57 protein-coding genes and 2 pseudogenes (2 of these 59 cut by a window edge) are annotated in these 54,693 nt (G+C 60.6%); 40 read left to right on the plus strand and 19 right to left on the minus strand.

Annotated features, from left to right (window positions below; all coding sequences use genetic code 11):
* The 8 genes from AB4P94_RS12920 to AB4P94_RS12955 form a co-directional block, all read left to right on the plus strand.
* On the plus strand, positions 1–317 hold the final stretch of the coding sequence (locus AB4P94_RS12920) for an ATPase (RefSeq protein ID WP_395610834.1). 508 nt of this gene lie to the left of the window's left edge; 317 of the gene's 825 nt are visible here — the last part of the coding sequence; its start codon lies beyond the left edge, outside the window; its stop codon occupies positions 315–317.
* 269 nt (positions 318–586) lie between these two features.
* Positions 587–1,846, plus strand: coding sequence for an AGE family epimerase/isomerase (locus tag AB4P94_RS12925; RefSeq protein ID WP_395610835.1), 1,260 nt, complete (start codon positions 587–589; stop codon positions 1,844–1,846).
* Between the two features lie 104 nt (positions 1,847–1,950).
* Positions 1,951–3,237: an ABC transporter substrate-binding protein gene (locus AB4P94_RS12930; protein ID WP_395610836.1), complete on the plus strand. Its 1,287-nt coding sequence runs from the start codon at positions 1,951–1,953 to the stop codon at positions 3,235–3,237.
* 92 nt (positions 3,238–3,329) lie between these two features.
* Positions 3,330–4,238 (plus strand): carbohydrate ABC transporter permease, encoded by a 909-nt coding sequence (locus AB4P94_RS12935; protein WP_110625189.1) that lies wholly within the window; start codon positions 3,330–3,332, stop codon positions 4,236–4,238.
* On the plus strand, positions 4,231–5,076 hold the full coding sequence (locus AB4P94_RS12940; RefSeq protein ID WP_395610837.1) for a carbohydrate ABC transporter permease: 846 nt from the start codon (positions 4,231–4,233) through the stop codon (positions 5,074–5,076). The genes AB4P94_RS12935 and AB4P94_RS12940 overlap by 8 nt, the downstream gene beginning before the upstream one ends.
* Positions 5,077–5,078: 2 nt before the next feature.
* On the plus strand, positions 5,079–6,239 hold the full coding sequence (locus AB4P94_RS12945) for an ABC transporter ATP-binding protein (RefSeq protein WP_395610838.1): 1,161 nt from the start codon (positions 5,079–5,081) through the stop codon (positions 6,237–6,239).
* A gap of 84 nt (positions 6,240–6,323) precedes the next feature.
* Entirely contained in the window at positions 6,324–7,670 is a 1,347-nt protein-coding gene (locus AB4P94_RS12950) for a carbohydrate porin (RefSeq protein ID WP_395610839.1), read from the plus strand.
* Between the two features lie 220 nt (positions 7,671–7,890).
* Complete coding sequence (locus AB4P94_RS12955) at positions 7,891–8,736, plus strand: D-hexose-6-phosphate mutarotase (protein ID WP_395610840.1); 846 nt, start codon at positions 7,891–7,893, stop codon at positions 8,734–8,736.
* Between the two features lie 113 nt (positions 8,737–8,849).
* Here the strand turns inward: AB4P94_RS12955 and AB4P94_RS12960 are convergent, their stop codons facing one another.
* Positions 8,850–9,710 (minus strand): MurR/RpiR family transcriptional regulator, encoded by an 861-nt coding sequence (locus tag AB4P94_RS12960; protein WP_170039859.1) that lies wholly within the window; start codon positions 9,708–9,710, stop codon positions 8,850–8,852.
* Positions 9,711–9,929: 219 nt separating this feature from the next.
* Between AB4P94_RS12960 and zwf the strand changes: the two genes are divergently transcribed.
* The 3 genes from zwf to AB4P94_RS12975 are packed head-to-tail and all read left to right on the plus strand — an operon-like array spanning position 9,930 to position 12,779.
* The gene (gene zwf, locus AB4P94_RS12965) at positions 9,930–11,396 is read left to right on the plus strand and encodes a glucose-6-phosphate dehydrogenase (protein WP_395610841.1); all 1,467 of its coding nucleotides are present in this window, start codon (positions 9,930–9,932) and stop codon (positions 11,394–11,396) included.
* Positions 11,383–12,096: a 6-phosphogluconolactonase gene (gene pgl, locus AB4P94_RS12970; RefSeq protein WP_395610842.1), complete on the plus strand. Its 714-nt coding sequence runs from the start codon at positions 11,383–11,385 to the stop codon at positions 12,094–12,096. Before zwf ends, pgl begins: the two co-directional genes overlap by 14 nt.
* Positions 12,097–12,113: 17 nt before the next feature.
* On the plus strand, positions 12,114–12,779 hold the full coding sequence (locus tag AB4P94_RS12975) for a bifunctional 4-hydroxy-2-oxoglutarate aldolase/2-dehydro-3-deoxy-phosphogluconate aldolase (protein ID WP_026013852.1): 666 nt from the start codon (positions 12,114–12,116) through the stop codon (positions 12,777–12,779).
* Between the two features lie 204 nt (positions 12,780–12,983).
* Here the strand turns inward: AB4P94_RS12975 and AB4P94_RS12980 are convergent, their stop codons facing one another.
* Entirely contained in the window at positions 12,984–14,159 is a 1,176-nt protein-coding gene (locus AB4P94_RS12980) for an aminotransferase class V-fold PLP-dependent enzyme (RefSeq protein WP_395610843.1), read from the minus strand.
* Between the two features lie 10 nt (positions 14,160–14,169).
* A complete protein-coding gene (locus tag AB4P94_RS12985; RefSeq protein WP_017735664.1) occupies positions 14,170–14,406 on the minus strand; it encodes a DUF3820 family protein in 237 nt (78 codons plus the stop codon).
* A 206-nt stretch (positions 14,407–14,612) separates the two neighbouring features.
* Here AB4P94_RS12985 and AB4P94_RS12990 point away from each other — a divergent pair, with 206 nt between their 5' ends.
* Complete coding sequence (locus tag AB4P94_RS12990; RefSeq protein ID WP_395610844.1) at positions 14,613–15,080, plus strand: PA2169 family four-helix-bundle protein; 468 nt, start codon at positions 14,613–14,615, stop codon at positions 15,078–15,080.
* 112 nt (positions 15,081–15,192) lie between these two features.
* Here the strand turns inward: AB4P94_RS12990 and AB4P94_RS12995 are convergent, their stop codons facing one another.
* Both AB4P94_RS12995 and AB4P94_RS13000 read right to left on the minus strand, forming a co-directional pair.
* Complete coding sequence (locus AB4P94_RS12995; RefSeq protein ID WP_034115694.1) at positions 15,193–15,663, minus strand: MaoC family dehydratase; 471 nt, start codon at positions 15,661–15,663, stop codon at positions 15,193–15,195.
* A gap of 57 nt (positions 15,664–15,720) precedes the next feature.
* Positions 15,721–16,665 carry a lysophospholipase gene (locus tag AB4P94_RS13000; RefSeq protein ID WP_395610845.1) on the minus strand — a complete coding sequence of 315 codons (945 nt, stop codon included), beginning with the start codon at positions 16,663–16,665 and terminating at the stop codon, positions 15,721–15,723.
* A gap of 210 nt (positions 16,666–16,875) precedes the next feature.
* On the opposite strand from AB4P94_RS13000, the gene fadD2 reads away from it, so the two are divergent.
* Complete coding sequence (gene fadD2 / locus AB4P94_RS13005) at positions 16,876–18,564, plus strand: long-chain-fatty-acid--CoA ligase FadD2 (RefSeq protein WP_395610846.1); 1,689 nt, start codon at positions 16,876–16,878, stop codon at positions 18,562–18,564.
* 384 nt (positions 18,565–18,948) lie between these two features.
* A complete protein-coding gene (fadD1, locus tag AB4P94_RS13010) occupies positions 18,949–20,640 on the plus strand; it encodes a long-chain-fatty-acid--CoA ligase FadD1 (protein WP_395610847.1) in 1,692 nt (563 codons plus the stop codon).
* Positions 20,641–20,815: 175 nt separating this feature from the next.
* Here the strand turns inward: fadD1 and AB4P94_RS13015 are convergent, their stop codons facing one another.
* Positions 20,816–21,193 carry a hypothetical protein gene (locus tag AB4P94_RS13015; protein WP_395610848.1) on the minus strand — a complete coding sequence of 126 codons (378 nt, stop codon included), beginning with the start codon at positions 21,191–21,193 and terminating at the stop codon, positions 20,816–20,818.
* 198 nt (positions 21,194–21,391) lie between these two features.
* Here AB4P94_RS13015 and AB4P94_RS13020 point away from each other — a divergent pair, with 198 nt between their 5' ends.
* The 3 genes from AB4P94_RS13020 to def all read left to right on the plus strand — a co-directional run bounded on the left by AB4P94_RS13020 (position 21,392) and on the right by def (position 23,240).
* Complete coding sequence (locus AB4P94_RS13020) at positions 21,392–21,577, plus strand: CsbD family protein (RefSeq protein ID WP_060754107.1); 186 nt, start codon at positions 21,392–21,394, stop codon at positions 21,575–21,577.
* A gap of 169 nt (positions 21,578–21,746) precedes the next feature.
* Positions 21,747–22,697: a YihY/virulence factor BrkB family protein gene (locus AB4P94_RS13025; protein ID WP_395610849.1), complete on the plus strand. Its 951-nt coding sequence runs from the start codon at positions 21,747–21,749 to the stop codon at positions 22,695–22,697.
* Between the two features lie 3 nt (positions 22,698–22,700).
* Entirely contained in the window at positions 22,701–23,240 is a 540-nt protein-coding gene (gene def / locus AB4P94_RS13030; protein WP_395610850.1) for a peptide deformylase, read from the plus strand.
* Positions 23,241–23,377: 137 nt separating this feature from the next.
* Here def and AB4P94_RS13035 read toward each other — a convergent pair whose 3' ends face one another.
* Positions 23,378–24,196, minus strand: a complete 819-nt coding sequence (locus AB4P94_RS13035; protein ID WP_395610851.1) for a class I SAM-dependent methyltransferase — start codon at positions 24,194–24,196, stop codon at positions 23,378–23,380.
* Between the two features lie 94 nt (positions 24,197–24,290).
* Complete coding sequence (locus AB4P94_RS13040) at positions 24,291–24,707, minus strand: GNAT family N-acetyltransferase (RefSeq protein ID WP_395610852.1); 417 nt, start codon at positions 24,705–24,707, stop codon at positions 24,291–24,293.
* Positions 24,708–25,008: 301 nt separating this feature from the next.
* On the opposite strand from AB4P94_RS13040, the gene AB4P94_RS13045 reads away from it, so the two are divergent.
* The 10 genes from AB4P94_RS13045 (at position 25,009) to AB4P94_RS13090 (ending at position 35,779) form a co-directional block, all read left to right on the plus strand.
* On the plus strand, positions 25,009–25,938 hold the full coding sequence (locus tag AB4P94_RS13045) for a fatty acid desaturase (RefSeq protein WP_395610853.1): 930 nt from the start codon (positions 25,009–25,011) through the stop codon (positions 25,936–25,938).
* Positions 25,939–25,947: 9 nt separating this feature from the next.
* Complete coding sequence (locus AB4P94_RS13050; RefSeq protein ID WP_395610854.1) at positions 25,948–26,739, plus strand: phosphate/phosphite/phosphonate ABC transporter substrate-binding protein; 792 nt, start codon at positions 25,948–25,950, stop codon at positions 26,737–26,739.
* Positions 26,740–26,847: 108 nt separating this feature from the next.
* Positions 26,848–27,357, plus strand: a complete 510-nt coding sequence (locus AB4P94_RS13055) for a sigma-70 family RNA polymerase sigma factor (protein WP_395610855.1) — start codon at positions 26,848–26,850, stop codon at positions 27,355–27,357.
* The gene (locus tag AB4P94_RS13060; protein WP_395610856.1) at positions 27,354–28,292 is read left to right on the plus strand and encodes a FecR domain-containing protein; all 939 of its coding nucleotides are present in this window, start codon (positions 27,354–27,356) and stop codon (positions 28,290–28,292) included. The genes AB4P94_RS13055 and AB4P94_RS13060 overlap by 4 nt, the downstream gene beginning before the upstream one ends.
* Before the next feature lie 241 nt (positions 28,293–28,533).
* On the plus strand, positions 28,534–31,170 hold the full coding sequence (locus tag AB4P94_RS13065) for a TonB-dependent receptor plug domain-containing protein (protein WP_395610857.1): 2,637 nt from the start codon (positions 28,534–28,536) through the stop codon (positions 31,168–31,170).
* Positions 31,171–31,358: 188 nt separating this feature from the next.
* Entirely contained in the window at positions 31,359–32,372 is a 1,014-nt protein-coding gene (locus AB4P94_RS13070; protein ID WP_395610858.1) for an ABC transporter substrate-binding protein, read from the plus strand.
* Entirely contained in the window at positions 32,372–33,298 is a 927-nt protein-coding gene (locus AB4P94_RS13075) for an aliphatic sulfonate ABC transporter substrate-binding protein (RefSeq protein ID WP_395610859.1), read from the plus strand. The genes AB4P94_RS13070 and AB4P94_RS13075 overlap by 1 nt, the downstream gene beginning before the upstream one ends.
* Before the next feature lie 85 nt (positions 33,299–33,383).
* Positions 33,384–34,388, plus strand: coding sequence for an ornithine cyclodeaminase family protein (locus AB4P94_RS13080; protein ID WP_395610860.1), 1,005 nt, complete (start codon positions 33,384–33,386; stop codon positions 34,386–34,388).
* Entirely contained in the window at positions 34,385–34,963 is a 579-nt protein-coding gene (locus AB4P94_RS13085; RefSeq protein ID WP_395610861.1) for an aromatic amino acid lyase, read from the plus strand. The genes AB4P94_RS13080 and AB4P94_RS13085 overlap by 4 nt, the downstream gene beginning before the upstream one ends.
* A gap of 51 nt (positions 34,964–35,014) precedes the next feature.
* Positions 35,015–35,779, plus strand: a complete 765-nt coding sequence (locus AB4P94_RS13090; RefSeq protein ID WP_395610862.1) for an aromatic amino acid lyase — start codon at positions 35,015–35,017, stop codon at positions 35,777–35,779.
* 123 nt (positions 35,780–35,902) lie between these two features.
* Here AB4P94_RS13090 and gstA read toward each other — a convergent pair whose 3' ends face one another.
* Positions 35,903–36,505 carry a glutathione transferase GstA gene (gene gstA / locus AB4P94_RS13095; RefSeq protein WP_395610863.1) on the minus strand — a complete coding sequence of 201 codons (603 nt, stop codon included), beginning with the start codon at positions 36,503–36,505 and terminating at the stop codon, positions 35,903–35,905.
* Between the two features lie 96 nt (positions 36,506–36,601).
* Between gstA and AB4P94_RS13100 the strand changes: the two genes are divergently transcribed.
* From AB4P94_RS13100 to AB4P94_RS13110, 3 genes and pseudogenes are all read left to right on the plus strand, one after another.
* Positions 36,602–37,471, plus strand: coding sequence for a LysR family transcriptional regulator (locus tag AB4P94_RS13100; protein WP_395610864.1), 870 nt, complete (start codon positions 36,602–36,604; stop codon positions 37,469–37,471).
* Positions 37,472–37,638: 167 nt separating this feature from the next.
* Positions 37,639–38,415, plus strand: a pseudogene (locus tag AB4P94_RS13105) (PAS domain-containing protein); the annotation flags it as partial.
* A gap of 129 nt (positions 38,416–38,544) precedes the next feature.
* Positions 38,545–38,958 (plus strand): annotated as a pseudogene (locus AB4P94_RS13110) (methyl-accepting chemotaxis protein); the annotation flags it as partial.
* Between the two features lie 137 nt (positions 38,959–39,095).
* On the opposite strand, the gene AB4P94_RS13115 reads toward AB4P94_RS13110, so the two are convergent.
* The 5 genes from AB4P94_RS13115 to AB4P94_RS13135 all read right to left on the minus strand — a co-directional run bounded on the left by AB4P94_RS13115 (position 39,096) and on the right by AB4P94_RS13135 (position 43,058).
* On the minus strand, positions 39,096–39,620 hold the full coding sequence (locus tag AB4P94_RS13115) for a hypothetical protein (RefSeq protein WP_395610865.1): 525 nt from the start codon (positions 39,618–39,620) through the stop codon (positions 39,096–39,098).
* 132 nt (positions 39,621–39,752) lie between these two features.
* Positions 39,753–41,162, minus strand: coding sequence for an MFS transporter (locus AB4P94_RS13120; protein WP_395610866.1), 1,410 nt, complete (start codon positions 41,160–41,162; stop codon positions 39,753–39,755).
* Positions 41,163–41,172: 10 nt separating this feature from the next.
* Positions 41,173–41,910, minus strand: a complete 738-nt coding sequence (locus AB4P94_RS13125) for an NAD-dependent epimerase/dehydratase family protein (RefSeq protein WP_395610867.1) — start codon at positions 41,908–41,910, stop codon at positions 41,173–41,175.
* Positions 41,911–41,931: 21 nt separating this feature from the next.
* Positions 41,932–42,564 (minus strand): glutathione S-transferase family protein, encoded by a 633-nt coding sequence (locus tag AB4P94_RS13130; RefSeq protein WP_395610868.1) that lies wholly within the window; start codon positions 42,562–42,564, stop codon positions 41,932–41,934.
* Positions 42,565–42,623: 59 nt separating this feature from the next.
* A complete protein-coding gene (locus AB4P94_RS13135; protein ID WP_395610869.1) occupies positions 42,624–43,058 on the minus strand; it encodes a PACE efflux transporter in 435 nt (144 codons plus the stop codon).
* 110 nt (positions 43,059–43,168) lie between these two features.
* Between AB4P94_RS13135 and AB4P94_RS13140 the strand changes: the two genes are divergently transcribed.
* The gene (locus AB4P94_RS13140; RefSeq protein ID WP_395610870.1) at positions 43,169–44,044 is read left to right on the plus strand and encodes a LysR family transcriptional regulator; all 876 of its coding nucleotides are present in this window, start codon (positions 43,169–43,171) and stop codon (positions 44,042–44,044) included.
* A 122-nt stretch (positions 44,045–44,166) separates the two neighbouring features.
* Here the strand turns inward: AB4P94_RS13140 and AB4P94_RS13145 are convergent, their stop codons facing one another.
* The gene (locus AB4P94_RS13145; protein ID WP_395610871.1) at positions 44,167–44,406 is read right to left on the minus strand and encodes a DUF6124 family protein; all 240 of its coding nucleotides are present in this window, start codon (positions 44,404–44,406) and stop codon (positions 44,167–44,169) included.
* A gap of 328 nt (positions 44,407–44,734) precedes the next feature.
* On the opposite strand from AB4P94_RS13145, the gene AB4P94_RS13150 reads away from it, so the two are divergent.
* Together AB4P94_RS13150 and AB4P94_RS13155 are read left to right on the plus strand one after the other, a co-directional pair.
* Positions 44,735–45,013, plus strand: coding sequence for a class IIb bacteriocin, lactobin A/cerein 7B family (locus AB4P94_RS13150; RefSeq protein ID WP_395610872.1), 279 nt, complete (start codon positions 44,735–44,737; stop codon positions 45,011–45,013).
* 116 nt (positions 45,014–45,129) lie between these two features.
* A complete protein-coding gene (locus AB4P94_RS13155; protein ID WP_395610873.1) occupies positions 45,130–45,426 on the plus strand; it encodes a hypothetical protein in 297 nt (98 codons plus the stop codon).
* A 13-nt stretch (positions 45,427–45,439) separates the two neighbouring features.
* Here AB4P94_RS13155 and AB4P94_RS13160 read toward each other — a convergent pair whose 3' ends face one another.
* Positions 45,440–46,471, minus strand: a complete 1,032-nt coding sequence (locus tag AB4P94_RS13160; protein ID WP_395611330.1) for a LacI family DNA-binding transcriptional regulator — start codon at positions 46,469–46,471, stop codon at positions 45,440–45,442.
* A gap of 212 nt (positions 46,472–46,683) precedes the next feature.
* On the opposite strand from AB4P94_RS13160, the gene AB4P94_RS13165 reads away from it, so the two are divergent.
* Entirely contained in the window at positions 46,684–47,217 is a 534-nt protein-coding gene (locus AB4P94_RS13165; RefSeq protein ID WP_395610874.1) for a gluconokinase, read from the plus strand.
* 84 nt (positions 47,218–47,301) lie between these two features.
* Complete coding sequence (locus tag AB4P94_RS13170) at positions 47,302–48,654, plus strand: GntP family permease (RefSeq protein ID WP_395610875.1); 1,353 nt, start codon at positions 47,302–47,304, stop codon at positions 48,652–48,654.
* 160 nt (positions 48,655–48,814) lie between these two features.
* Here AB4P94_RS13170 and alaC read toward each other — a convergent pair whose 3' ends face one another.
* Positions 48,815–50,026, minus strand: coding sequence for an alanine transaminase (gene alaC / locus AB4P94_RS13175; protein ID WP_395610876.1), 1,212 nt, complete (start codon positions 50,024–50,026; stop codon positions 48,815–48,817).
* A 195-nt stretch (positions 50,027–50,221) separates the two neighbouring features.
* Between alaC and AB4P94_RS13180 the strand changes: the two genes are divergently transcribed.
* The gene (locus AB4P94_RS13180) at positions 50,222–50,704 is read left to right on the plus strand and encodes a GyrI-like domain-containing protein (protein WP_395610877.1); all 483 of its coding nucleotides are present in this window, start codon (positions 50,222–50,224) and stop codon (positions 50,702–50,704) included.
* A gap of 62 nt (positions 50,705–50,766) precedes the next feature.
* Here AB4P94_RS13180 and AB4P94_RS13185 read toward each other — a convergent pair whose 3' ends face one another.
* Positions 50,767–51,270 (minus strand): GNAT family N-acetyltransferase, encoded by a 504-nt coding sequence (locus AB4P94_RS13185; protein ID WP_395610878.1) that lies wholly within the window; start codon positions 51,268–51,270, stop codon positions 50,767–50,769.
* Positions 51,271–51,417: 147 nt separating this feature from the next.
* On the opposite strand from AB4P94_RS13185, the gene AB4P94_RS13190 reads away from it, so the two are divergent.
* From AB4P94_RS13190 to AB4P94_RS13205, 4 genes are read left to right on the plus strand one after another with little or no spacing between them, the layout of a single operon-like run.
* Complete coding sequence (locus AB4P94_RS13190) at positions 51,418–51,837, plus strand: YybH family protein (protein ID WP_395610879.1); 420 nt, start codon at positions 51,418–51,420, stop codon at positions 51,835–51,837.
* A gap of 42 nt (positions 51,838–51,879) precedes the next feature.
* Positions 51,880–52,224 (plus strand): YciI family protein, encoded by a 345-nt coding sequence (locus AB4P94_RS13195; RefSeq protein WP_016973135.1) that lies wholly within the window; start codon positions 51,880–51,882, stop codon positions 52,222–52,224.
* Between the two features lie 34 nt (positions 52,225–52,258).
* On the plus strand, positions 52,259–52,735 hold the full coding sequence (locus tag AB4P94_RS13200) for an SRPBCC family protein (RefSeq protein ID WP_395610880.1): 477 nt from the start codon (positions 52,259–52,261) through the stop codon (positions 52,733–52,735).
* Positions 52,732–53,955, plus strand: a complete 1,224-nt coding sequence (locus tag AB4P94_RS13205) for an RNA polymerase sigma factor (RefSeq protein WP_395610881.1) — start codon at positions 52,732–52,734, stop codon at positions 53,953–53,955. The genes AB4P94_RS13200 and AB4P94_RS13205 overlap by 4 nt, the downstream gene beginning before the upstream one ends.
* A 64-nt stretch (positions 53,956–54,019) precedes the next feature.
* Here AB4P94_RS13205 and AB4P94_RS13210 read toward each other — a convergent pair whose 3' ends face one another.
* Positions 54,020–54,693, minus strand: partial view of an SDR family oxidoreductase gene (locus AB4P94_RS13210; RefSeq protein ID WP_395610882.1) — the 3' portion only. It continues 52 nt past the right edge of the window; 674 of the gene's 726 nt are visible here — the last part of the coding sequence; its start codon lies beyond the right edge, outside the window; its stop codon occupies positions 54,020–54,022.

Below are 54,693 nucleotides of genomic sequence, written 5' to 3' on the forward strand. Positions count from 1 at the left end.
GTCAGGTGCAGGCATTGACCGATGCCGTCGCCACCCTCAAGGCCTCGCAAGGCGATATCAAGGAGTTGTCCGCCGACGTCGCTGCCCTGAAAAAACAGGGCAACCCGAGCGCGGCGATCGCCCGTCTTGAGCAGGACCTTGTCGTCCTCAAAAGCGCCCAGGACAACCAGCCCGCCAACAGCGATGCGCCGACCAACAAAGAGTTCGACGTGTTCCGCATCCAGACCACGCGCAACATCACCACGTTGCAGAGCCAGGTGCAGAACCTGAATCAGCAGCTCAACGCGCCGGCGAAGATCACACCGCTGACCCAGTGACCGCGCCTGAGCCAAATGGGGTGTGAACCGGTTCAAGTGTGGGAGCGGGCTTGCTCGCGAAAGCGGTGTATCAGTCACTTTATTCATTGACGGGTAAACCGCATTCGCGAGCAAGCCCGCTCCCACAATTAGATCCGGGCCAGCTCAAAAAAGAGTCGCTATTAGAGATTGTCACAACGTGGTGACATTTCCCCTCCGCTTCGTTACTTGCCCTCATCCCACCCTTGTTTAGACTCCGGTCATCCCACAAAAAATAATAAGGGCCACCCATGACCACGCAACCGCTGCCAGCCAGCAGCTGGCTGAACGCACCTGCCCATCACGCTTGGCTCGCCGCCGAAGGCCAGCGCCTGCTGTCATTTGCCAAAGCGTCTCGACTGCCCGAGGGTTTTGGCAACCTGGACGACAAAGGCCAACTGCCGGCCGATGCCCACGCCGAAACCATGAACACCGCCCGCATGACCCACAGTTTCGCCATGGCCCACGCCATGGGGCTGCCCGGTTATGCCGAGTTGGTCGAGCACGGTGTTGCCGCCCTCAGTGGCCCTTTGCGCGACAGCGAACACGGTGGCTGGTTCGCCGCCCCCCACGCCGTTGATGGCAACAGCGGCAAGGCGGCCTACCTGCATGCTTTCGTGGCCCTGGCGGCCAGTTCGGCAGTGGTGGCGGGTGCACCCGGTGCGCAGAACCTGCTGAACGACGCCATCCATATCATCGACCAGTTTTTCTGGAGCGAAGAAGAGGGCGTAATGCTTGAATCCTTCGCCCGGGACTGGACTGGCGTCGAAGCCTACCGTGGCGCCAACAGCAATATGCACGCCACTGAAGCCTTCCTCGCCCTGGCCGATGTGACCGGTGACACGCGCTGGCTCGACCGCGCGCTGCGTATCGTCGAGCGTGTTATTCACACCCATGCCGCCGGCAACCAGTTCATGGTCATCGAACATTTCGACGCCCAGTGGAAACCTCTGCTCGGTTACAACGAAGACAACCCCGCCGACGGCTTTCGCCCCTACGGCATCACCCCCGGCCATGGTTTCGAATGGGCGCGGTTGGTGCTGCACCTTGAAGCTGCGCGCCTGCAAGCCAAACTGCCCACGCCGGACTGGCTGGTGACCGACGCGAAGGGCCTGTTCGCCAGTGCCTGCGAATACGCCTGGGCCGTGGACGGTGCACCCGGCATCGTTTACACCCTGGACTGGAACCACCAACCGGTGGTGCGCGAGCGCCTGCACTGGACGCACGCCGAAGCCAGCGCTGCCGCCCAAGCCTTGCTCAAGCGCACGGGCGAATTGCATTACGAGACCTGGTACCGGCGGTTCTGGGAGTTTTGCGAAACCCGCTTTATCGACCGGATTCACGGCAGCTGGCACCACGAGCTGAGCCCGCAAAACCGTCCCAGCAGCAAGATCTGGGGGGGCAAACCGGACCTGTACCATGCCTGGCAAGCGGTGGTGCTGCCTGCGCTACCCTTGTCTCCCAGCATGACCAGCGCGCTGGGGCGGGGCTGCTATGTCACCGAGTGGTGACATTTGTACGTCCCTTTGTTACCTGCAGCCCAAATATCCCTGTTTAAACTCCGTGCAGCGCAAGCTCTAGACTTGCATGCATAACAACAAGAAAAGGTACTCAGATGAACGCGATTAATCGCCTCGCCGTTGCTATTTCCATTGCCTCGTTGTTTCCCCTCAGTGCATTTGCCGCCGACTCGAAAGGGACGGTTGAAGTTGTGCATTGGTGGACCTCCGGTGGTGAAAAAGCAGCTGTAGACGTACTGAAGGCTCAAGTTGAAAAAGACGGCTTCGTCTGGAAAGACGGCGCTGTAGCCGGTGGCGGTGGCGCCACGGCCATGACCGTGCTGAAAAGCCGCGCAGTGGCTGGCAACCCGCCAGGCGTTGCCCAGATCAAAGGCCCGGACATTCAGGAATGGGCGTCGACCGGCCTGCTCGACACTGACGTCCTGAAAGACGTCGCCAAAGAAGAGAAGTGGGACTCCCTGCTCGACAAGAAAGTCTCCGACACCGTGAAGTACGAAGGCAATTACGTTGCCGTACCGGTCAACATCCACCGCGTGAACTGGCTGTGGATCAACCCGGAAGTCTTCAAGAAAGCCGGCATCACCAAGAACCCGACCACCCTCGAAGAATTCTACGCAGCCGGCGACAAGCTGAAAGCCGCGGGCTTCATTCCGCTCGCCCATGGTGGCCAGCCTTGGCAGGACAGCACTGTATTCGAAGCCGTCGTCCTGTCGGTAATGGGTGCAGATGGCTACAAGAAAGCCCTGGTTGACCTCGACAACGCTGCGCTGACTGGCCCGGAAATGGTCAAGTCGCTCACTGAACTGAAGAAAGTCGCGACCTACATGGACGTTGACGGCAAAGGCCAGGACTGGAACCTCGAAGCCGGCAAAGTCATCAACGGCAAGGCCGGCATGCAGATCATGGGTGACTGGGCCAAGTCCGAATGGACCGCCGCCAAGAAAGTCGCCGGCAAAGACTACGAGTGCGTAGCCTTCCCGGGCACCGACAAGGCCTTCACCTACAACATCGACTCCCTGGCGGTGTTCAAGCAGAAAGACAAAGGCACTGCTGCCGGTCAGCAGGACATCGCCAAAGTCGTGCTGGGTGAAAACTTCCAGAAAGTCTTCAGCATCAACAAAGGTTCGATCCCGGTTCGGACCGACATGCTGCAAAAAATGGACTCGTACGGTTTCGACTCTTGCGCCCAGACCGCTGCCAAAGACTTCCTGGCTGATGCCAAGACCGGCGGCCTGCAACCAAGCATGGCGCACAACATGGCCACTACCCTGGCCGTGCAAGGTGCGTTCTTTGATGTCGTGACCAACTTCATCAACGACCCGAAAGCCGACCCGGCCGACACCGCCAAGAAACTCGGCGCTGCGATCAAGTCTGCCAAGTAACGGTTAGCACTGCTGGTCCTTGTGAGGGGAAACCCCCTGACCCCTCACAAGGCATGCTCCTGTAGTCCTTTTTCCCTGTACTGGATTTTCCCATGAGTTCTGTTGCTGTGTTCAGCAAGGCCTCGCCGTTCGACGCACTGCAGCGCTGGCTCCCTAAACTGGTGCTGGCGCCCAGCATGTTCATCGTGCTGGTGGGCTTCTACGGCTACATCCTGTGGACGTTCGTTCTGTCGTTCACCACCTCCACGTTCCTGCCCAGCTACAAATGGGCGGGCCTTGCGCAGTACGCGCGGCTGTTCGACAACGACCGCTGGTGGGTCGCGAGCAAGAACCTGGCCGTGTTCGGCGGGATGTTTATCGGCATCACCTTGGTGATTGGCGTGATGCTGGCGATTTTTCTCGACCAGAAAATCCGTCGCGAAGGCTTTATCCGCACCATTTACCTGTACCCGATGGCGCTCTCGATGATCGTGACCGGTACCGCGTGGAAATGGCTGCTCAACCCGGGCATGGGCCTGGACAAACTTCTGCGGGACTGGGGCTGGGAAGGCTTCCGTCTCGACTGGCTGATCGACCCCGACCGCGTGGTCTACTGCCTGGTGATCGCCGCTGTGTGGCAAGCCTCCGGCTTCATCATGGCGATGTTCCTCGCCGGCCTGCGCGGTGTGGACCAATCGATCATCCGTGCCGCCCAGATCGACGGCGCCAGCCTGCCGCGCATCTACTGGAGCGTGGTGCTGCCCAGCCTGCGTCCGGTGTTCTTCAGTGCGGTGATGATCCTGGCGCACATTGCGATCAAGAGCTTCGACCTGGTGGCCGCCATGACCGCCGGCGGCCCGGGCTACTCGTCCGACCTGCCTGCGATGTTCATGTACTCGTTCACCTTCAGCCGTGGCCAGATGGGCATGGGCTCGGCCAGTGCAATCCTGATGCTCGGTGCGATCCTCGCGATCATCGTGCCTTACCTGTACTCCGAGCTGAGGACCAAGCGTAATGACTAGTCTCGCTTCCAAACCGACCATCAGCCTGAGTCGCATCGCGATCTACGCGGTGTTGATCCTCGCCGTGCTGCTGTACCTGGTGCCGCTGGTGGTGATGCTGCTCACCAGCTTCAAGACCCCGGAAGACATCAGCACCGGCAACCTGCTGAGCTGGCCGAGCGTGGTCACCGGCATTGGCTGGGTCAAGGCCTGGGCCACCGTGGATGGCTACTTCTGGAACTCGATCAAGATCACCGTTCCGGCCGTGCTGATCTCCACCGCCATCGGTGCGCTGAACGGCTATGTGCTGTCGTTCTGGCGCTTCAAAGGCTCGCAGCTGTTCTTCGGCCTGCTGTTGTTCGGCTGCTTCCTGCCGTTCCAGACCGTGCTGCTGCCGGCCTCGTTCACCCTTGGCAAGATGGGCCTGGCCAGTACCACCACCGGCCTGGTGTTTGTGCATGTGGTCTACGGCCTGGCGTTCACCACGCTGTTCTTCCGTAACTACTACGTGAGCATTCCGGATGCGCTGATCAAGGCGGCACGCCTGGACGGTGCCGGTTTCTTCACCATCTTCCGCCAGATCATTCTGCCGATGTCGACGCCGATCATCATGGTCTGCCTGATCTGGCAGTTCACCCAGATCTGGAACGACTTCCTGTTCGGTGTGGTGTTCTCCAGCGGTGACTCGCAGCCCATCACGGTGGCGCTGAACAACCTGGTCAACACCAGCACCGGGGCCAAGGAATATAACGTTGATATGGCAGCGGCGATGATCGCCGGGCTGCCGACCCTGCTGGTCTATGTGATCGCAGGCAAGTATTTCGTGCGCGGCCTCACAGCCGGCGCGGTCAAGGGGTAATCATGGCTACGCTTGAACTTCGCAATGTAAACAAGACCTATGGCGCCGGCCTGCCCGACACCTTGAAGAACATCGAACTGTCGATCAAGGAAGGCGAATTCCTGATCCTGGTCGGCCCTTCGGGTTGCGGCAAGTCCACGCTGATGAACTGCATCGCTGGCCTGGAAACCATCACGGGCGGCGCGATCATGATCGGCGACCAGGATGTGAGCGGCATGAGCCCCAAGGATCGCGACATCGCCATGGTGTTCCAGTCCTACGCGCTGTACCCGACCATGAGCGTGCGCGAAAACATCGAATTCGGCCTCAAGATCCGCAAAATGCCCCAAGCCGATATCGACGCCGAAGTGGCGCGCGTGGCCAAGCTGCTGCAGATCGAGCATCTGCTTAACCGCAAGCCGGGCCAATTGTCCGGCGGCCAGCAACAGCGTGTGGCCATGGGCCGTGCCCTGGCGCGTCGTCCGAAGATCTACCTGTTCGACGAACCGCTGTCCAACCTCGACGCCAAGCTGCGCGTCGAAATGCGCACCGAAATGAAGCTGATGCATCAGCGCCTGAAAACCACCACCGTCTACGTGACGCACGACCAGATCGAAGCGATGACGTTGGGCGACAAAGTGGCGGTGATGAAGGACGGCATCATCCAGCAATTCGGTACGCCGAAAGAAATTTACAACGACCCGGCCAACCTGTTTGTGGCAAGCTTTATCGGTTCACCTCCCATGAACTTCGTGCCTTTGCGCCTGCAACGCAAAGATGGCCAATTGATAGCTCTTCTCGACAGCGGCCAGGCGCGGTGCGAATTGCCGCTGAGCATGAACGACGCCGGCCTTGAAGACCGCGACGTGATTCTGGGCCTGCGCCCTGAGCAAATCGTACTGGCGACGGGGGAGGGTAATGGCGCTTCGAGCATTCGTGCCGAAGTCCAGGTCACCGAGCCGACCGGCCCGGACACGCTGGTGTTCGTGCAACTGAATGACACCAAGGTCTGCTGCCGTTTGGCACCGGACGTGGCACCGCAGGTAGGCGAGACCCTGACCCTGCAATTTGATCCGGCCAAGGTGCTGCTGTTTGACGCCAAGACGGGCGAGCGCCTGGGCACTGCAGCTTCTTTGCCTGCTCAGGGGCATGCCGACAATGTGGCCCAGTTCAAAGGCCGCTGAGAAGATAAGTTGTTGTTTTAGTTAAAAAAAGTAAACCGCGTTAGATAAAAACAGTTTAATAACAATAAAGACGAGGATGTAGGGATGAAAAAGCAACACAACAACACCCGGCTGATCTGCCAACTGTCAGCAGCAGCAGCCCTGGTATTGTCCGCCAATGCGATGGCGGCCGATGCCTTCAGTTCCGATTCCAAATGGATGACCGGTGATTGGGGCGGCGAGCGTACCAAGCTGATCGAGCAAGGTATCGACATCAAGGCTGACTACGTCGGGGAAGTCGGTGGCAACCTGAGCGGTGGCTACAACAACGACAAAACTGCCCGTTACGCTGACCAGTTCGGTCTGGGCGTAGCACTGGATCTGCAAAAGCTGTGGGGCTGGGATAACACCCAGGCCAAGATCCAACTGACTAACCGTAATGGCGCCAACATCTCCAATGACCGTATTGGCGACCCGCGTGCCGGCACCTTGAGTTCCTCTCAAGAAGTTGATGGCCGAGGCCACATGGTGCGTCTGACCCAGTTCTGGATTCAGCACCAGATGTTCGACAACAAGTTGGACGTGAAACTCGGCTACTTCGGTGAAGGCGAAGACTTCAACACCTTCCCGTGCGACTTCCAGAACCTGTCGTTCTGCGGCTCGCAAGTGGGTAACTACGTCAACACCTGGTACAACTGGCCTGTCAGCCAGGCGGCTATCCGCGTGAAGTACAACATCACGCCAGAGCTGTATGCGCAAATCGGTGCGTACAACCAGAACCCGTCGCAACTGGAGCACGGCAACGGCTTCAAACTCAGCGGCAGTGGCACCAAGGGCACCGTATTGCCGGTGGAATTGGTCTGGTCGCCGAAGGTCAATGGCCTGCCGGGCGAATACCGTGTGGGTTACTACAAGAGCACGGCTGACGCGACCGACGTACGTGAAGACGTCAACGGTAACGACGCTGGCACCACCGGCGCTGCCTTCCGTGTCCGCAGCAGCAAAAGCGGTTACTGGGGTGTTCTGCAACAACAACTCACCACGCACAATGGCGATGCTTCCCGCGGCCTGAACATCGCGGCGAACGTGACCTTCCACGACAAGGACACCAACCTCGTCGACAACTACCAGTCGGTCATGCTGGTGTACAAAGGGCCATTTGACGCGCGTACCAAAGATGACGTCGGTATCGGTGTTTCCCGTATCCACGCCAACAGCGACGTGAAGAAAAATGCTGAGTTGTTGAACGCTGCCAAAGGCTTTACCGATTACGACCAATCGGGTTTCGCACCACTGCGTAACACTGAATACAACGTCGAAATCAACTACGGCTTCCACGTGACCAACTGGCTGACCGTGCGTCCCAACCTGCAATACATCGCCAACCCAGGCGGTGTGAAAGAAGTCGACAACGCGCTGGTAGCGGGCCTGAAAATTCAGTCTACGTTCTAACGCTGTTGCGATAAGCTCCTTCTCTCTGTGCGCATTTTGCGGGTAGCCATGGCTACCCGCTTTTTTTGGGCTGCACACTGCACAATCCATGTGGGAGCTGGCTTGCCTGCGATTGCATCGCCTCGGTTATTCAGGCAAACCGAGTCGCCCGCATCGCAGGCAAGCCAGCTCCCACAGGGAACCCAAGTTTGAGCGATATTGAATTTCAGGACCGTGGCACATGCATGAGCATCCGCTGCAACGCTTTTTCAAATCCCTTCGCGAACAACCGGTGTTCGCCTGGGAGCGCTTTCAGATGCGCGACGTGTTGGTGATCGACCACCCGCTGTGCCAAGCGGTGTTCAGCCGCCAGGGTGCGCAATTGCTGCACTTTCAGCCCACGGGCCAGAAGCCCTGGTTGTGGTGCGCGGCGAAGTGGCCGCAGGTGGGCGCCATTCGTGGCGGCGTGCCGGTGTGCTGGCCGTGGTATGGCCGCCACCCGAGCGAAAACGCCTGGCCCTCCCATGGCTGGGCGCGGCTGATTGACTGGAAACTGCTCGACAGCAGCGCCGATGACGATGGTGTGCGCCTGCACTGGCAACTGCAACTGTGCGACTGGCAGGTGGATTTGCACGCACACCTGGGTGAAACCCTGGAACTGCGCCTGAGCACCGAGCATCAGGACGAGTTGCCGTGCCAGTTGAGCCATGCATTGCACGCTTATTGGCGTATTGGTCACGTCGATGAGATAGCGCTGTCTGGGTTGGATGGCGCGCAAGGTTATGATCAGCTCAGCCGTCAGGTTTGCCAGCAGGAAGGCGAGTTGCGCGTCGATGGCGGCTGCCAGCGGGTGTTCCAGCATGACGGAGAGTTACAGCTCAAGGACCACGCCTGGCAGCGTGAGTTGTGCATCGACACCGGAGACAGCGCCGCCACGGTGGTGTGGCACCCTGGCAGCCGGCCGCTGTTGGGGGTGAGCTTTAACGAGGCTTCGGGGTTTGTGTGTGTGGAGTCGGCGATGGCCGGCGCGAGTTTGGCGCCGGGGGAGAGGGCGCATTTGAGCTTGCAGGCCAGGGCCGGGGTTTAGCGGTGTGGCTTCTGGCGCTATCGCAGGCAAGCCAGCTCCCACATTTGGAATGCATTCCCCTGTGGGAGCTGGCTTGCCTGCGATAGGGTAGGGACTGCTGGTGGAGATTGCTGCTAGTTGAATTCGTCGCCCACCGGGTACCGGCTGTCATTCAAACTCTCTTTGATCTTGCGCAAATGCGGCTGGAAGTCCACACCCCGGCGCAACGTCATGCCCGTCGCCAGCACGTCCAGCACCGTCAGCTGAATGATCCGCGAGGTCATCGGCATGTAGATGTCGGTGTCTTCAGGCAGAGGAATGTTCAGGCTCACCGTACTGGCCTTGGCCAGCGGCGAGTTTTCAGCGGTCACGCCCAACACCGACGCACCGTTTTCCCGCGCGATACGCGCCACTTCCACCAACTCACGGGTCCGCCCGGTGTAGGAAATAATCACGAACAACTCGCCGGTGTGCGCCACTGAGGCGATCATGCGCTGCATCAGCACGTCGGCGTGGGCGGTCACGGCCAGGTTGAAGCGGAAGAACTTGTGCAGCGCATCCATCGCCACCGGAGCCGAAGCGCCGAGGCCGAAGAAGTGGATCTGCCGTGCCTGGATCAACAGGTCCACAGCCTTGCTGATCAACGCAGGGTCCAGGGCCTGGCAGGCGCTGTCCAGCGAGGCAATCGCGCTGCCAAAGATCTTCTGCGTATAGGCCTCAGGGTTATCATCAGCCTCCACGGCGCGGCTCACGTACGCCGCGCCACTGGCCAGGCTTTGCGCGAGTTGCAATTTAAGTTCAGGGTAACCGCTGACGCCGAATGAACGGCAGAAACGGTTGACCGTCGGTTCACTGACCGAGGCGGCTTGCGCGAGGGCGGCGATAGAGAAGCGGGTTGCCTGCTGCGGGTTGAGCAGGATGACCTCGGCGACTTTTTTCTCGGCCTTGTTCAATTCTTCGAGGCGGTTCCGGATCTGTTCCAGAAGATTTCGCACGCGGTCCATTCAGTCTTTCCTTCGGGCGACGATGCAAATTAAGGGCGGCAGCCAATCGACGAGTGGCATTTCGCGGTGGCCTATCCTACTGAGGGTAGCTGAACACCACCACTCGGAATGCGTATTTCGGGAAAATGTTGTGGTTATTACTACATTTTTCCTTGAGTGATGCCTTGAAAAAAGGTATTTGTAGCTTAACTTGATAAAAGAACAAACATCATGCCTTCGATAACCGTAGAACCCTGCACCTTTGCCCTGTTTGGCGCCTTGGGTGATCTGGCGCTGCGCAAGTTATTTCCTGCCCTCTATCAACTCGATGGCGCCGGGCTCTTGCACGACGACACCCGCATCCTGGCCCTGGCCCGTGAAGCCGGCTCCGAGCAACAGCACCTGGCCCATATCGAAAAAGAATTGCGTAAATACGTTGGCAAGGAGCTCGACGAAGCCGTGGCCGCGCGCTTCCTCGCTCGTCTGTCCTACGTGCATGTCGATTTCATGAAAGCCGACGACTATGTGGGCCTGGCCGAAAAGGCCGGCACCGAACAACGCCTGATCGCCTACTTCGCCACCCCGGCGGCGGTGTATGGCGCGATCTGCGAAAACCTGGCCAAGGTCGGCTTGGCGGAAAATACCCGTGTGGTGCTGGAAAAGCCCATCGGCTCGGACCTGGAGTCTTCACGCAAGGTCAACGACGCCGTGGCGCAGTTCTTCCCGGAGAACCGCACCTACCGCATCGACCACTACCTGGGCAAAGAAACCGTCCAGAACCTGATCGCGCTGCGTTTCGCCAACAGCCTGTTCGAAACCCAGTGGAACCAGCATTACATTTCCCACGTGGAAATCACCGTGGCCGAGCAGGTCGGGATCGAAGGCCGTTGGGGCTATTTCGACAAGGCCGGCCAGCTGCGCGACATGATCCAGAACCACCTGCTGCAACTGCTCTGCCTGATCGCCATGGACCCGCCGGCCGACTTGTCCGCCGACAGCATCCGTGACGAGAAGGTCAAGGTGCTCAAGGCCCTGGCGCCGATCAGCCCGGAAGGCCTGACCACTCAGGTGGTGCGCGGCCAGTACATCGCCGGCTACAGCGCCGGCAAGCCGGTGCCGGGTTACCTGGAAGAAGAGAATTCCAACACCCAGAGCGACACCGAAACCTTCGTCGCCCTGCGTGCCGACATCCGCAACTGGCGTTGGGCCGGCGTGCCGTTCTACCTGCGTACCGGCAAGCGCATGCCGCAAAAGCTGTCGCAGATCGTCATCCACTTCAAGGAACCGTCCCACTACATCTTCGCCCCCGAGCAGCGTTTGCAGATCAGCAACAAACTGATCATCCGCCTGCAGCCGGACGAAGGTATTTCCTTGCGCGTGATGACCAAGGAGCAAGGCCTGGACAAGGGCATGCAACTGCGCAGCGGCCCGCTGCAACTGAATTTTTCCGACACCTACCGCAGCGCACGCATCCCCGATGCCTACGAGCGGTTGTTGCTGGAAGTGATGCGTGGCAATCAGAACCTGTTTGTGCGCAAAGATGAAATCGAAGCCGCGTGGAAGTGGTGTGACCAGTTGATCGCCGGGTGGAAAAAATCCGGTGATGCGCCCAAGCCGTACGCGGCCGGGTCCTGGGGGCCGATGAGCTCGATTGCACTGATCACGCGGGATGGGAGGTCGTGGTATGGCGATATCTGAATTGAAACTGCCTCAGGGTGTAAGCGCCCATGAGTACCGCACGCCCGTGCTGCTGGCGGACGGTTTGGCCAATGATGTGGCCGCGCAATTGCGTGCGGCGATCGGTGCCCGTGGCGAAGCGACCTTGGTTGTGTCGGGTGGGCGCAGCCCGGTGGCGTTTTTCCAGAACCTGGCCAAGCAGGCGCTGGACTGGTCCAAAGTCACCATCACCCTGGCTGATGAGCGCTGGGTGCCGGTGGAGCACGCCGACAGCAATGCCGGCTTGTTGAAGAAGTATCTGCTGCAAGGCCCGGCGGCGAAGGCGAAATTCCTGAGCCTCTACAACGTTGCCGCTAACCTTGAAGATGCCGCCGAACTGGCCGATCGCCAGTTGGCAGAATTGCCCGCCATTGATGTGCTGGTGCTGGGCATGGGCGATGACGGCCACACCGCGTCGCTGTTTCCCGACAGCCCCAACCTGAAAGAAGCCCTGCAGCCCGACGGTACCCGCCGTTGCTGGCCGATGCTGGCGCCGACCGTGCCGCACCAGCGCCTGACCATGAGTCGCGCACTGTTGGCCACGGCTCACTACACCGTGCTGTCGATTTCCGGCAGTTCGAAATTGACCACCTTGAGCGCTGCGCTGGCGAGTGACGACGTCGCCGCCATGCCGATTCGCGCGTTTTTGCAACCTACTTTAGAGATTTACTGGTGCCCATGAGCCAAGGATCAGCCGCTATGAAAAGCCCTCAACCGACCGTGTCCATGGCGGACAAAGTTGCCCTGATCGACAGCCTCTGCGCCAAGGCGCGGATCCTGCCGGTGATCACCATCGCCCGCGAACAGGACATCCTGCCGCTGGCCGATGCCCTGGCAGCGGGCGGTTTGACCGCATTGGAAGTGACCCTGCGTTCCGAGTTCGGCCTCAAAGCCATTCAGGTCCTGCGCGAGCAGCGCCCTGAATTGTGCACCGGTGCCGGCACCGTGCTCGACCGTCACATGCTCGAAGCGGCAGAAGTGGCCGGCTCGCAATTTATCGTGACGCCAGGCATTACCCGCGACCTGCTGGAAGCCTCGGTGCATAGCCCGATCCCGCTGCTGCCGGGCATCAGCAATGCCTCCGGCATCATGGAAGGCTACGGCCTGGGTTATCGCCGCTTCAAGCTGTTTCCCGCTGAAGTCAGCGGTGGCGTGGCGGCAATCAAAGCCTTGGGCGGCCCATTTGGCGAAGTCAAATTCTGCCCAACCGGCGGCGTTGGCCCGGCCAACATCAAAAACTACATGGCGTTGAAAAACGTGATGTGCGTGGGCGGTAGCTGGATGCTTGATCCTGAGTGGGTCAAGAACGGCGACTGGGCCCGCATCCAGGAAGTCACCGCACAGGCGCTGGCGCTGCTGGATTGAGCTGATTTAACGAATCGTTGTTGCTGTGCTTGACGGCATTTTTGCGGCGCACTTGGTCGGTGTGCCGCTTTTTTTTGCCTGTAAGAAATATAGGGCAAACACAAATTCAAATGTGGGAGCGGGCTTGCTCGCGAATGCGGTGGTTCAGTTGGCATATTCGTCAACTGAACCACCGTATTCGCGAGCAAGCCCGCTCCCACAGTTTTAATCTGTGTTCAGTTCGGTAATGGCATGGACCAGTACATTCATGTCTGCCGCCGACGTCACCAACCCCGGCGTCACCCGAATACAACTGCCAAACGCCGCGCCGCTTCGGGTGGTGGTAAACAAGCCGTAATCCTTGAGCAAGCAGTCGGCCATCAGTTGCTGATCCCGCCCTACAAACTTGAACGCCGTGATCCCGCAATACAGCCGCGGATCGTCCGGCGTCAGCACCTCAACCCCCGGCAACCGCCGCACCTGGCTCACCCACAGATCCCGCAGGTAATTCACCCGCGCGCCTTTAGCCGCTGAGCCCCCCAACGCACGATGCTCTTCAAACACCAGTGGCAAGGTCATCAGCGCCGGAAAGTTCGGCGTGCTGTAGGACGTGCGTGCGCGCACGTCTGTAGCAGGGTAGTGAAACTCGCCCATGTCCGGGTCGATGTCGGCCAGGCGCTCCGGGGCTATATAAAGAAAACCCAGGGTCAGCGGCGCGCCGATCCACTTGTGCAAGTTGAAACCGGCGAACTGGATGCCCAGTTCCCCCAGGTTGAACTCGATCTGGCCCAAGGCGTGCGCACCGTCGAGGATGACGTCGATGCCATGCTCACGCGCGGCTTTGGCAATCGCCTCGACCGGCATCACCAGCCCGGTGCGATGGGTGACATGGGTCAGCGCCATCAGCTTCAGGCGCGGGTAGCGCGTGAAGGCTTCGCGATACGTCTGCACCAGGCTGTCGAAACTGGCCGGGTGCGTGTGGGGCAGTTCGACCACCTCTACACCGCGAACGCCCGCCAGCCAGCGCATGGCGCCTTTGACCGTGTCGTACTCCAGGTCGCTGATCAGCACCTGGTCGCCCGGGCGCAGGCCGTTATAGTTGCGGATCAGCGACTGCAAGGCCTCAGTGGCATTGCGCGTGAAGGCTACCGACTCGGGGGCGACGCCGATCAGCTCGGCCAACTGGCGGCGTATCTCAACGTTCTCCCCCTGTTCAAAACGCTGGCGCACATAGAGCGAGTTGCTGCGGTTGATAAACGCAACATGTTCCAGGTAGTGCGCCCGCACCACGCGGCTCATGCGCCCGAAGTAACCGTTTTCCAGGTTGATCGGGCCAGGCTCCAGCTCATAGCGCTGGGCGATGGTTTGCCAGTGGCGTTCGTTATCAGCATTCCTTGGCATGGCGAGGCTCTTAATGGCGAGGGGCGGGTTTACCGTGTTTGGCGCGCAGCGGCTCCAGCAGTTCGGCCAAGCCGTTGCTGTCGATTTCCTGCATCAATGCCAGCAGCCCACCCAGTTCGCCGTGGGGAAAACCTTCACGGGCAAACCAGTTCAAGTAAGGGCCGGGCAGGTCGGCGATGATCCGCCCTTTGTACTTGCCGAAGGGCATTTGGCGGGTGATCAGCAGTTCGAGCTTTTCGGGGTTCATGGGGCTTCAAGCAGTCAAGTCGAGGCCTTGGAAAATACAGGCATTCTGCATGAAGGCCAAATGACAGATCATGCAAATAACGTACATACAGATGGTTCAATAAATTATAAGTAGCTGAAAAATGTAGAAAAAGTTGTTTTTCAAGAACTGGCACGGGCGCTGCAACTACCTTTACACGTTTCTAAACCCGCACAAGGAATTGAAAAATGACCGACATCAACAAAGAATCGATCTCCGTACTCAACGACCTGATCGAGACCAGCAAAGACGGCCAGGAAGGCTTCAAGACCTGTGCTGAAGACATCAAGCACCCAGAGCTCAAGGCGCTCTTCACCAAGCGCTCTACCGACTGCGCAACCGCTGCTGCCGAACTGCAAACGGCCGTGCGTGCACTGGGTGGCGATCCGGAGAAATCCGGTTCTGTTGCTGGCGCCTTGCACCGTGGCTGGGTTGACGTGAAGTCGCTGGTCACCGGTAAAGATGAAGAGGCGGTACTGAACGAAGCCGAGCGCGGTGAAGACCACGCATTGAAGGCTTACAAGGAAGCGATCGAGAAGATCAACAAGCACAACCTGCTGGGTATTCGTGACCTGGTTGAGCGTCAGTACCACGGCGCGCAACGTAACCACGACCAGGTGAAAGCCCTGCGTAACCAGGCTCGCGCCAACTCTTGATTACTGGCGTGTAACCCCTGTGGGAGCGGGCTTGCCCGCGATGACGGTCTGTCAATCGACCTCTGTGTCGACTGAACTGCCGCTATCGCGGGCAAGCCCGCTCCCACATGTATCAGCCAATGCTGATCGGCGGCAGCTCGGTCAGCGTCACGACTTGCTGCTTGCGCGGCGCCAGAATTTCCGCCTCGCCATCCACCACCAATTCATCGCGCTGGTTGAACACGCGAGTGGCAATGCGCACACGAAACTTCGGCAGTTTCTCGAGGATTTCCAGGCGTACGGTCAGGGTGTCGCCGATTTTTACCGGCTTCTGAAAGCTCATCTGCTGGCCGATATAGATAGTGCCCGGCCCAGGCAGCTCGCAGGCGACGGCTGCGCTGATCAGGGCGCCGCTGAACATGCCGTGGGCGATACGCTCCTTGAACATGGTCGCCTTGGCGTACTCGGCATCCAGATGCACCGGGTTGTGATCACCGGACATGGCGGCGAACAGCTGGATATCACGCTCTTCGACGGTTTTGCTGAAACTGGCCGTCTGGCCGACTTCAAGGGCTTCGTACGGGGTGTTGGTAACCTGGGTCATCTAAAGGTGCATCCTGTGGCTAATCGGTAATGTAATAATCTGATTTTAAACGAAAAATTATTCGCAGCGGGCCGGCCTGCGCAGCGTCAGGGCCTGGTCGAGCCACGTCAGCACATCCGCTGTGACAACGTCGCGGTTGGTTTCGTTGAATACTTCGTGCCGTGCCTGCGGGTAAATAGTCAGTTGCAGGTTCTGGCAACCGGCCTCACGCAGCGCGTGGGCCAGGCTTTTGAGACGCTTGCCCTCACTCACCGGATCACATTCGCCGCCGATCACCAGAATCGGCAAGCCCGGGTCGATCTGGGCGAGATTGGACGCTTTGCTGATTTGCTGCAAGCCGCCGAGCAGGTCGATCCACAGCTGGTTGGTGCAGCGGAAACCGCAGAGTGGATCGCTGATGTACTTGTCGACTTCAGCCGGGTCGCGGCTGAGCCAGTCAAAGGCTGTGCGGTTGGGCTTGAACGCTTTGTTGAATGAGCCGAACGACAAAAAGTCGATCAATGCACTGCGCCCGCGCAAACCCTGGCGTAAACGCTCAATGTGCGCGATCACCCGAGCGGCGCGGTACAGCGCCACCGGTTGGAAGTTCGAACCGCTGAGAATCGCCCCGTTCAAACTGGCGCTGTGGTGCAGCAAATAGGCCTGGGCGATGTAGCTGCCCATGCTGTGGCCCAGCAGGATGATCGGCAGCCCAGGCGATTGATGCGCGATGTGCTGGTTGAGGCTCGCCAGGTCGCCCACCACTTTGTTCCAGCCATCCTTTTCGGCGAACAACCCCAGGGTGCCTGCGTCGGCGGTGCGGCCGTGGCCACGCTGGTCGAGCGCATACAAACCGTAACCGGCGGCGCACAGCGCTTCGGCCAGGCGCCCGTAGCGGCCGCTGTGTTCGGCCATGCCGTGGGACAGCATGATCATCGCCTTGGCAGGGCCTTGCGGCAGCCATTGATTGACGTACAGGCGGCTGCGGTCATTCGCGGTCAGCCAGAAGGTGCTGTGGTTCATGGCGCTTCCTTTGCTCGGGGTCGATGCAGTGTATAGCTCATCCGTCAGGGGCTGGGGTATCTGCCTACACGTTAGGAGCAAGATTCATACAATAAATGACACAGTTCGATGTATTTGCCTGTTTGGTGATAGCTGCTAACGTCCCCAAAGCTCCGCTTTCCATAGCTTCAGCAAAGCGGCCGGGCACACTCAGGTAAGAGGACAAGAATAATGCAACCTGATTTCTGGAATGACAAACGCGCGGCGGGCGTTCCCAATGACATCGACCTGAGCACCTACAAGTCAGTGATCGAAGTGTTCGAGCGTTCCTGCAAGGCCTTCGCCGACCGTCCGGCATTCAGTAACATGGGCATCACCCTGACGTACGCCGAGCTTGAGCGTCAGAGCGCGGCATTCGCCGGTTACCTGCAGAACCACACCGACCTCAAGCCGGGCGAGCGCATCGCAGTGCAGTTGCCCAACGTGCTGCATTACCCGATTGCCGTGTTCGGCGCATTGCGCGCCGGGTTGATCGTGGTCAACACCAACCCGCTGTACACACCGCGCGAGATGCGCCACCAGTTCAAGGATGCCGGCGTGCGCGCGCTGGTGTACCTCAACCTGTTCGGCTCGCGGGTGCAGGAAGTGTGCTCCGACACTGAGATCGACTACCTGATCGAAGCCAAGATGGGCGACTTCATGCCCGCCGCCAAAGGCTGGCTGATCAACACCGTGGTCGACAAGGTCAAGAAGATGGTTCCGGCCTACAGCCTGCCACGGGCGTTGTCGTTCAAGCGCGCCTTGCGCATGGGCGCGGGCCTTGCGGTGACCCGCCATCCGGTCACCCTGGATGACATCGCCGTGCTGCAATACACCGGCGGTACCACCGGCCTGGCCAAGGGCGCGATGCTCACCCACGGCAACCTCGTCGCCAATATGCAGCAGGCGCGGGCGTGCATGTCCCAGGTCGCCGACGACGGCCAGCCGCTTGTGAGGGAAGGGCAGGAGGTGATGATCGCGCCCCTGCCGCTGTACCACATCTATGCCTTCACGGCGAACTGCATGTGCATGATGGTGACCGGCAACCACAACGTGCTGATCACCAACCCGCGGGACATTGGCGGCTTTATCAAAGAGCTGAAAAAATGGCGGTTCTCATGCCTGCTCGGGTTGAACACGCTGTTTGTGGCGCTGATGGATCACCCGGATTTCAAGACCCTGGATTTCTCCCATCTGAAAATCACCAACTCCGGCGGCACGGCGCTGGTCAAGGCCACGGCTGAACGCTGGAAGGCACTGACCGGTTGCTCCATCGGCGAAGGCTACGGCCTGACCGAAACCTCACCGGTGGCGAGTACCAACCCGTACGGCAGCCAGTCGCGCCTGGGCACCGTGGGTATTCCGGTGCCGGGCACGGCCATGAAAGTCATCGACGACGAAGGCCGTGAGTTGCCACTCGGCGAGCGCGGCGAGTTGTGCATCAAAGGCCCGCAAGTCATGAAAGGTTACTGGCAGCAGCCGGTTGCCACCGCCGAAACATTGGACGCTGAAGGCTGGCTCAAGACCGGTGACATCGCGGTGATCGATGCCGATGGTTTCGTGAGCATTGTCGATCGCAAGAAAGACCTGATCATCGTCTCGGGTTTCAACGTGTACCCCAACGAGATCGAAGACGTGGTCATGGCGCACCCGGCCGTGGCCAACTGCGCCGTGATCGGCGTGCCGGATGAACGCACGGGGGAGGCGGTGAAGCTGTTCGTGGTGGCGCGGGCGCAGGGCGTGAGCCTTGAGGAGCTGAAGACTTACTGCAAGACCAACTTCACCGGGTACAAAGTGCCCAAGCACATTGTGTTGCGTGACTCGTTGCCGATGACGCCGGTGGGCAAGATTTTGCGGCGTGAGCTTCGCGACATCGCTTGATCTGAAATAAGGTAAAAATGTGGGAGCGGGCTTGCTCGCGAATGCAGAGTGTCAGTCACCCAATATGTCGACTGACGCACCGCTTTCGCGAGCAAGCCCGCTCCCACATTTGTGATGTATTGTCCTGAAAGCCTTATTCCAGAGCCTTTTGCTGGGAGAAAACAGCACCATTTAAAGTGTGACCAAATATTGTAGGACAGTCGTGATTATGACTGCAGGGCCCCCTTTTGGCTCTAGGCGGCCCTTGGCAAAGCTGCTACTCTCGGCGCGCTTTGTGACTTCTCGGCCTGCTTTCAAGCGCCAGATTCACCTTAAAAAAACATACACCAATAATAATCGCATCAAATGCGATGATGAATTCGCGTCGCTGAGGAGTGGGCTTCCATGAACGAAGACTTTTGGAAGGATAAGTACCCCGCCGGGATTGCTGCCGACATCAATCCAGACGAGTATCCGAATATTCAGGCGGTACTGAAACAGTCCTGCCAGCGCTTCGCCAACAAACCGGCTTTCAGCAACCTGGGCAAGACCATCACCTACGGTGAGTTGTACGAATTGTCCGGTGCATTCGCCGCGTACCTGCAACAGCACACTGATTTGAAGCCCGGCGACCGCATCGCCGTGCAACTGCCCAACGTTCTGCAATACCCGGTCGCTGTGTTCGGTGCCATCCGGGCCGGCTTGATCGTGGTCAACACCAACCCGCTGTACACCGCGCGGGAAATGGAACACCAATTCAACGACTCCGGTGCCAAAGCCCTGGTCTGCCTGGCCAACATGGCCCATCTGGCAGAGAAGGTCGTGCCCAAAACCGGCGTCAAGCACGTGATCGTCACTGAAGTGGCCGACCTGTTGCCGCCGCTCAAGCGCCTGCTGATCAACAGCGTCATCAAGTACGTGAAGAAAATGGTCCCGGCTTACCACTTGCCGAAGGCGATCAAGTTCAACGACGTGCTGGCCAAGGGGCACGGCCAACCGGTCAACGATGCCAGCCCCGCGAGCAGCGACGTGGCCGTGTTGCAATACACCGGCGGCACCACCGGCGTGGCGAAAGGCGCGATGCTCACCCACCGCAACCTCGTCGCCAACATGCTGCAGTGCAAGGCGCTGATGGGTTCCAACCTCAACGAAGGCTGCGAGATCCTGATCACGCCGCTGCCGCTGTACCACATCTATGCGTTTACCTTTCATTGCATGGCGATGATGCTGATCGGCAACCACAACATCCTGATCAGCAACCCGCGCGACCTGCCGGCGATGGTCAAGGAATTGTCGAAGTGGAAGTTCAGCGGGTTCGTCGGCCTGAACACCTTGTTCGTGGCGCTGTGCAACAACGAAGGTTTCCGCAAGCTGGACTTCTCGGCGCTGAAAGTCACCCTGTCGGGCGGCATGGCCCTGCAACTGGCGGCCGCCGAGCGCTGGAAGGACGTGACCGGCTGCGGCATCTGCGAAGGCTACGGCATGACCGAAACCAGCCCGGTAGCCACAGTCAACCCGATCCAGTACACCCAGATCGGCACCATCGGCATTCCGGTGCCCTCGACCCTGTGCAAAGTCATCGCGGACGACGGCACCGAGTTGCCATTGGGCGAAATCGGCGAGCTGTGCATCAAGGGCCCGCAGGTCATGAAAGGCTATTGGCAGCGTGAAGACGCCACCGCCGAAATCCTCGACAGCGAAGGCTGGCTGAAGACCGGCGACATCGCGATCATCCAGCAAGACGGCTACATGCGCATCGTTGACCGCAAGAAAGACATGATTCTGGTCTCCGGTTTCAACGTCTACCCCAACGAGCTTGAAGACGTGCTGGCGACCCTGCCGGGCGTGCTGCAATGCGCCGCCATCGGCGTGCCGGACGACAAGTCAGGCGAGCACATCAAGATCTTCATCGTGGTCAAGCCAGGGGCCACCCTGACCAAGGAGCAGGTGATGGAACACATGCGTGCCAACGTCACCGGCTACAAGGTGCCCAAGGCCGTGGAGTTCCGCGATGCCTTGCCGACCACCAACGTGGGCAAGATCCTGCGGCGTGAGTTGCGCGATGAAGAGTTGAAGAAGTTGGGCCTTAAAAAGTAACCCATAAAAAACCCCGCAAATGCGGGGTTTTTTATAGCTGCTGATCTTTCAGCATTGAAATAAATTCCAAATGTGGGAGCGGGCTTGCTCGCGAATGCGGTGTGTCAGCTAGCAAATTCCTCACTGACCCACCGTATTCGCGAGCAAGCCCGCTCCCACATTTTGCTCTGTTTTCCTACAGGGCGAACTGCGCGAAGCTCACGCCCGCACCCGCCGGGCGCACGTCCTTCAGGAACGAATCCTTGTCCGCACTCAGCTCCAGGGTGATCTCCGGCTTGCGCTTGCCCGCATTGCGCACCACCAGGCCTTCAAGTTTTTCGCGCAGGAACACGGTCGGCACCTTCAGGTGCAGCATCTGGTCGGTCTCGGCGTTGTGCATCAACAGGTGGATCCACTCGTACTGGCCCACGGCAATGCGGCCCAGCGGCAGGTCGAACCACCAGATGTTGCGCTTGTGGTCCAGGTCGGTGAAGTGGCAGTTGTTGACGCCGAGTACGGCACCGCCCAGTTCCAGGTTTCTGCGGGCGATGGCCTGTGCTTTATTGAGTTTCATAACCTTCCTACGGGATCTGTTATTCAGCGTTATAGCCTGAATGTGCCGCGCATTCTCGTGGGTTGGCTGCAAAACATAAAGCCAAACCTGCGACCGGCGATGAAATGCAGCCTGAAAATAATTGAAACTCTGCCGAACCGGCCCGGGTCAATCCTTACGTAATGACCCAAAACCATCGATTGTTCCAGGAGAAATACCATGAGCAGCACATCGGATAAGGCAAAAGGTTTGAAAGACGAGCTGGTCGGCAATATCAAGCAAGGCGTTGGCAAGGTCACCGGCAACGACAAACTGCGCGCTGAAGGCGTGGTGCAGGAAAAGAAAGGCCAAGTCGAAAAAGCCGTGGGTGACACCAAAGACGCGGTAAAGAAAGCCACCAAGTAAGCGTTCAACCTGCAGCGAGACGGCCATCCACGGATGGCCGTTTTTATGTCACAGGCTGCAACTAAAACCCTGTAATTGTTTCAAAGTCGCCAAGTAGGCTACTTTTGATGTAGAAAACGGCCCCTGAGTCGCCCACGACCTCATCCTCTTTGCGGCGAAAGGAGACGCTATGATTTTTCCGGTTCTAGACGGCCTCAAGCTACACAAAGTGCTGATACGCACCGTCAAGGAATTCGTCGATGACGAAATGCCCACCTACGCCTCGGCACTGGCCTACCAGATGCTGTTCTCGCTGTTCCCCTTCCTGCTGTTCCTGATTGCCCTGATCGGTTTCCTGCACCTGCCGGACTTCTTCACCTGGCTGCGCATGCAATCCGAGCTGGTGTTGCCGCCCCAGGCGCTGGAGCAGGTCAACCCGGTGATCGACCAGTTGCAGCAGTCCAAGGGTGGCTTGCTTTCGGTGGGTATCGTCATCGCCCTGTGGACCGCTTCGGCAGGTGTGCGGCTGATGATGAGCGCAATGAACGCCGCCTATGACGTCGTGGAAGGCCGGCCGATCTGGAAGCGTTTTCCGCTGTCGATTTTCTACACCGTCGGCATTGCCGGCATGTTGCTCGCCGCTGCCGCACTGATGGTGCTTGGCCCGCAGGTCATGGAATGGCTGGCCGGGCAGATCGGCATGCAGGAATTCGTGGTCACCCTGTGGACGATCCTGCGCTGGCCGCTGATCGTGATTCTGCTGATGTTCGCCGTGGCCCTCATGTACTACGTGATGCCCGACGTAGAGCAGAAATTCCGCTTCATCACCCCGGGCTCGGTGCTGGCCGTGGTGGTGTGGATCGTCGCCTCCCTGGGCTTCGGTTATTACGTAAAAACCTTCGCCGATTACAACGCCATGTATGGCAGTATCGGTGCGATCATCGTCCTGCTCCTGTACTTCTATATTTCTGCTGCCGTGTTGTTGCTGGGCGCAGAAATGAATGCCGTGATCGAACACATGTCGGCCGAAGGCAAGGACCCGGGGGAAAAGGAATTCGATGAGCACACCGACACGGATGAGAAACAGCACGTCTCAGGCCTTGGCCGGGACCACTCCAAGCCCACTACCGACGAAGTCTGATCGATGATCCGTGAAATCCTGAAAATGGGCGACGAGCGCCTGCTGCGTATCGCACCACCGGTTCCGCCGGAAATGTTCGACAGCCCCGAGCTGTGGCAATTGATCGATGACATGTTCCAGACCATGGAACACGTGGGCGGCGTGGGCCTTGCCGCCCCGCAGATTGGCGTCGATCTGCAGCTGGTGATCTTTGGCTTCGAAGCCAGCGAACGCTACCCGGACGCACCGCCGGTGCCGCAGACCATTTTGATCAACCCGCTGATCACCCCGCTGAGCCCGGTGCTGGAAGAGGGTTATGAAGGTTGCCTGTCCGTGCCCGGCTTGCGGGGTGCGGTGGACCGCTATCAACAGATTCGCTACGAGGGCTTTGATCCCAAGGGCGAGCCGATTGTGCGGGTTGCCGAGGGCTTCCACGCGCGGGTGGTGCAGCATGAGTGCGATCACCTGATCGGCCGGTTGTACCCGTCGCGGATCACCGACTTCACCAAGTTCGGGTTCATTGAAGTGATGTTCCCGGATATGGACCCCACTGCCGACGACTGACCCCCTGACACAATGAAGTCAAAAATGTGGGAGCGGGCTTGCTCGCGAATGCGCAGTGTCAGTCGATACATTCGTCACTGATACACCGCTTTCGCGAGCAAGCCCGCTCCCACATTTTGACCTCATTTCAGGCGGGGTTATTTGGCAGGTTTGACGAACCGCAACGTCATCCGGTCCGACTCGCCAATCGCCAAATACTTCGCCTTATCCTGCTCGCCAAACCTCAGCGACGGCGGCAAGGTCCACACCCCGCCCGGGTAATCCTTGGTGTCCTTCGGGTTGGCATTCACCTCACTTTGCCCGGCCAGCTTGAACCCGGCGTCCGTCGCCAGCTTCACCACTTGTGCGGTGGTCAGGTAACCACTGTCCTTGATCGCTTGCAGGTCCGCCCCGTCCTTGGCCCGGTGGTCTTCCACACCCAGCACACCACCCGGTTTCAACACCGTGTAAAACGCGCTGAACGTAGCCGGTGCGGTGCCCGCCTCAACCCAGTTGTGCACATTGCGGAAGGTCAGCACCGCGTCCACCGACGCGGGCTTGCCGAACACGGGCGCCTTGGGGTCGAACTCTACGACTTCGGCCTTGCCGTAACGTACCGGGTCGGCGGCGAATTTCTTTTTCAGGTTCTGTTCGGACGTCGCCGCGTACGTGCTGGTGCTGGCGGCCTGCACGGCGGCGATGTAATGCCCGTGGTCCTTGAGCAGCGGCGCCAGCACTTCGCTGTACCAGCCGCCACCGGGGGTGATTTCGATCACGCGTTGTTTGGCGGCCAGGCCAAAGAATTCCAGGGTCTGCTGCGGGTGCCGATAGCCGTCACGCGCGCTGTTGGCCGGGTCGCGCCAACTGCCGGCGAGCACGTTGGCGTATTGCTGGGCGCTGATCGGGGCATCCGCCGCCTGGCTCAAGGCCGGGACGAGGAGGGCGGTGAGGGACAGAGCTGCAAGCGTCTTTTTCATGATCGTCCTGTAAGGGGCCACTGTGCCAGCGAGGCTAGCACGGGCCCTGTTCGGGCCGATCACACATTATCCGCAGTGGTCCTAACCAACGGTTCTAAGCGCTGACTTTCAAACCCATGGCGATCATCGGCTTGTTGCGTTTATAGCGCACCCACCGTTCGCTGAGGGATTGGGGCAACACCGTCTCCTGGGTGAACCCCATGCGCTGATACACACCTTCCAGGTCCGGATGGCACAGCAGCCAGACGCTGCCTTCAACATCCTTCACCGCCTTGCCGATCAACCGCGCCGCCAGCCCCTGGCCGCGGTACGCCGGGTCCACAAATACGCCGGTCAACCATTGCCCGCCGACCACCGGCGTCAGGCACAGCCCGGCGACAATTTCGCCATCGCGCGCCACCCACAAACGCCCGCCCTTGAGCGCCTTCATCGACGAATCATGGCGGCGATAAAACTTGTTCAGCAGCGGCCACAGCGGCTCTGCCAACAGATCGAGAGTCAATTCAGGCATGGTGTTCAGCAGGTGCTATGAAGGGCCGGGGATTATAAGCGCCTTCTGCCGCCCAATAGGTGGTATACCCAGTGCTACATCCCGTTTAAGTGGAGTACGCATCATGGCCAAAGGTATGGATTCAAAGAAAGCCGCGAAGAAAAAACCGGCAAAGACCGCCGATGAAAAACGCGCCGACAAGAAAGCCAAAAAGACCGAGACCGGCCTGTTCGGTCACTGAGTTACAAGCTTAGAACCAAACGATCTGCAAGATTTTTCGGCCTCAATGCACAGAGCAGGAAACACCTGCTCTGAGCTGCCGATGGCCAACTACCTTGATCTGACCCAACGCCGGGAAATCGAAGCCCTGGCCCGAAGTTTCACTGCCCGTACCGAATGGCCGACCTGGCTGTTGTTGATCGGCGTGTATGCCGGCTGGTTTGCCGTGATCCTGGGCAGCCACTGGCTGGGGCCATGGTTAAGCACGCTGTTGCTGATCCCGCTGGTGACGCTGTGGCTCTCGGTGCAACACGAATTGCTCCACGGCCATCCCACCCGATCCCTTCTGGTCAACAAACTGCTCGGCTACGCCCCGTTTGCCGTGTGGTATCCGTACACCCTGTACCGCAACAGCCACCTGTTGCACCACAACGACGAAGACTTGACCCTGCCGGGCATCGACCCGGAAAGCCGCTACCTGAACCAGCTTCAATGGGACAACAGCTCGCTGTTCGAGCGGGGTGTGCACTGGCTGACCAAAACCGTGCTCGGTCGTTTCCTGCTGTCGGGGCCCTTGGCGATTGGTCGGCTGGTGCGCAATGAATACCGACGCCTGCCCCAGGTGTGGCCGATGTGGCTGGCCCACGGTGCCGTCACGCTGCTGATGCTGAGTTTCATCGCCCATTACAGCGCCTTGCCGGTGTGGCATTACCTGCTGCTGGTCACGGTGCCGGCCTTGTCCCTGGCGTCGATCCGTTCCTACTATGAACACCGCCCGCACCCGCAGCCGGAACAGCGCACGGTACTCAACGAAGCGGCCTGGCCGTGGACGTGGCTGTTCCTCAACAACAACCTGCACCTGGTGCACCACGACTTGCCGAAACTGCCCTGGTACTTGCTGCCCACGGTCTACCACGCGCGCCGCGAACAGTGGTTGGCGCGCAGCGGTGGTTTTCTGGTGCAGGGCTATGGCCAGTTGATCAGCCGCCATGGCCTGAAGGCCATCGACAGCCCCCGGCACCCCTTTGCGTGAGAGACAACCATGACTGATCGCTACGCCGAACTGCTGATGTACGTCGCACCCGAGCCCGTTCAGCAGGCCAACGAACGGTGGCTGGCGCGTATCGTCGAGCACTTGCACCTGCGCCGCCGTAACGCCGGCCACCTCGACCTGCACAGCCTGTGGCTGGCGCCCGAATTGCTTGTCACGCAAACCTGCGGCTACCCGTTGATGACCCAACTGCGCGGCCAGGTGCAGGTGATCGGCCGCCCGCGCTACGAGCTGGCCCACAGCAGCAACGGTGAGCATTGCAGCCTGCTGCTGACTCGCGAAGACAACCCGCGCACCACCCTGGCGCAGTTCTACAACAGCCGCGGCGTGATCAACGGCTATGACTCCAACAGCGGCATGAACCTGCTGCGCGAACGCCTGGCGCCCTTGCAGCATGGCGGGCATTTCTTCGCCAGCGTCGGCATCAGCGGTGCCCACCGCGAAAGCCTGCGCTGGCTGCGGGAGGGCCTTGCAGACCTTGGCGCCATCGACAGCGTCACCTTCGACTACCTCGCACGGTTTGCCCCGCAGGAAGTCGCGGGGCTGCGCGTGGTCACCCGCAGCGCTCCGAGCCCGACCTTGCCCTACATCGGGCCGCTGAGCTTGAGTGAGGACGACGCCGCGCGGATCCGTGAGGCAATGAACCAGTCGTTGCAGGATTTGCCGCAGGTTGTCGAAACCCTGGGTATTCAGGAAGTGCTGCCCGCCAGCGAAGACGACTACGAAGTGTTGCTGGGCTACCAGAGGCAAGCCGCCGACGCGGGATATTCGGTGCTTCAATAAGGTTATATAAAAATACCTTTTAAATATTATTAAAGAATAAGAGGCCTTGTTAGGATCGCTCCACCGGAACACCGGACATAACGCGCAACCTACTCAGATGGAGCCACTATGTCCGGCGCCGACACTTCTCACAGCGATTACGTGGGCGGATTGTTCCGCAGTCATTACGACTGGCTGTGCAGCCGTCTGCACCGTCACCTCGATTCCCGTGCGCACGCCGAAGACATCGCTGCCGACACCTTTGTGCAGCTGTTGAGTTCACCGGGCGTGCTGCCGATCCGGCAGCCGCGCGCCTTGCTCACCACCATCGCCCAGCGCCTGATGTACCAACTGTGGCGCCGCCGTGACCTGGAGCGTGCCTACCTTGACGCGCTGGACAACGACGACATATCCACCGCCCCTTCGCCCGAAGACCTGGCGCAAATGCTCGAAGCCCTGCAAGCCATCGACCAGTTGCTCGACGGCTTGCCTGCCAAGGTCAAGGCAACCTTTTTACTCTCGCAGCTCAACGGCCTGACCTACCCGCAAATCGCCGCTGAACTGGGTATTTCCCAGCGCTCGGTCAGCGACTACATGGCTCGCGCCCTCAACCGTTGCCTGCGCCTGTGCCTGGAATGAACGACCAGCTGATCGACAGCGCCACGCGCTGGTACGTGCTGCTGCGCTCGGGCCAGGCCACGGCGGCGGACTGGCAGCGTTATCACCAATGGCGTGCGGCCGACCCGCGCCACGATGCGCTGTGCCAACAATTGGAAACCCGTCTCGGCGTGTTTCAGATTCCCCAGGCCCAAGGCGTCAGCGGCCAAGTGTTGCAACAGGCGCTGGATGCGCCAGCCAGCCGCCGCCACGTCTTGCAGATCGCCTTGGCGGGCGCGGGTGTGGCTATCGGCGCCGCTTTTTTAGCCAAACCCATGGGCTTGTCCGAGCTGACGGCCGATATCCATACCGGTACCGGCGAGCGCCGCAGCGTCACGCTGGCCGATGGCAGCGAGCTGTTGCTCAATGCGCAAAGCGCCGCCGACATCCAGTTCAACCCGCAGCAGCGCCTGGTGCGCCTGCGTGAAGGCGAGTTGCTGGCCAACGTGGCCAGCGATCGCAACCGCCCGTTTTTGATTCAGACCGACCAGACCCGGCTGCGCGCCTACGGCAATCGCTTTCTGGTACGCGAGCGCGAGGGGCAGGGCCAGGTCGTGGCGCTCAACGGCGCGGTTGATATTGACGACCAGCGCGGCGAACGCTTGCAGCTCGCCGCCGGTCACGAAGTGCATTACGACCGCTCGGGTTTTGGCCCGGTCGAAGCCAGTTCATCTGGTGCCACCGCGTGGGTCGATGGTTTCCTGCAAGTGCGCGACCGCCCGCTGGCCGAAGTCATCGAGGCGTTGCGCCCGTATCACAACGGCGTGTTGCGCCTCGACCCCGCCGTCGCCGGCTTGCGTGTGAGCGGCCTGTATCGCCTCGACAACCCTCAGCAAATCCTCGACACCCTGGCGCGCACCTTGCCGATCCACATCACCCGCCGCACTGGCTTGTGGGTGACCGTCAATGCCGCCTGACGGATTCACTCAGTCCCTGTGGGAGCTGGCTTGCCTGCGATGGCATCGACCCGGTTCAACTGTCAGCCCGAGTCGCCTGCATCGCAGGCAAGCCAGCTCCCACATCGAACGGGTTTTCATTTTAAAACCGGGTTCTAAGGACATAACCAAACGATCTGCAAGTTTTCCCCCCGCCGGCCCACATCACTCCCGTAAGCGCTGCGGGGAGCAGCGTTCAGGAGTTCTCTTGGGGGGAGCCAATGTGAGTCAGTTCAACCGTGTGCCGCTTCGAACCTTTGCCCTGGTGCCGTTGGCCAGCCTGTTTTTCTCGTTTGCCGCCAGTGCCGAAGAGGCGCGCCAGGTCTACCACATCGCCCCCGGCCCGCTGGATGAAGTGCTGCTGAACATCAGCCGCCAAAGCGGCCAGGTGATTTCTTTCACGCCGCAACTGGGCAATTACTCGTCGGCCACGGTGGACGGCTCGCTGTCGGCGCACCAGGCGGTGGACGCCGCGCTCAAGGGCACCGGCCTGCAAGTGCAGGTCAGCCCGGACGGCGCGTTCATCATCAAGGAAGGCGCGAGCAAAGCGGCGACCAGCGACGTCAAGGCACAAACCAGCGCCGCCCAGGCACCGACCCTCGACCGCGTGGTCGCCATCGGCACCCGGCGCAGCAATGCCACCGCGCTCACCAGCAGCGCGCCGGTAGACGTGATCAACGCCGACGAGCTCAAGCAAACCGGCGCCACCAGCCTCAACCAGGCGCTGTTCCAGCTGCTGCCGTCGTTCAACTTTCCACAGAACAACAGCGCCACGCGCGGGCAAGACCCGAAGGGCGCGTCTCTGCGTGGCCTGTCGCCTGACCAGACGCTGGTGCTGATCAACGGCAAACGCCGTCACACCTCGGCGGTGGTGAATATCTCCGGCGGTGTGCCGTTCATTGGCGCCCAGCCGGTCGACCTGGACATGATCCCCATCAGCGCCATCGACCACGTCGAAGTGCTGCGTGACGGTGCCTCGGCGCAGTACGGTTCCGATGCGGTGGCCGGCGTGGTCAACATCGTGCTCAAGGAGCGCGACAGCGGCGGCGGCATCAACACCCAGTTGGGCAAATACGCTCAAGGCGATGGTTTCAGCAAAACCACGGACGGCTGGTACGGCGTCGGCCTGCCGGGGGATGGTTTCCTGACCCTGAGCTTCAACACCCTGAACAACAAACCCGATGACATCGGCGACAAATACGTCGCCGACGGCCGGGTGCAAGACCCGCGCTGGGGCGGTGCCGGGCGCGACAAATACAACCTGGCCGCCAACGCCGAAATCGGTCTGAACGACCAATGGCGCCTGTACAGCTTCGCCACGTTCGGCCAGGACACCTCGGTCAACAACACGCCGCCGTTGCTGGCGAGCAGCCCGAACAACGTCGCCTCGATCTACCCCGGCGGGACCATTCCGAAATATCGCTACCGCTACGAAGACGGCGCCGTCACCGTGGGCACCCGCTATGAAGACGAGTCCATCGGCCGCTTTGACCTGAGCGCCACCTATGGCCGCGACGAGCATGACGAGCTGGCCTTCAACACCGTCAACCCAAGCTACGGCGCCAACAGCCCGACCAAATTCAACGTGGCCACGCTGGTCAACGACCAGACCAACATCACCCTCGACTACGCCAAGGACCTCGACGTGAACTGGTCCAGCCACCCGCTGACCGTGTCGGGCGGCGTGGCTTATCGTCATGAGCAATATCGCCTGGAAGCGGGCGATTACGACTCGTACTCCTTTGGCGGGATCGATGGCGTGCAGGTGGGCGCGGTGCAAGCTTCCGGCCTGACCCCGGACGATGCCGGCACCTTCAAGCGTGATGTGGGCGGCGTGTATTTCGGCCTGGAAAACCAGGTCACCGACAAGCTGCAAGTCGGCGTTGCCGGGCGTACCGAGCACTACTCGGACTTCGGTTCGGCCACCACCGGCAAGCTCTCGGCGCGCTATGACTTCACCCCGCAAGTCGGCCTGCGCGGCACCATCAACAACGCCTACCACGCGCCAAGCCTGGGCCAGATCGGCACCTCGTGGACCACTACCACCAACCTCGACGCCAACGGCAACCCGGTGCTGACGCGCATGCTGCCGGCGGACAACCCGGCAGCCCGTGCCCTCGGCGCGCAACCGCTCAAACCCGAGAAGTCCACCAACTACTCGCTGGGCCTGGTACTGCGCCCGGCTGAAAACGCCTCGCTGACCATCGACGCCTACCAGATTTCGATCCGCGACCGGCTGCTGTTCAGCGGCGGGATTTCCGGGCCGTTGGCTGAGCAGATCCTTACCAATGCCGGTTACGGCCAGTACTCCTGGGCGCAGTTCATGACCAACGCCGCCGACACCCGCACCCGGGGCGTCGACATCGTTGGCAAGTACAACCTGGACCTCGCGCAGTTCGGCAACCTGGCGCTGTCGGCCGGCTACACCAAGGCGCGCACCACCATCGAGAAAATCCACGAAAACCCCAATGGTTTTGAAGTGCTGACCCGCGAAGCCCGTGGCTTTATCGAGCACGGCTACCCCGAAGACAAACTGGTGTTCGGCGCGGTGCACAAGCTTAACCAGTGGACGATTGCCCTCAACGAAACCCGCTACGGCAAATACCGTAAATACGCGGCCAGCGAGGCCAATGCCCAGTACGACCAGGAATTCAGCGCGCAATGGACCACCGACCTGGACGTGAACTATGCGTTCACCAAGCAACTGCGGGTGTCGGTGGGCGTGAACAACCTGTTCGACAGCAAACCCGACGACTTCAACAGCCGCCTGCGCCAGACGCCAGGCCAGCAATACAGCTACCTGTCACCGACCGCGCCGGAAGGGGCGTTCTACTACACCCGGCTCAGTTATGACTTTTAAAAAATGACCCTGCGATCTAGAGGTTGCTGAAGATCAAATGTGGGAGCGGGCTTGCTCGCGAAAGCGGTGTGCCAGGCAATACATCGGGGGCCTGACACACCGCTTTCGCGAGCAAGCCCGCTCCCACACTGACGCTGCCCACTTTGGATTGTTTATGCATTGAAAATCGAATCTCCAAGAGGCTACTCATGAGAACACTAAAAAACCTGCTCGGTGGCTCGCTGCTGGCATTGGCCGCCTTGACCCAACAGGCCCACGCCGCCGACGCGGTCAAACCCATCCACTTCGGCGACATCACCTGGGAAAGCGGCAGCCTGATCACCGAAGTGCTGCGCCTGATCGTCGAGAAAGGCTACGGCCTGCCTACCGACACCTTGCCCGGCAGCACCGTGAGCCTGGAAGCCGCCCTGGCCAAGGACGACATCCAAGTGATCGGCGAAGAATGGGCCGGGCGCAGCCCCGCGTGGGTCAAGGCCGAAAGTGAAGGCAAAGTCTTCGGCCTGGGCGACACCGTCAAAGGCGCCACCGAAGGCTGGTGGGTGCCCGAATACGTGATCAAGGGCGACGCCGAACGCGGCATCAAACCGCTGGCACCGGATCTGAAATCGGTCGCCGATCTGGCGCGCTACAAGGACGTATTCCGCGACCCCGAAGACCCAAGCAAAGGCCGCTTCCTCAACAGCCCCACCGGCTGGACCTCGGAGATCGTCAACAGCCAGAAGCTCAAGGCCTATGGCCTGGCCGACACCTTCGTCAACTTCCGCACCGGCTCCGGTGCGGCGTTGGATGCCGAGGTGGCCTCGTCGATCCGACGTGGCAAACCGGTGCTGTTCTATTACTGGTCGCCAACGCCGCTGTTGGGCCGCTTCAAACTGGTCAAGCTGGAAGAGCCGCCGTTCAACGCCGACGCCTGGAAGACCCTGGCCGACGCCAACAACCCGCACCCCATCGGCACCCGCTCGCTGGCGGCGCACCTGGCGATTGGCGTGTCGGCGCCGTTCAAGGCGCAGTACCCGCAGTTGGTGAGTTTCTTTGAAAAGGTTGACCTGCCGATCGACCTGCTCAACACCACCCTTGCGCACATGGCCGAGAAACGTGAGCAACCGCGTCAAGTGGCGCTGGCCTTCCTCAAAGAGCAGCCACAAGTCTGGCAGCAATGGGTGCCGGCGGATGTGGCCGCCAAGGTCAAGGGAGCGCTCTGATGCTTAAAGTCCTCGCTGCCGTTGTTCTGTCGCTGGTGGCCGGCCATGTGCTGGCGGCCGAACCTTCCACACTGCGTATCGGCTACCAGAAAAGCTCGGTGAGCATGGTGCTCGCCCGTGAGCACAAACTCTTCGAGGCGGCGCTGCCGGGTACCCAGGTGCAGTGGATCGAGTTCCTCGGCGGCCCGCCGCTGATCGAAGCGCTCAACGGCGGCAGCCTGGACATCGGCAATATCGGTGACATCCCGCCGATTTTCGCCCAGGCCGCCGGCATCGAGTTGCAGTACTTTGCCGTCGAGCCCAACGAGGGCAAAACCGAAGCGGTGCTGGTGCCCAAAGCCAGCCCGATTCAAAGCGTGGCCGAGCTCAAGGGCAAGCGCGTGGCGCTGCTCAAAGGCTCCAGCGCACACAACCTGTTCCTCAAAAGCCTGCTGCGCGCGGGCTTGCAGTGGAAGGACGTGAACGTGGTGTACCTGTCGCCGTCGGACGGCCGCGCAGCGTTTGAGCAAGGCAAGGTCGACGCGTGGGTGGTGTGGGACCCGTACTACTCGGCCGCCGTGGTCGCCGGTTCCGCCCGTGTGCTGGGCGACGGCCAGGGCCTTAACCCGGCCGGCAGCTTCTTTGTGGTCAGCAGCCCGTTTTCCAAACAACATCCGCAGTCAATCGCCACGATCATCCAGACCCTGGCCAAAGCGCAGCGCCTGTCCCTCGACCAGCCGGAGCAAAGCATCGCCCTCATGGCCAAGACCCTCGGCCTGCAACCGGCGGTGGTGAAAAGCTATTTCGAACACCGCTCACCTGCGCCGATCCGCCCGCTGGAAGCGGTGGACGTGGCCAACCAGCAACGCACCGCCGACCTGTTTTTCGCCAATGGCCTGATTCCGAAGAAGGTCGACGTACAGCAGGCCGTGTTCAAAGCCCCGTGACACTGCACTTCTGTGGCGAGCGGGCTCGCCACAGGAAGCTCGCTTGCCACAAAAATTGCTAAAACCTTTAATCAGTGAGCAGACCATGCAACCGATCTACATCGACTTTCTCAACGGCCTCGACATCGATGAGCTGAACCTGGGCAACGACGAAATCCTCAATGCCATCGAAGCCAGCCTGGCAATTCAGGGCCGTGGCGAGGCGGTGATCGAGCCGCGCACCCACCTGATTCCGGGCGGCGGCATCAACGGCCACTTCAACGTGCTGCGCGGTGTGCTGGGCGGCGACATCGGCTACGCGGGCGTCAAAGTGGTGGGGGATTTTGTCGATAACTACCGAAAGGGCCTGCCCTCGGAGTTGGCCATTCTAAACCTGCTCGACCCGGCTACCGGCATTCCCAAGGCCATTCTTGACGCCTCGGCGATCACCGACATGCGCACCGGCGCGGTTACCGCCATCGGCGCCAAGTACCTGGCCAAACCCGACAGCAAAGTGCTGGCGCACATCGGCGCGCGCGGCACGGCGTATTGGAACGTGCGCTTGCTCGATCACCTGTTTGACTTCGAGGAAATCCGCGTGCATTCGCGCCGCAGCGAAAGCCGCGAAGCCTTCGCTGAACGCCTGCGCCGCGACCTGGGCAAACCGGTGATCGTCACCGACGACTGGGAAAGCACCGTGCGCGGCGCCGACATCGTGGTCGAGGCCTCGCGCCTGGATCAGCCCGAGCCGTTGCTGCGCACCGACTGGATCAAACCCGGCGCCTTTGTGGTGCCCTACGGCACCATGAGCGCGGTGGAACTGTCGCTCACCGACATCATGAGCAAGTTGGTGGTCGACGATTGGGGCCAGTGCAAGGGCGGCCTGTTTGGCGCCTTGCGTGCCCATGTGGATGCCGGAAAACTCAGTGCCGACACCTTGCACGCCGAGCTTGGGCAAATCGTTGCCGGGCTGAAAAGCGGCCGGGAAAACCCCGAAGAAACCATCCTGTTCTGGCACCGTGGCTTGAGCCTCAGCGACATCGCCCTGGGCCACGCGCTGCTGGAAAAAGCCAAGCGCCTGGGGCTTGGCCAGCGGTTGCGCTGGGCATGATTGAGCTTGATCCTCAAGGCCTGACGCTCGCGGGTTTACTCGCGATTGCGCGGCAAGACAGCCCCGCGGAATTCACTGCACAGGCGCGCCAGCGTATCGACGACGGCCACCGATTACTGCTGAAACTCGTCGCCGGCGGCACGCCGATTTATGGCGTGACGACAGGCCTTGGGGCTGCGGTGGATACGCCGGTGGCGCCTGTGCAGGCGAGCATTCCATTGGGGCGTGCGGTCGGCGTGGGTCGTTTGGCCAACCGGCAAGAATTACGCGCGATCACCGCCGCGCGTTTGGCCGGTTTGGCTCAGGGTCGCTCTGGTATTTCACCCACGGCGGCGGATGCCTTGCTGGCTTTGCTCAACTCGGGTATCGAGCCTGAAGTGCCGTTGCTGGGCTCCTTGGGCGAAAGCGATCTGGCACCGCTGGCCCACTTGAGCCTGGCGTTGTCCGTACCGCTGACCGGTAAAGACGGCCTGGCGCTGGTCTCGGCCAACGCGGCGAGTGTCGGCCTCGGCGCGCTGCTGGTGGCCGAAGCGCAGCAGGTGTTGCACGCCTTGCTGTCGGCGCTGGCGTTGTAGTGCGAAGGCTATCGCGCCAACCTCAGCCCGTTCCAGCCATGGGCTTCACGCTTGCGCCCGGCGCCTGGGCAAACCGAACAATCGGCGGCGTTGTTGCAGTTGCTTGCAGGCGGCGAGTTGGCGGGCAGCCCACGTCGCCTGCAAGACCCGCTGAGTTTTCGCTGCGCCACGGCGGTTCAAGGCGCGGCGCAACAGGCGCTGCAACAGTTGCATGATTTGGTCGAGCTGGAGCTGCGCAGCGGCGCGGACAACCCGGCGCTGATCAGCGAGGAGTCGTTGGTGTTGGCCACGGCGAATTTCGACAGCACGCATCTGGCGCTGGCGGCCGAAGGGTTGGGGTTGGCCTTGAGCCGGGTCGCCGCGTGCAGTGCCGAGCGGATTGCCAAGCTGCTGTCGCCGGCTTCCAGTGATTTGCCACGGTTTTTGATCACCCAGCCGGGGCATGTGGGGATGGCGGCCTTGCAGCGCACCAGTTCGGCGTTGGTGGCAGAGATTGGGCATTTGGCCAACCCATTGCCGGCGGTCAGCGTGCCAGTGGCGGATCGGGTGGAAGACTATGCGGGGCAAGCGCTGGCCGTGGTCGACAAAACCCGGCGGCTGACCGAGCGGGTGTTGTGGTTGGCCAGCATCGAGCTGATCGTAGCTGCGCAAGCGGTGGATTTGCGCGCAGCACTGCACCTGGGGCAGGGTACCCGGCAGATCCATGAAGCGGTACGCAGCCAGGTGGCGCACCTGGATCAGGATCGTTCGGGTTCGGTGGATGTGTTGGCGTTGAGTGCGTTCATCACCAATAACCAACTGAACCCCATTTTCTAATCCACCGAAGATCAACTGTGGGAGCTGGCTTGCCTGCGATGGCGGTAGGTCAGTGAATGCATCTGTAACTGATGTACCGCTATCGCAGGCAAGCCAGCTCCCACAAGTTGATTGCATTTCAGATCAGGCGGCTTCGGCAGCCAACGCAGCGGTTACGGCTGGGCGTTCACTCACCCGCTGCTGAAACGCCGCCAGCGCCGGCCAATCACCCAGATCAATGTCGTTGAAGGCCGCCCAACGCAGCACCACAAATAAATACGCATCCGCCACCGAATACGCCGAACCCAACAGATAATCCTGCTGCTCCAGCGTCTGCACCAGCACCGCAAAGCGCTTGAACAGCGTGGCCAGGAACATCGCCCGCACTTCCCCTTGAATCACCGGGTTGAAGAAAATCGCCAGCCCGCCATGGATTTCACTGGCGATGAAGTTCAGCCACTCCTGCAAACGCACGCGTTCCCAACTGCCATAGGCCGGTGCCAGGCCCGACTCAGGCTTTTGATCGGCCAAAAATTGCAGGATCGCACTGGCTTCGGTCAGCACCTGGCCATTGTCCAGTTGCAGCGCGGCCACATAGCCTTTGGGGTTGATCTGCAGGAAATTCTCGCCATTGGCGGTGGTCTTGGTCTGGTTATCCACCCGCACCAGTTCGAACGGCAACGCCAATTCCCGCAACACGATGTGGGGGGCAAGGGAGCAGGCGTGGGGGAAGAAATACAGTTTCATCTAAAGGTACTCCGTTGAATTTGCGCCAGTCTCGCGGGCATGGCACCGTGCGTAAAATTAAACCTTCAGACCCCATCCATAAGGACGGCTACTGCCATGATGAACCTGATGCACTGGCGCTTGCTGGTGGCTGTAGCCGATCACGGCAGCATTACCGCCGCCGCCGAGCAGGTGGGCATGACCCAGTCCGCTGCCAGCCAGGCCATGGCGTCCATGGAAAGCACCCTGGGTGCGCAACTGTTTACCCGCGAGCCGCGCAAGACCTTGCCCACTGCATTGGGGTTGACTGTGATCGAGCAGGCGCGGGTGATGATGACGGCGCTACAGACCATTCGCGCCACCGTTGACGAAGCACGCCCCTTGCTGCGAGGGAGCATTCGCATCGCCAGTTTCCCCATGGTGCTGGCGACGTTTCTGACACCATTGCTGCAACGTTTCCGGCAATTGAACCCCGGTATCGACGTCACCACGCTGGACGTTACGGACAGCGAAGTACACACCTTGCTCGACGCCGACCTGATTGACTTGGGCGTGGTGCTCAACCCCAAGCCCGAGCGCAATGCCACGGTGCTGGGCCGTGACTTCTGGATGGCGGTGCTGCCTGTCAGTCACCCTTTTGCGAAGCGCCCGGCTGAGGCGACCGTGACGCTGGCCGAGTTGCTGGAGCAACCTTTCGTGCTGGCTACCGGCGGCTGCACCGCCAACGCGCGCAGCCTGGGCACGGCAGCGGGGCTGACCCTGAGCGATATTCGCGTGGAAGTGCGCGAATGGAACAGCGCCTACAGCCTGGTGCGCGAGGGCGTGGGCGTCACGCTGGTGCCGGAAATGGCCCTGCCAGCCCAGCGCAACGGCCTGCGCGTGATGCCGTTGACGGAGCCGTTGCACCGTGAATTTGCCTTGGTCGGTTCGCCGACCCGTGCGCCTTCCGCCGCGGTCAGTGCATTGTTAAAAATGCTCGCTGACTAGTGGCCTTGCATAGCGCCAAGCCCTGTCTATGCTGACTCAGAACCGTTGATGACGTTTGGCATATAAAGCGTTTCGGATGGTTATTTCCCCATGAAGGTTTGCCAGCACTATCCAAAAAATGAATGGAATGCGCCTCTAAGGCGCCGGGAATCAAGGGTGATCTGACCATGTTTAACCGCCAGCACAAATCCGACCTGCTAGAAATCGAACGTTTCTCCTGCGCCCTCACCGAAGCCAACGCCAAACTCGCCGCCATCAGCCGTTCCATGGCGATGATCGAGTTCGACCGCAATGGCGTGATCCTCGATGCCAACGAAAATTTCTGCAAAGCCATGGGGTATAGCGCCGAGGAGATTCGTGGCAAACATCACCGGATCTTCTGCGAAGAGGCCTACACCCACACCGAGGCCTACGCCAAGCTGTGGCGCGACCTGGCGCGGGGTGAGGCGCTCAGTGGCACCTTTATGCGCCTGAACAAACGTGGCCAGGAAGTGTGGCTTGAAGCCAGCTACATGCCGGTGCTCGATAGCCATAACCAGGTACAGAGCGTGATCAAAGTGGCGTCGGATATTTCCACGCGCGTGCACCACGAACATGAAAACCAGAGCCTGATCGACGCCATCAGCCGTTCCATGGCGGTGATCGAATTCACGCCTCAGGGCCAGATCCTCAACGCCAACGACAACTTCCTGCGCACCGTGCAGTACTCGCGTGAAGAAATCATCGGCCAGCACCACAGCATGTTCTGCCATCGCGCCGAGGTTGAATCGCCGGCCTACAAGGCGTTCTGGGCCTCGCTCAACCGGGGCGAATATCACTCGCACCGGTTTGAGCGTAAGAACAAATACGGCAAAACCCTGTTTCTGGAAGCGTCCTACAACCCGATCTTCGACACCAACGGGCGCCTCTACAAAGTGGTGAAGTTCGCCAGCGACATCACTGACCAGGTCACCACCCTGCGCACCGCCGCCGATTCGGCCCACGCCACGTCGGTACAAAACGATGCCTGCGCGCGCAAGGGCTCGGAGGTGGTGCAGCAAACCGTGCAGATCATCGAAGAAATTTCCCACGACCTGAACCAGGCCGCCCAGAGCATCGACGCGGTGAGCAAGCAGTCGGACATCATCGGCGCCATCGTGCAGACCATCCGCAGCATTGCCGAGCAAACCAACATGCTGGCGCTCAATGCGGCGATTGAAGCGGCGCGGGCGGGCGAACACGGGCGCGGCTTTGCGGTGGTGGCCGATGAAGTGCGCAGCCTTGCGGCACGCACCAGCCAGGCGACGGTGGAGATTGTGGACGTGGTGCGCAAGAACCACGACCTGTCGCTGAGCGCGGTGTCGAGCATGCAATCGAGCTTGAGCCGCACCGGGCTGGGCGTGGAGCTGGCGAACGAGGCGGGGCAGGTGATCCTGGAGATTCAGGAAGGCTCACGGCATGTGGTGGATGCGATCAGCCAGTTCAACTCGACGTTGCAGTTGCAGTAAACCTATTGAACCTGTGGTTAGCACAACCCATGTGGGAGCTGGCTTGCCTGCGATGCAGCCACCTCGGTGTATCAGGTAAACCGAGTTGATGCCATCGCAGGCAAGCCAGCTCCCACACGAGCCAGTGTTCACACTGGTTAAATCGCCGCCAGAGTTTCTTTCACCGCCTGCGCCGGGTCACTGCTTTTCGCGGCTACTTGCTGCTCTTGCTGCTGCTTCACCCGGTCAGCCACTTCCTTGGCGATTGCGTCTTGTTTTTCCTTCGGCATGGCCTGCACTTCGGCTTCCGTCAGCCCCTGCTCCTTGAGCAGTTGCTCGCGAATGCGTTCGGCGGGCGTTTTGTTCATGTAGTCGGTGAAGTCAGCGCGCGCGGTGCTGGAAGACGAACCGCTGGCTGGCACATCCGTGGCCGGTGGGGTGGCCGGCGCAGACGCTGCCGTGGTGGCTTGCAACTGAACGCGAGTCTTGGCGAACGCTTCGTCGATACGGTCGTTGGCCTTGTCCAGTTGGGTCTGCGCAGTCGGCACCGTGACCGATTGTTGCGCTGCTTGCAGGGCGCCACTGTACAGCGTGCTGGCAGCGGCGTTGGCCGGGTCCAGGTCGGGGCGCTTGAGCTGTTGCACGGTGGTGGATGCGGCTTGGGTGTTGTTGTTGATCAGCATGATTGCTCACCTGGGCTGTGTTCGGTCCGACAGGTGGAGCAAATAGCATGCCGGGTGCGCCACCCCCGGTTTTATTGGGGATGACCTGGCCGGCGCGGCAATTATTGTCCCGCCGGCGGCTAACCCTTGCCGTCAGTGGGCGATGTTTTCCAGCGCCAGGTTGCGCGTGCGCGGCCCGAACCAACTGATGGTGACCATCACGATCAGCATGCTGCTGGCGATAAACGCCAGCACGCCCGGCGTGCCCAGGTGTTCGAGGATAAAACCGATTAACAAACTGCTGAATACCGTGGACAAGCGGCTGAACGAATAACAGAACCCGACCGCCCGTGCGCGGATGTTGGTGGGGAACAGCTCGCTTTGGTAGGAGTGATAACTGAAGCTCAGCCAGGCATTGCAAAAGGTGATCATTACCCCGCAGATCACCAGCCCCACCGCCGTGGTTTGCAACGCGAACAAGCTGCCGAACACCATCGCGCCCAAAGCCGAGCCGACAATCTGCCATTTGTTTTCAAAGCGGTTGGCCACTTTCACAAACAGCAACGGCCCGAGCGGGTAGGCGAGGGTGATGATGAAGGCGTAGAGCAAGCTGTGGGTCACGCTCACGCCTTGGCCCGACAGCAGCGCCGGCAGCCAGTTGCCGAAGCCGAAAAAGCCGATGGCCTGGAACACATGGAACACGATCAGCATCAATGCGCGACGGCGGTACGGCGGTTGCCAGATATCAGCGAAACGCCCGCTGCCTTGCACGCTGACGGCCTGCGGTTCGGGCGTGTCCAGCGGCGTGCCGTGATCCTGCTCACAGCGTGTTTCCAGGCTGCTCATGATCACATCGGCTTCGTCAAAGCGGCCTTTTTGCGCGAGCCAGCGCGGTGATTCCGGCAAGCGTTTGCGCAGTTGCCAGATAAACAGCGCAAACACTGCACTGCTCAACACCACCAAACGCCAGCCGGAAATGCCGAAAGGCGCCTGTGGCACCAGCCACCACGACATCAACGCCACCGCCGGCACCGACAGAAACTGAATGAAAAACGCGAAGGCAAACGCCGAGCTGCGCATGCGCTTGGGCACCAGTTCCGAGAGGTAGGCGTCGATGGTCACCAGCTCGATGCCCAGGCCAATGCCCACCAGAAAACGCATGCAGATAATGCCCAGCGCGGAGGTCTGAACGCCCATCAGCACCGTGGCCACCGTGTACCAGATCAACGCGAAGGTGAAGATCGCCCGGCGCCCGAAGCGGTCGGCAATCGGGCTGAGCAGGCTGGCGCCGAGGAACAGGCCGAGGAAGGTCGCCGAGGCGAACGCGGCCTGGTCGGAGAAACCGAACACGCCTTCACTGCCGGTGTGAAAGAGCCCGTCGCTGATCAGGCCGGGGCTGATGTAAGCGGTCTGGAACAGGTCGTACAGCTCGAAAAAGCCGCCAATCGACAGCAACGCCACCAGGCGCCAAAGCGTTGCCACGGCGGGCAGGCGGTCGATGCGCGCGCTGATATGGGCGGCGCGGACCGGGTCGATGCCGTCGGCAGTTGAGAGTGCAGGCATGAAGGCAGACTCAGTAGGTGATCGGGATTTCGAAGGTCTGGAACGCATCGTCCACGGGTTGGTAGCCCAGCACGCGCGTGGTTTCGCTCAGGTCCAGGCGTTTGAAACGGTTATTGGAAATGCCGTGGGCGATCAGGTGTTTTACGCCTTCGGCTTCCACGGAACGCTGCAGCAGTTGCACGGCATCACGCGGGCTGAGCCAGGCGCTGAGGTCGCGGGCGTTGTTCAGGTCGTGGGTTTCGGGAAACTCAAAAGCGCCGATGCGCAAGGCAATCGTCGACAGTGGCGTTTTGGCCGCGTAATAGCTGCACAGCGCCTCGCCGTAGCATTTACTCACGCCGTACAGGTTGGCGGGCATCACCTGCATGCCCGGTGTGATCTGGCGGTCCACCGGATAGCCTTCGATGGTTTGTGCGCTGCTGGCAAACACCAGGCGTTTTACCCCAGCGGCCACGGCGGCTTCGAACAGGTAAGTGGTGGCGAGGATATTGTTGGGCAGCAATTCGTCGAACGCGGCGCTGGCGTGGGGGATGCCCGAGAGGTGCACGATGATGTCGATGCCGTCGAGCAGGGCCGCGAGGCTGGATTTGTCGCTGAGGTCGGCACGGATGAAACGGTGTTCGCCCAAAGCAAAATCCGGCGCGATACGGTCGGTGAGGGTGAAGCGATAACGGTCTTTCGAGGCTTCGAAAAACGTCTTGCCGATTCTGCCGCAAGCGCCGGTAAGCAGTACGTTGAGTCCTTTCACGGTGAATCCTTGTTTTAGTTTTTAGTTATGGCCGTCGAGGGCGAAAGTCTTGAAGCCTTGGCGCCCGCTCAGGCGCTGGTAATAGGCTTCTACAGCGGGGTAGGGCGGATGCTCCAGCGGCGCATTGCGCCAGCGGTGCACGGAGAGGCCGACGAGGATGTCGGCCAGGGTGAATTCGTTGCCGGCCACATAAGCGCCGGTCTTGAGCAGTTGCTGTTCGAGCAGGCCCATCTTGTCATTCCAGGCTTGTACGCCCGCCTTCAACCGCTGCGGGTCCTGGTAATCAGGGTTTTTGCGCACCAGCGCGTGGAAGGCGTAACCCCACGACGGGTTGAGTTCGGTGGCTTGCCAGTCCATCCACTGCTCCACTTTCGCCCGTGGCGCGGGTTCGGCGGGCAGCAGGTCGTAGCGTTGGTAAAGGCCGACGAGGTAGCGGCAGATGGTGTTGGATTCCCACAGCACGCCGTGGTCGTCGATCAGCACGGGCACTTGGGCGTTGGGGTTCAGGGCCAGGAATTCCGGGGACTGGGTGGGGCTGAACCCCGTGCCCCAGTCTTCGCGGGTGTAGTCGATGCCCAGTTCCTGGCACGTCCATAGGACTTTTCGCACGTTGATGGAGGAGGTGCGACCCAAGATTTTCAGAGAATGTCCCATGGTGCTTTCCTGGCAAAGGAGATGACCCATGGGAATCTAACAGCGGTGCCCGGTTGGCGCTACGCAGATGTTGCCGGCAGCGCCGAGGCAGGCAGGCCGAAGGTGCGGTCGAACAGCCAGTTGAAGGCAAAGGTATAGCAGGGGATGAACAGGATCAGTGCCAGGTCGAGCAGGAAGGCTTGCACCAGGCTCACGTTCATCCACCAGGCGATCAGCGGGATCAGGAACACGATCAGCGTCAGCTGAAACCCCACGGCATGCGCGATGCGGCGTTTGACCGTGCGCGTGCGGTCGCGCTGGCGGCTTTCCCAGCGCTCGAACAGTGAGGTGTAGATGAAATTCCAGGTGACCGCGACGGTGGTGATCACCACGGCCAACAGCCCGGTGCTGGACGGATGCGTGCCCGACAGCAGCGCCAGGCCGAGGGCCGAAAAGGTCATGCCGATCAGCTCGAACAACGACACATACACCAACTTGCGTTTCACGCCTTGCATACCACTTCCTCTTTTTTCGGGTGACAGGAACGTCTGATGGCGCGGAAGATAGCGTCAATATGGCTGACACAAAAAGTCAGAAGCTTTCAGTTTTATTGACAGGTGGCGTAATGAGCTTTTCCAGTGACAGCGTTGAAGTGTTCCTGGCGGTGGTCGAGCGCGGCTCGTTCTCGGCGGCGGCGCGGGCCTTGGGCAAAGTGCCTTCGGCGGTGAGCATGGGCATCGCCAACCTTGAGGCAGAGCTGGGTTACCCGCTGTTTGATCGCAGCCATCGCGAGCCTGTGCCGACTGACTTGGCATTGGCGCTGATTCCCCATGCGCGGTTGATGGCCGAGCAACTCAAGCAGTTGCAAGTGCATGCGTTGCAACTGTCTCAGGGGCTGGAGAGCAAGCTGTCGATTGGTGTGGGGGTGGACATCAACACCCGGCGCTTGCTCGCCGCCATCGGTGGCATCAGCGAGCAATTCCCGCTGCTGGAAATCGAAGTGCTGACTGCCCCCCAGGATGATGTGTTGCAGCTGCTGCACAGCGGGCGTGTGCAGGTTTGCGTGGTGTTTGCCGGGTTGCGGGTCAATGTGCTGGAGCGGCTTCAGTTTGTGGGCAGCGAGCAGTTGATCGCTTGCATCGGCCCGCAACATCCGCAGGCCGGTGGCGAGCCGTATCTGGAAGATCTGGTGCGGGTGCGGCAGATTCTGGTGGCGGGTCGCGATATTCCCCTCGGTGACCGCCGGCCGCTGGTGGGGCAGTCATACTGGCGCACCGACAGCCTGGGCATGGCGCTGGACATGGTCGAAGCGGGCCTGGGCTGGGGCAATTTCCCGCAGTCTAAGGTGGCGCCGTTGCTGGAAGCAGGGCGGTTACGGCGGTTGAACTTCAAGAACATCGAGAATGGCTTGGCGATGGTGGTGAATGCGGTGTGGTTGAAGAACCAGCCTTTGCAAAAGGGGGCGTCGGCGCTGGTAGCGCGGCTGGCTTCAGCACCATAAGTTGTCACAGTAACTGTGGGAGCTGGCTTGCCTGCGATAGCGGTAGATCAGCCAGCCCATCACCGCCAGATACACCGCCATCGCAGGCAAGCCAGCTCCCACATTTTTGACCGAGGCGGGCTCTAGATGCGTGGCGTCTGCTGGTCCATGGCCTTGCCGATCAGCAACACACTCAGCTCGCTCAACTGATGAATCGCCAACGCCACATCACGATGTTTGCCCGTGAGGTCGTCGGACAGGTTGAGCAACAAGGTGCTGACGGAACACACGGTTTCGTAGCCGTTGATCAGCAGGGATTCGATGGGGGTGTTGGGGATGACGGTGAAGAGCGTGGCTGGCGGAGTTTCAGTGTCTTTCAGCATGGGCGTGATCCTGGTTCAGGAGGTCCAAATGTGGGCTACTAAACCCGATCACCGAGAAATTCAGCGACCGGCCAACCTTAGTGGCCCCTCACCCAAGCGCACAAGCCAGCGGATTCTGACGTAAGCGTAGGCCGCGGGACAAGGCGCTTACTGCAATGTCAGCCGCGTCCTACACCTCTTCCTGCGCTGACGTAGGAGCTAACTTACCCCTACAGATGTAGGGCTGCTGCAACTCTGTGCAGGACGCTACTCTCCTTTCTCGGGTGCAATTGCACTGCGCTTTTCTGTTCACAACGACTTGGGTACAACCTGTTTTAAGGATGAAGCAATGAGAAAGTTGACCGACGAAGAAATTCGAATTATTTCCGGCGGAATTCACCCTGCCGTGATTGTTGTGGGTGGTGCCGTTGCAGCCGGTACCGGTGCGTATCTCAGTGGCGGGAGCCCCGGGCAAGTTGCCGGGGCGGCGGTAATGGGGGGAGTGTCTGCCGGTTACGGAGCACTCGCTTCTGTCGCAACAGGGGCCAGTCAAGCGATCTATTTTGGTTACTCACTTGTGACCGGGGCGGCCAGCGGGCTTTTCACTCGGGATATGTCTGCTGCTTGAAAGGTCGATTTTGTCGAGTAAGGATGCCGATGCCTGGCGTGTATTTGATGAGAGGCGCCAGGCCCAAAACACTCTGGCATTAACAGTAAATATGCATTTGCCAAGAAGGATTTCGCATGATTTTTGATGCATTCGCCATTTGTAATGGGCTTCTGGGATTTGTGTCCATGACAGTCATTCTGCCGGCCTTTGTGAAGCATCAGTACCGCCTGATCGCCGCCGTGTTTACATTGATTTTGGTGGTGTATTCGATATTTCTGTACTCCACCCAACAAATGCCGGTTGTTCAGGCGTTACTCAGAAGTGCTGCCGTGGCGTCTGTTAATGTCCTTGTGGCCTACCTGATCGCACATTTCTTTCATCACAAACGTTCAGTCCTGGACTTGTTTCGCCGCACCAGCGCTCCTGAGTGACAGTCGGTACGAGTCAGGTGCTCTCGCGCACCTGCAACTCAAACCCCATATCCACCACCGGCTTGGCGATTTTGTTCCCCGCCATGATCGTCAACAAATGCTCTGCCGAACGTCGCCCGATCGCTTCACGCGGCGTACTGATGCTGCTCAAGCGCGGCACCATGAACGAGGACGCTGGCAAGTCGTTAAAGCCCAGCACGGCCACACGTTCCGGCACTTTTATGCCGTGGCGCATGGCCTCCAGCAGGGCGCCTTGGGCCAGGTCGTCGTTACCGAAGAAGATCGCGTCCACATCCGGGTGCGCCGCCAGCAGTTGCAAAAACAACTCGCCACCCAGGCCCACGGACGAGGGGCGAGGCGTCAGCAATTCCAGCGCGGGGTCATACATGCCCGCCTGCTGCAACGCGCGGCGGAAACCCTCGCCACGCAGCAACGTACGCTGGTCCAGCTGCGCGCCGATATACGCCAGGCGCTTGCGCCCACGGGACAGCAAATGCGCCGCTGCCGTCTCGCCCGCGTTCAACTGCGAGAAACCCACGCAGTTCACTCCGGCATTCGGGTCCAGGTCCATCATGTACACACACGGCACATTGCTCGCTTCGACCATCCGTCGTGCGCTTTCGGTGCGGTCAAACCCGGTCAGCAGCAAACCGCGCGGCTGATAAGCCATGTAGTTGCGCAGCAGGTTTTCTTCTTCGTCACGCGAATAGTGGGAATTGCCGATCAGCACTTCAAAGCCTTTGGGCCGCAGCACTTGGTGGATGGCTTCCAGGGTTTCGATAAACAGCAGGTTCGACAGCGACGGCACGATGACCACCACCGAGTGGCTTTGTGCCGACGCCAACGCGCGGGCGGCGGGGTTGACCACGTAGTTGAGTTCGGCAGCGGCGTGCTGCACTTTTTCCACCAGTTCGGTGGCAACCGTGCTGATGCCACGCAAGGCGCGGGAGGCGGTAATCGGGCTGACGCCGGCCAGGCGGGCGACTTCATTGAGGGTCGGGCGACCCGTGGTGCGCAATTTTTTATCGTTCTTGGAGGTCATCAGGCGGCTTGCCAAACAAAAATCGAGGCACTAAGGTAGCGCTGTCTCCAAATGGCTGCAAATTCTTGAACAAAGGGTTGCCTGATCCTGTTCAAACCGTTGGAGCGGATGCACGCGTCACTCCATAAAAATGACAAGACGGCGCGGGAAAAGCCTGTTTTTGCACTAGCCTTACAGCGTGCAAAGGTAGCGCTATCTGCGTCCTGAGGTGTTTCATGAGTCAACCTGTTACCGCCCTGGTCATCATGGGTGTTTCCGGCTGTGGCAAGTCCAGCGTCAGCGAAGCCCTGTGCCGCCTGAACGGCGCCACCGCCATTGAAGGCGACAGCTTTCACCCCGCCGCGAACATCGAAAAGATGAGCGCCGGCCACCCTCTCAACGACGACGACCGCGCCGGCTGGCTCGACATCCTCTGCGATGAGCTGCGCCGCTCGCTCAAAGCCGGCGAGCACCCGGTGCTCACCTGTTCAGCCCTGAAAAAGAAATACCGCGACCACCTGCGCGAAGCTGCGCCGGGCCTGGGTTTCGTGTTCCTGGAGCTGACCCGTGCCGTGGCCGCCGACCGCGTGTCCCATCGCCCCGGCCATTTCATGCCGGCAAGCCTGATCGACAGCCAGTTCGCCACCCTCGAATCGCCCGTGGGCGAGCCGCTGACCCTGGCACTCAACGCCAGCGAAGACAGCGTCGAGGCCCTGGCCGAGCAAACCAATGCCTGGTGGCTGCAACACGGCTTTGAACCAACCCATTAATTTTTTGCCGGAAAAGATAGCGCTGTCCCCGGCGAAAGATTCAACACCGGCTTTAATAACAATAACAAACAGGAGAGACCCCCCATGTTTGGCATGTCCCACGAGTCCTACCTGCTGCTAGACGCAGTGGTCACAATCATCGGGCTGATCTTTTTGATCACCAAGTTCAAGGTGCACCCGTTCATTGCACTGATCATCGCGGCCGGCTTTCTCGGCCTGACCTCGGGCATGCCCGTGGACAAGATCATCAAGGCGTTCCAGGACGGGTTTGGCGGTGTGCTCGGCTTTGTCGGCATCATCCTTGCCCTGGGTACGATGCTCGGCAAAATGATGGCCGAATCCGGCGGCGCCGATCAGATCGCGCAGACCCTGATCCGCGCTTTCGGTAAAGAGAAAGTCCAGTGGGCCATGATGTTCGCTGCGTTCCTGGTGGGCATCCCGCTGTTCTTCGAAATCGGCTTTGTGCTGCTGATCCCGCTGGTATTCATCGTCGCGCGCCGTACCGGCGTGTCGCTGATCAAGATCGGCATCCCGCTGCTCGCTGGCCTCTCGGCGGTGCACGGCCTGGTGCCACCGCACCCGGGCCCGCTGCTGGCCATCGGCGTGTTTGGTGCTGATATCGGCAAGACCATTCTCTACGGCCTGATTGTCGCGCTGCCGACTGCCATCATTGCCGGTCCGATCTTCGGTACGTTTATCGCCAAGTACATCCCGGGCAACCCGTCCCAGGAACTGGTCGACCAACTGGCCCGCGAGCCGGAGTCCAAAGACCTGCCGAGCTTCAGCATTACCCTGATCACCGTGCTGCTGCCGGTGTTCCTGATGCTGCTCAAAACCTTCGCCGACGTCGCGCTGCCGGACGGCCACGCCATTCGTAACTGGATGGACATGATTGGCCACCCGATCACCGCGTTGCTGTTGGCGTTGCTGCTGTCGCTCTACACCTTTGGCCATCGCCAAGGCATTCATTCCAAGCAGATCCTCAAGCTGCTCGACGCCAGCCTGGCGCCGACGGCCGCGATCATTCTGATCATCGGTGCCGGTGGCGGTTTCAAGCAGATGCTGGTGACCAGCGGTGTGGGTGACGTGATCGGCCATATGGCGGTGAACGCGCAAATCAACCCGATCCTGCTGGCGTGGCTGGTGGCGGCGGTGATTCGTGTGGCCACCGGTTCGGCGACTGTGGCGACCATTACCGGTGCGGGCATTGTGGTGCCGGTGGTGGGGATGATTCCGGGGGTTAACCGTGAGCTGCTGGTGCTGGCGACGGGGGCGGGCTCGCTGGTGTTGTCTCACGTCAATGATGCGGGGTTCTGGCTGGTGAAGCAGTACTTCAACATGACCGTGGTCGAGACGTTCAAGACCTGGACGGCGATGGAGACGATTCTGTCGGTGGTGGCGTTGATTTTCATCATGCTGTTGTCGTTGGTGGTCTGACCGACACACGCTGACGCTGGGGTGAAAACCCAATCCAAATGTGGGAGCGGGCTTGCTCGCGAATGCGGTACATCAGTCAATGCATTCGGTGACTGATACTCCGCTTTCGCGAGCAAGCCCGCTCCCACATTTTTGATCGCATTTTTACAGGTGGATTGGATTAGGCCTTAGGGCCCAAACCATCCGCCCGAAACATCCCGCGAATCCCGCGCACCGCCTGGCGAATCCGGTCCTGGTTCTCGATCAGCGCAAAGCGCACATGATCATCCCCATACTCGCCAAAGCCGATCCCCGGCGACACACACACCTTCGCCTCCAGCAGCAACTTCTTGGCAAATTCCAGCGAGCCCATGGCCGCATACTGCTCGGGAATCTTGGCCCAGACGTACATCGACGCCTTCGGGTTCTCGACCATCCAGCCCAGCTCATGCAGGCCTTTGACCAGCACGTTGCGCCGTTGGCGGTACTGCTCGGCGATGTCCTTCACGCACTGCTGGTCGCCTTCCAGTGCCGCAATGGCGGCGACTTGCAGCGGGGTGAAAGTGCCGTAGTCGTGGTAACTCTTGATCCGCGCCAGGGCGTTGACCAGTTCCGGGTTGCCGACCATAAAACCAATGCGCCAGCCGGCCATGTTGTAGCTCTTGGACAGGGTGAAAAACTCCACCGCAATGTCCTTGGCGCCTGGTACCTGCATGATCGACGGGGCTTTCCAGCCGTCGTAGACGATGTCGGCGTAAGCCAGGTCGTGCACCACCAGCACGTCGTACTGTTTGGCCAGGGCGATCACGCGCTCGAAGAAATCCAGCTCCACACACTGCGCGGTCGGGTTGGACGGAAAGCCCAGAATCATCATTTTCGGCTTGGGGATCGAGCCGCGAATCGCCCGTTCCAGCTCGGCGAAAAAGTCCACACCAGGGATCAACGGCACGGAGCGCACCTGGGCGCCGGCAATCACGGCACCGTAGATGTGAATCGGGTAGCTGGGGTTCGGCACCAAAACGGTGTCGCCCTGGTCCAGGGTGGCCAGCATCAAGTGCGCCAGGCCTTCCTTGGAACCGATGGTGACGATGGCTTCGGTTTCCGGGTCGATGTCTACTTCATAACGGTCTTTGTACCAGCGCGAAATCGCCCGGCGCAGGCGCGGAATGCCTTTGGAAGTGGAGTAGCCGTGGGTGTCTTCACGCTGGGCGACGGTGACCATTTTTTCCACAATGTGTGGAGGCGTGGCGCCGTCAGGGTTACCCATGCTCAAGTCGATGATGTCTTCGCCGCGCCGACGCGCAGCCATCTTCAGCTCGGCAGTGATATTGAAAACGTAGGGGGGGAGTCGATCAATGCGCGCAAAGCGGCGCGGCGAACCTTGGTCTGCCATTGTTGCCTCGAAGTACGTAAGCGCCCGGAACCGTCCGAGCGACGTTGGCCACCGCGGTGGCCTGCGGGGCAGACAATACGGTCGATGATGGCCAGTTGTCCAGATGCGCAGGAAAAATTTCTGCTTGGAGTAAGGCGCGCATATCCCCCTATACTCGATGCGGGTTTGTTCCCTCATAAGAAGGAGACTGTTCGTATGGATCAGCAGACAAAACAACCGTTAGAGCCACGCATGGAAGCAGGCAAGGCACTGGTGATTGCCGGTGTACAAGGGCGTTACTCGAAGGCCACCCTCGGCGATATTCCCAAGCTGTGGGAGCTGTTCGACACCTGCATCAACGACATCAAAAAACGCGTCGGTGGTGTGACTTACGGCGTGTGCCATAACCCCCACCACGGCGAATTCGATTACCTGGCCGGGGTTGAAGTGCCAGGCAAGAGCGACGTGCCGGGCAACTTTGAGTCTGTCGAAATTCCGCCGCTCAATTACGCCGTGTTCCCTCATTTCGGGCCGGTGCAGGCGCTTGAGCAAACGTATGAGCGCATCATGTTTGAGTGGCTGCCGCACTCGGGCTACAAGGTGATGGGCGCGGATTTCGAGCGCTACAGCGCCGACTTTGATGCGCGCAAAGGCACCGGGACCGTGGAGATCTGGTTGCCGGTGGGAGAGCGGGGCTGACCGCGGTTACTGGCAAGAGCCGGCTGGCCGGCTCTTGTTGTCGTCTCAAACCCACGAGGTGCTTATTTCCCGGCTGAACTCATCACCAGCGCCAGCCGGCGTTCGTAACCTATACGCCCTTTATACGCCTCCCCGCCATCCACCCACCCAGCCCCCAGATACAACCCCATCGCCGCCACATTGTCCGCGTCCACCGACAACTCCAGCGCCTTGATCTCTGGCCAGGCTTGCCGCGCCGCCTCCGGCAGCGCCTGCAGACACGCCTTGCCAAACCCCCGGCCCTGTTGCGCGCGATCCACTTGCAGCGCGTGCAGCGTGGCGCTGTGTGCATCCGCCCAGTGGGGCAGGCACGGCGGGCGTTTGAGCAGCAGGAAGGCCACGGGGGTTTCATCGGCGAGCAGGGCGAAGCCCTTGACGGCGGCGGGGTTGGGGTTGACCAGCAGGCTGTTCAGCGCGCAGTAGATATCGCCGGAATACGCCAGTTGCTCGGGGTGCACTTGCAGGGTGTCGAGTTGCTGTTTTTGCACAAGGCTCAGCGTCTCATAGGGGACGAGGCGGGTTTCCATCGGGGGTACATCCCAAATCCTACAAAGAGGCGTGGATTCTAGCGGCTTTGCCGGGGGCGAAATTATTTTTCAGCGGGCTGTCGATTGGCCGGTGGGCCATTCGACTAAGGGTGTCTTGCGTGATTTTTCACCCAATGGAGTACCGCCATGAGCACTGCCATCAACACCCTGATCGACCAATGGAAACAAGCCGTACTTACCCGCGATATCGACAAGATTGTCAGCTATTACGCCGACGATATCGTCTCGTTCGACGCCGTAACCGCGTTGCAATTCAAAGGCAAGGCGGCTTACCGCGCGCACTGGGACGAGTGCATGAAGCACTGCCCCGGGCCCGGCATTTTCGAGTTTCATGAACTGCACATCGTTGAAGCGCAGGACAGCGCCTTCGCCCACTGGCTGGCCCATTGCGGCGGTGCCGGGCCGGATGGCGTGGTGAAGGCGTGCTGGATGCGGGTCACCGCCGGCTACCAGCGTATTGATGGCCAGTGGAAGGTGGTGCATGAGCACTGGTCGGCACCGTTCGACATGGAAAGCGGCACCGCGCTGTTCGGGCTGGAACCCTGAACGCGCGGGACTATAGTTGATAAGCCGAAAAGGGAGCCCCCCATGAAATACCTCTGCCTGATCTACAGCAACGAACAAGTGCTGCACACCTCGCCCGACAGCCCGGCGGACCCTGAGTGTTTTGCCTACGCCGAGGCCATTGCGGCCAGCGGGCGCATGCTCGCCGCCGAGCCGCTGGAGTCGGTGAGCACCGCCACCACCGTGCGCATGCGCAATGGCAAGTTGTCGATCACCGACGGGCCGTTTGCCGAAACCAAGGAGCAGCTCGCCGGGTTTTACCTGATCGAGGCCAAGGACTTGAACGAAGCGATCCAGGTGGCTGGTGGCATTCCGGCGGCCCGGGTCGGCAGTGTGGAAGTGCGCCCCGTGCGCGAACTGAATCTGTGACCCCAATAACCATAAGACTCAAGAGGTTGACCCCATGACCCCGCAAGCCGCCGAATTTGAACTGTCCATCAGCCGCGTGATCGACGCCCCGCGCGCCCGCGTTTTCCGTGCCTGGACCACCCCCGAGCTGTTGCAAGAATGGTGGGGCCCCCACGGCATGACCACGCCCGAGTGCGAAATGAACCTGTGGGTTGGCGGCCTGTTTCGCACCTTGATGCGCGCGCCGGATGGCGCTGAATACCCGACTTCGGGAGTGTTTCTGGAAATCGATGCGCCCAACCGTCTGGTGTTTACCGATGCTTTCGCGCCCGGCTGGATTCCGTCCGGCAAGCCGTTCATGACCGCCGAAGTCACCTTCGAAGAAGTCGACGGCAAAACCCTCTATACCGCCCGCGCCCTGCACTGGAGCGCCGAGGACAAAGCCGCCCACGAAGCCATGGGCTTCCATGATGGCTGGGGCCAGAGCCTGGACCGCCTGGTGACGTTGGTGACCGAGCGCATGCGCGATTGAAAGCCCGGGTCGAGGCGATTTACCGCAGCGAATCACGGCGCGTACTGGCGACGCTGATTCGCTTGCTCGGTGATTTCGATTTGGCCGAAGAGGCGTTGCACGAGGCGTTTTTCATCGCGATGCAACGTTGGCCGCAAGACGGCGTGCCCGACAACCCACGGGCCTGGCTGGTCTCAACCGGCCGCTTCAAAGCCATCGACCGCCTGCGCCGCCAGGCGCGGTTTACCCCGTTATTGCAGGAGCAGGCCGACGCGCTGGAAGCGGCTGATTGGAGTGAAGAAGACGTGGAAGACGACCGCCTGCGGCTGATCTTCACCTGCTGCCACCCGGCGCTGGCTGCCGACGCGCAGGCGGCGCTGACCCTGCGAGAGATCTGTGACCTCACCACCGAGGAAATCGCCCGCGCGTTTCTCGCCACGCCCAGCACCATTGCCCAGCGCATCGTGCGCGCCAAGGGCAAGATCCGCGAGGCGAAAATCCCCTATCAAGTGCCGTCCCGCGCCGAATTGCCCGAACGCCTCGACAGCGTGTTGCGGGTGATTTACCTGGTGTTCAACGAGGGGTATTCGGCGTCCATGGGCGCGGACATTACCCGCGAAGCGTTGACCGGCGAAGCCATTCGCCTCGGCCGCTTGCTTATGCAGTTGCTGCCGGAACCGGAAGTCATGGGGCTGCTGGCGCTGATGCTGTTGCACGAATCCCGCCGCGCCGCGCGCACCTCGGCGGACGGTGAGCTGGTGTTGCTGGAGAAACAGGACCGCAGCCTGTGGGACGCCGCCTCGATTGTTGAAGGCTGCACCCTGGTGGAACAGGCACTGACCACAGGCCGCTATGGCCCGTATTGCCTGCAAGCGGCCATTGCGGCGGTGCATGCCGAGGCGACCCGTGCCGAGGAAACAGACTGGCCGCAGATTGTCGGGCTTTACGATGTGCTGCTCTGGCAAATGCCGTCGCCTGTGATCGAACTGAACCGCGCCGTGGCGGTGGCGATGGGGCAGGGCGCGTTGGCGGGGTTGCAGTTGGTGGAGGGGATTTTGCAGCGTGGTGAATTGCAGGATTACCACCTGGCGCATTCGGCACGCGGGGAGTTTTGCCGGCAGTTGGGGCGGGTCGATGAGGCTCGGGATGCTTACACGAAGGCCTTGTCACTGACTCAGCAATCCCCGGAAAAGCGCTTTTTACAGCGGCGTCTGGCCGAACTCAACTCCCCCAGACAATGAAGATCACCTGTGGGAGCAGGCAAGCCAGCTCCCACATTGAAGGGCGTTGTCTGCAAGTTCTTGGTTACGGCTGTTGACGCGTCGCCGCCAACACAATCTCGCGAATGCACACATGCTGCGGCTGCTGGTAGGCATAGGCAATCGCCGACGCCACATCATCGGCACTGAGCACCGTGCCGCCCATGTCCTGCTTCCAGGCCTGATATCCGGTCTTGATCGCTTCGTCCGTGGTGTGGCTGAGCAATTCAGTCTCCACTGCACCCGGGGCGATGGTGATCACGCGCACATTGCTTGGCGACAATTCCTCGCGCAGGTTTTCCGAAATCCCGTGCACCGCGAACTTGGTGCCGACATAAGCGACGTGGTTCGGGAACGTCTTGCGCCCGGCCACCGAGCTGACGTTGATGATGGTGCCGCCTTTGCGCGCGACCATGCTGCCGGCTACCGCGTGTATGCCGTTGAGCAGGCCCTTCACGTTGACATCGAGCATCTGCTCCCACTGCGCCGGGTCTTGCTCGCTGACGGCGCCCAGCAACATCACGCCGGCATTGTTGATCAATGCGTCGGCCGGGCCGAATTGGGCCTCGGCTTCTTTCACGGCGGCGACCAGCGCGGCACGGTCAGTGATGTCGACGCCACGGTTCAGGGTGTTCGGCAGGGCCAGTTTTTCAAGGCGATCGATGCGTCGCGCCAGCAACAACAACGGATGGCCTGCGGCCGACAACAGGCGGGCGGTGG

Origin of the sequence: Pseudomonas sp. B22129 (genome assembly GCF_044218875.1) — a bacterium.
Classification (GTDB): Bacteria; Pseudomonadota; Gammaproteobacteria; order Pseudomonadales; family Pseudomonadaceae; genus Aquipseudomonas.

Bases quoted from the DNA above. Each gene is read 5' to 3' on its own strand.
- AB4P94_RS13155 (WP_395610873.1), top strand. From the start codon at position 45,130: ATGATTTTTGATGCATTCGCCATTTGTAATGGGCTTCTGGGATTTGTG.
- AB4P94_RS13130 (WP_395610868.1), bottom strand. From the start codon at position 42,564: ATGGGACATTCTCTGAAAATCTTGGGTCGCACCTCCTCCATCAACGTG.
- AB4P94_RS13150 (WP_395610872.1), top strand. From the start codon at position 44,735: ATGAGAAAGTTGACCGACGAAGAAATTCGAATTATTTCCGGCGGAATT.
- AB4P94_RS13085 (WP_395610861.1), top strand. From the start codon at position 34,385: ATGATTGAGCTTGATCCTCAAGGCCTGACGCTCGCGGGTTTACTCGCG.
- AB4P94_RS12995 (WP_034115694.1), bottom strand. From the start codon at position 15,663: ATGACCCAGGTTACCAACACCCCGTACGAAGCCCTTGAAGTCGGCCAG.
- AB4P94_RS13145 (WP_395610871.1), bottom strand. From the start codon at position 44,406: ATGCTGAAAGACACTGAAACTCCGCCAGCCACGCTCTTCACCGTCATC.
- AB4P94_RS13135 (WP_395610869.1), bottom strand. From the start codon at position 43,058: ATGCAAGGCGTGAAACGCAAGTTGGTGTATGTGTCGTTGTTCGAGCTG.
- AB4P94_RS13185 (WP_395610878.1), bottom strand. From the start codon at position 51,270: ATGGAAACCCGCCTCGTCCCCTATGAGACGCTGAGCCTTGTGCAAAAA.
- AB4P94_RS13170 (WP_395610875.1), top strand. From the start codon at position 47,302: ATGTTTGGCATGTCCCACGAGTCCTACCTGCTGCTAGACGCAGTGGTC.
- AB4P94_RS13045 (WP_395610853.1), top strand. From the start codon at position 25,009: ATGGCCAACTACCTTGATCTGACCCAACGCCGGGAAATCGAAGCCCTG.
- AB4P94_RS12930 (WP_395610836.1), top strand. From the start codon at position 1,951: ATGAACGCGATTAATCGCCTCGCCGTTGCTATTTCCATTGCCTCGTTG.
- AB4P94_RS13120 (WP_395610866.1), bottom strand. From the start codon at position 41,162: ATGCCTGCACTCTCAACTGCCGACGGCATCGACCCGGTCCGCGCCGCC.
- AB4P94_RS13050 (WP_395610854.1), top strand. From the start codon at position 25,948: ATGACTGATCGCTACGCCGAACTGCTGATGTACGTCGCACCCGAGCCC.
- AB4P94_RS13055 (WP_395610855.1), top strand. From the start codon at position 26,848: ATGTCCGGCGCCGACACTTCTCACAGCGATTACGTGGGCGGATTGTTC.
- AB4P94_RS13180 (WP_395610877.1), top strand. From the start codon at position 50,222: ATGGATCAGCAGACAAAACAACCGTTAGAGCCACGCATGGAAGCAGGC.
- gstA (WP_395610863.1), bottom strand. From the start codon at position 36,505: ATGAAACTGTATTTCTTCCCCCACGCCTGCTCCCTTGCCCCCCACATC.
- AB4P94_RS12925 (WP_395610835.1), top strand. From the start codon at position 587: ATGACCACGCAACCGCTGCCAGCCAGCAGCTGGCTGAACGCACCTGCC.
- AB4P94_RS13190 (WP_395610879.1), top strand. From the start codon at position 51,418: ATGAGCACTGCCATCAACACCCTGATCGACCAATGGAAACAAGCCGTA.
- AB4P94_RS13075 (WP_395610859.1), top strand. From the start codon at position 32,372: ATGCTTAAAGTCCTCGCTGCCGTTGTTCTGTCGCTGGTGGCCGGCCAT.
- AB4P94_RS12985 (WP_017735664.1), bottom strand. From the start codon at position 14,406: ATGAACCCCGAAAAGCTCGAACTGCTGATCACCCGCCAAATGCCCTTC.
- fadD1 (WP_395610847.1), top strand. From the start codon at position 18,949: ATGAACGAAGACTTTTGGAAGGATAAGTACCCCGCCGGGATTGCTGCC.
- AB4P94_RS13200 (WP_395610880.1), top strand. From the start codon at position 52,259: ATGACCCCGCAAGCCGCCGAATTTGAACTGTCCATCAGCCGCGTGATC.
- AB4P94_RS13040 (WP_395610852.1), bottom strand. From the start codon at position 24,707: ATGCCTGAATTGACTCTCGATCTGTTGGCAGAGCCGCTGTGGCCGCTG.
- AB4P94_RS12945 (WP_395610838.1), top strand. From the start codon at position 5,079: ATGGCTACGCTTGAACTTCGCAATGTAAACAAGACCTATGGCGCCGGC.
- AB4P94_RS12980 (WP_395610843.1), bottom strand. From the start codon at position 14,159: ATGCCAAGGAATGCTGATAACGAACGCCACTGGCAAACCATCGCCCAG.
- AB4P94_RS13080 (WP_395610860.1), top strand. From the start codon at position 33,384: ATGCAACCGATCTACATCGACTTTCTCAACGGCCTCGACATCGATGAG.
- pgl (WP_395610842.1), top strand. From the start codon at position 11,383: ATGGCGATATCTGAATTGAAACTGCCTCAGGGTGTAAGCGCCCATGAG.
- AB4P94_RS13060 (WP_395610856.1), top strand. From the start codon at position 27,354: ATGAACGACCAGCTGATCGACAGCGCCACGCGCTGGTACGTGCTGCTG.
- AB4P94_RS13020 (WP_060754107.1), top strand. From the start codon at position 21,392: ATGAGCAGCACATCGGATAAGGCAAAAGGTTTGAAAGACGAGCTGGTC.
- AB4P94_RS13140 (WP_395610870.1), top strand. From the start codon at position 43,169: ATGAGCTTTTCCAGTGACAGCGTTGAAGTGTTCCTGGCGGTGGTCGAG.
- AB4P94_RS13100 (WP_395610864.1), top strand. From the start codon at position 36,602: ATGATGAACCTGATGCACTGGCGCTTGCTGGTGGCTGTAGCCGATCAC.
- AB4P94_RS13165 (WP_395610874.1), top strand. From the start codon at position 46,684: ATGAGTCAACCTGTTACCGCCCTGGTCATCATGGGTGTTTCCGGCTGT.
- AB4P94_RS12940 (WP_395610837.1), top strand. From the start codon at position 4,231: ATGACTAGTCTCGCTTCCAAACCGACCATCAGCCTGAGTCGCATCGCG.
- alaC (WP_395610876.1), bottom strand. From the start codon at position 50,026: ATGGCAGACCAAGGTTCGCCGCGCCGCTTTGCGCGCATTGATCGACTC.
- def (WP_395610850.1), top strand. From the start codon at position 22,701: ATGATCCGTGAAATCCTGAAAATGGGCGACGAGCGCCTGCTGCGTATC.
- AB4P94_RS13000 (WP_395610845.1), bottom strand. From the start codon at position 16,665: ATGAACCACAGCACCTTCTGGCTGACCGCGAATGACCGCAGCCGCCTG.
- AB4P94_RS12935 (WP_110625189.1), top strand. From the start codon at position 3,330: ATGAGTTCTGTTGCTGTGTTCAGCAAGGCCTCGCCGTTCGACGCACTG.
- AB4P94_RS13070 (WP_395610858.1), top strand. From the start codon at position 31,359: ATGAGAACACTAAAAAACCTGCTCGGTGGCTCGCTGCTGGCATTGGCC.
- zwf (WP_395610841.1), top strand. From the start codon at position 9,930: ATGCCTTCGATAACCGTAGAACCCTGCACCTTTGCCCTGTTTGGCGCC.
- AB4P94_RS12990 (WP_395610844.1), top strand. From the start codon at position 14,613: ATGACCGACATCAACAAAGAATCGATCTCCGTACTCAACGACCTGATC.
- AB4P94_RS13195 (WP_016973135.1), top strand. From the start codon at position 51,880: ATGAAATACCTCTGCCTGATCTACAGCAACGAACAAGTGCTGCACACC.
- AB4P94_RS13035 (WP_395610851.1), bottom strand. From the start codon at position 24,196: ATGAAAAAGACGCTTGCAGCTCTGTCCCTCACCGCCCTCCTCGTCCCG.
- fadD2 (WP_395610846.1), top strand. From the start codon at position 16,876: ATGCAACCTGATTTCTGGAATGACAAACGCGCGGCGGGCGTTCCCAAT.
- AB4P94_RS12955 (WP_395610840.1), top strand. From the start codon at position 7,891: ATGCATGAGCATCCGCTGCAACGCTTTTTCAAATCCCTTCGCGAACAA.
- AB4P94_RS13015 (WP_395610848.1), bottom strand. From the start codon at position 21,193: ATGAAACTCAATAAAGCACAGGCCATCGCCCGCAGAAACCTGGAACTG.
- AB4P94_RS13025 (WP_395610849.1), top strand. From the start codon at position 21,747: ATGATTTTTCCGGTTCTAGACGGCCTCAAGCTACACAAAGTGCTGATA.
- AB4P94_RS12950 (WP_395610839.1), top strand. From the start codon at position 6,324: ATGAAAAAGCAACACAACAACACCCGGCTGATCTGCCAACTGTCAGCA.
- AB4P94_RS13115 (WP_395610865.1), bottom strand. From the start codon at position 39,620: ATGCTGATCAACAACAACACCCAAGCCGCATCCACCACCGTGCAACAG.
- AB4P94_RS12975 (WP_026013852.1), top strand. From the start codon at position 12,114: ATGAAAAGCCCTCAACCGACCGTGTCCATGGCGGACAAAGTTGCCCTG.